Origin of the sequence: Vibrio sp. Vb1729 (genome assembly GCF_033338655.1) — a bacterium.
Lineage (GTDB): Bacteria > Pseudomonadota > Gammaproteobacteria > Enterobacterales > Vibrionaceae > Vibrio > Vibrio alginolyticus.
In genome coordinates this window covers 773,738-820,312 of sequence record NZ_JAWOTB010000011.1, presented here as the reverse complement: position 1 = coordinate 820,312, position 46,575 = coordinate 773,738, and the positions used below count along the sequence as shown (strand labels likewise).

Genomic DNA, 46,575 nt, shown 5'->3' with positions numbered 1-46,575 from the left:
TTCTGGCTTGAAATCCCAAGTCTGGCCGAAGGTGGCGCGACCATTAACTATCGTAAACGTGCGTTTTTCATCGAAAGCGCCGCGCGGGGCGTGTTGTCCGTGGAAGGTGCAGGGGTGTACTACGGTAAAGCCGGACAAGTGCCAAAACTCAATTACACCAATCAAGGCATCGGAAAAGAGTTCATTATCACCAAGAAGTTCTCAAAAGCAGACCCAACCTTTTTCCTACCTTGCGTTGAGGGCTGTTATCCCATTGATAAACACCTGTCGTTTATCATCATGGGCAACCAAGGCTTTGAGTTTGAGTTCCAAGCGCGGGACACCGATTTCAGCTTGGGCGATGATGGCACCGTCACGATGTCGAACATTGGTATGGTGAGCTCAACGGCAAACGCGCAGGTTCGTGGTTTCTTTAGCCAAAACCTATACATGAACTTTTTCGATGTCGCGCCGCCGTTAGTGTAAACAATGAAAGCCAAGGCTTAAACCGTGCGAACTGGTTCGAAACGTCATTAATGACGATTTACACAGCGAGTAGGGAGCCGATACTTTTGGCGGGTCGATTGACCTCGACAGGCTTCAAACGAAAGCCACCAAAGCAGAAGCCTAAAAAAGCCGAACCCTTAGCGATGGGGTTCGGCTTTTTTGCTTTTTATCACAACGCATTAGCGATATGATTTAAGTCACTAAGATAAGCTAATGCTTGCAGAGGATAAATAAGTGGATATTTTGCAAATTCAAGATCAGCTCGATGACAATCGAAGAACTGTCTCATTTGATAGTTACGACATTACCGTAAAGCAACTTTATGACATGATTTGCGAGGGCATGATAGATATCGCGCCAGACTACCAAAGACATTTTGTTTGGGACCCTGCACGACAGTCAGCTTTGATTGAGTCTCTATTTCTTGGGATTCCAGTCCCAAGCTTATTTATGGCAACTAATAGAGATTCGACTTGGGAAGTTATCGATGGTTTGCAGCGCTTAACCACAGTTATTAATTTTATTGGTAAGGATGATGAACTTAAAGACGCAAAAGTTGATTTTCATCAGTTAAAATTAAAAGGCCTAGACAAGCTAGACAGTATGAATAACCTCACTTTCCATGAGTTGCCTTCATCCATTCGTTTTATGTTTTTGACTCGACCATTAAGAATAACCGTTCTGAATGATAGAAGTGATTTCAGCGTACGCTACGACTTATTTGAGCGCTTAAACACAGGAGGTGTAACGTTACATGAGCAGGAAATTAGGAATTGTGTATATGTTGGTGAGTTTAACGACTTTATTAAAGAGCTAGCAACATACGAAAACTTCCTTAAAGTTGTAAAAATGACAGAACGCTCGAAGAGAAGTGGAAGCTATGAAGAGCTAGTACTAAAGTTCTTTGCTTACTACCAGAATACAGATGAGTTTGTGCATAGTGTCAAAGGCTTCTTAAACGACTACATGGAACAGAAAACTAAAAAGTTCAGTGATAGAGTTAAATTGGATAAGGCTTTTAAATCCACATTTGACTTACTAGCAGAACATCTACCTAACGGCATTGTTCGTGGCTCTAGAGTTAACATCACTCCGATAGTTCTATTCGAAGCGGTGTCAGTAGGTGTTGCAAAGGCCATTGATACTGGTAAGGTTCTGTACCCTCAGAATCTTGAGAGTGTGCTAGATGATAAAGAGTTAAAGAAATACACAACGGGTGCAACCAACAGTAGAAAAGCTCTTTACTCAAGAATTGAGATTGTTGTGGATGCTATGACTCATGCCGCTAACTAGGAATAGAAAAAAGGCTACTACGCTCTTTAACGTGGTGACCTCTAATTTATTACATTTAGAAGCAGAAGAAACAAAGCTCAAAGACAAAAATATACCTCCAGAAAACAAACCAAATGAATCGATTCATAAAATACAAAAAGGGCTATATTTTGTTCATTTGTACAGCGCTTTTGAAAAATCTGTAAATGAGCTTATAGTTCGAACTCTAGCTGTCATTGAAAGCAAGTCTGTAAAAAACAAACACTACTCATTGGCTTTCAATACTATTGCTATGGATGCAAAGTTAATGTCTTACAAATCTGCTGGTAAGGATAGGGCGTTAGGTTGTGCTGTATCCATTTTTGAATCTATGGGGCTGAATGAGCACACCAAGTTAAACGAATCAATGTTTGCGCCCAAGTTACAAAATGTCTGGTTTGACACTGCGCAGCTTACGTTAATGAGCTTTGGTATTCCTCCATTAAGTGACCCAAATGGCCAGTTAAAAACATCCGTAGATGAGGTCGTGGATAAACGAAATGCTGTTGCGCATGGAAGGATGACTGCAGATATAGTAGGAGGCTTTCAGCGATGTGACGTCCTCCAGGACAGAACAACTGCCGTACAAACTGTTTTGGAATTAATCACCGATACATTGGAAGACTTTTTAGTAAATAAAAGATACATAGCCGAAAGCTATCGCCATTTATATTAGCTTTTAAGTTTACTAGGTATCCATTCGGCGGCCTTCATCCGACGGCCGCCACGAAACGGCAAGAGATTTTCCTTGGCAGGATAAACCTTGGGATACTCAAAGTGTCCGTACATTTCCACAAACTGACGATGTTCGTCACGCCAAAACACAAAGCTTTCCAATTCTTTAGGGCTGAACTCACGACCTGATGGTGTGATTAACACAGCACGTTGCTCACAAACTCGAAAACCTGACCAACGGATGTCATTAGGCAAATAACCAAGTGACTTGATGAGTAGAAGTTTTTCCGCCATCGGATTCACCGGAACGGTGCCATCTAACCAACGAACAACCGTCGGCTTGGTAACGTGAAAAAACTCGGCGCCTTGCTTAAGGGTTTTAAATTCGCGCCAGAACAGAGTGCAAAATGATTCGTGAAACATGACAACGCTCGCAATTTGGTGAACAGACTAAAATTATTTTTTTCTTGTTTTTTCGCCTAAACCGAACGCCTCATAATGTGGCGGTAAGGGTGTTGGGCGAGTTTTGTAGATTGCGGGAAACAATCGCCAGTAATAGTACAAACGACTTAAACGTTTAAAACTCACAAAATTAAAATTTACGGCTTGGTTATCAGAGACTTATGAAAGGCTTAATCAAAGAGTTAGACTTTGTTAACAAAATACCCCTTAGTGCGCATTATATCTGCTTATGTTGAATACGATTGCATATGCTAGTCCTATAAAATGTCTCTCTTTTGAGGGACTATTCAATGAAGTATCACGAAATGACTAAAAACTATATTTTTCGTGAATTTGAATGTGGTTTATCCGTCGAGCAAGCTGCTGAACTTTGTTTAAAAACTGTGAGAACCGTCAAAGAATGGGATAAGGGAAAAACCATTCCACCGGAGTGTAAACGGCTTATGAGAATGACAAAGGGAAGGGAACTTAGCCCGTCTGAACAATGGGAGCACTTTAAAATGCATTATGACAGATTAGAACTTCCAACAGGACAACTAGTTACTGCCCAACAAATATTGACTGGTATCGCGCTATTAGAGATTGGAGCATTAACTGACTTAGAAGCAGCAGGTCAAGTATTAAAATATGCTAGATCACTAAAGAAAATGATGTAACAAAGGCTCCGCAAGGAGCCTTTTCGTGTAATTTTCTAAATAATCACTCTGCTGAATTGATCTTTAATTACATCAAGATGGTTTATATAGAATGCTAAAGTGTATGATGTGAAAGATCTTGGAGAATCTACTAAAAATCATAATAAGTGACTGTTTCTTAATGTATAGTATCTAAAAAACACACTATAAAGGAACAAATAATGAATTCTCTTATGCAAAGAGAACAAGATTCACATGATCTAAAAGAGACTATTGAATCATTGTTTCAATTCGATGAGCTTGGGCCTTCTGAGACTCTCCAAGCTGGTATTTTTGACGCTGATGGCTGGTATGAGCCCGCGACACATCAATATTGGACAATGGTCGGAGGTGAAATTCTGTTTGATTCTGAAGGCTGTTGGCTCGATAGTGTCAAATTGATTACGAGAAACAAAGACTCAGACATTAAGCTTAAAATCTCTCCTGCAAGCGGGAAAGAGTATTCTGTACCTGTCACACGTAGAAGCTATAAAGAGGGCAAAGAAGAAGTTACCTTTATAATATCTCGCGTTGTTAGTAAGGTAACGTTAGTCGTCAGTGACCCCCATGTAAAACCAGTCGAAGTTGATTATTTGAGAATTCAAGGGATTAGCATCGCTAAACTATCAGAAGCCCAGAGAAACGGGAAATTACTTCTAGAGAAAATCCATCGTGATGTCGGACTAATTCAACGTGAACTTGACTCTGATATAAGTCAATCAAAATCAATAATTGAAGAGTTGACTGAAAAAAAAGCGAATTTACAAGGTGATTTGGCGTCACTAAAAATTGAGGAAGAGCAAGCTAAAGTAAAAATTAAAGCGTTGAATGATCAGGTCGAACAGCAGCAAGATTTTATTGACCGCCTTAATAAGCGACTAAGTAAGGGGAATAACGAGTTTAGTGAATTACAGAATAAGCTTCTGACTACCAAAGAAGAAAAGGATACATTAGAAGCTAGTAAAGACAGCCTGAACACGCAACTATCCGATTTAAATAAAGAGGTGCTGTCGGTTAAAAGCTCTCTTGCTGAATATAAAAAGGATGCAGCTCTATATAGTGAAGATTTTTCAACATTAAAAGTTAGCGTGATATTACAAAACTTGTTTTACGGTGTGGCTTTGATACTAGCAAGCCTCATTGGTTGGTGGCTTGTGTGCAACATGTATGAAGGCGCGCTTAGCTTATCGCTAGCTATTGATGAAAAAGAACTGCCCTTAAAGGCCATATGGCCACTACTCGTATCTCGATTACCCTTAATAGCTATCAATTTCTTTTTACTAACAGCTTTATCAAGTCTAATTTTGTATCTGGTCAAGATAATAGTAAAAAATAACGAAGAGACTAAGAAAGTAAAACAAGCTGCTTATTTAGTTAGGGAAGTAGTGACGTATCAAAATTATGAGCTTTCAATTTCGGATAAAGTGATTTTCGAGCAAAGAGTCAACGCAAAACTTAAGCTTATACAGAAGCTTTTGCAACCAGAATGCTTGGGCCAGGAGCAAAAACAAAAAGAAGTGAAGGACGAGTCTAAAAGCCCTACAGAGTTAGTAAAAGCTCTAGAGTCAGTAATTAAAAAATACTCGTGAACTCAGTAACGCTCATTAGATTGTGAAAAATACTCCCCCGTGTTGTATCACGGGGTGTATAAAAGCTGATTTCTATAACACACTGAGCAAAAACGATATGCTACCATGCACTCATTTTTTTTATGAGTGAGGAACGGAAAGTGCCTGAATTACTGATACTTATATCCTTAGCGTGTATTGTGTATCTATTCACAAAAAAGGGAAAGAAACCTAAACGTAGGCTTAACGAATGGGAACAAGGTGCAGCGGTTAGAAGACCAAACAGCGTACATTCTTTTGAACCCAAAGTTGTAGAAAAGAACCCAAAGATAGTCGAAGTCGCTCTGCCGAAGACTGGCAGTAAGACTAATTCTATACCTCACAAGAAAAGTACATACTTGGCCACCAAGACAGAGCGCAGATTCTATAGGGTGTTGCAGGAGCTTATACCTGATGAATACGTGATTCATAGCCAAGTTTCATTGATGGCGTTAGTTCAACCGACCAATTTTAAAGATAACTCTCGAACTTGGGCTAAAAGAATGGACTACGTGATAACGGATAGAGACACAAAAGTATTGGCGGTCATCGAGCTAGATGATTCATCTCATAGACAGAAGAAGAGACAAGAGCGAGATATATACGTAAACAATGCACTTCACGGACACCATCCGTTGCTTCGGTTTGAAGCTAGAAGTTCTTATGACAAAACACATATCGCAACCGTATTAGAGCGCGATACGATAATAAAGTGTAGAGAATTGGAAAGCGTATTACAGTACAGCTAAAGGAGAGCCGAACAGCAATTGTTCGGCTTTTCTTTTAACTCAAAGTATCGTGGTTCTTATCGTTACTTTAAGTTCTTTATCTACCGTATTGGTCTTTTCTGACCGGAATAGAGCACCAAGCAAAGGCACATCCATCAAGACAGGCACACCGCTTACCGAGTCTCGTTGCTCTTGAGAAATCAAGCCACCTAAAGAGATCGTTTGGCGGTCTTTGACCTTGACCACTGTTTGCAGTGTTCGCGTATTGGTGATGATATCGGATGCGATAGAGGAATCCGTTACCGAATCGGATTTTTGCATTATCTGCAACACAACATGATCACCAATCACATGCGGTACTACCTCAAGTGACACGCCCACATCCTTACGCTCAATTTGCTGGACTCGATTACCGCCGTCAGTTACCTCAGATGAAGTGAGGAACGGCACGTTCTGACCAACCGTGATATAACCGCGCTCCCTGTCCATAATGAACATGTTTGGTCGTGATAAGAGCTTAGTATTCTGATTCTTAGACACGGCTTTAATAAGCGCATTGAAATCGCCGCCCTCATAGAACAACAGGTTATCAACGGCTTTCTTAATTGCGGTAGGCTGCGAAACAAAGCCAGCCTCACTCAGTGCCAAGTCCATATTCACGCCGATTTCTTGAGAATCACCGAGCTCAGTTTCGGTAATCACCGCCTCGATAAAGACTTGCTTTTGTGGTCTATCAATCCCTTTGATGAGCACATCAATGTGCTTCAATTGATTCTCAGAGCCAGTCACGATAATGCTGTTTGTGGTCGGGAGCACTTCAACCTTGTAGTTCTTAATTGCTTTGTTGTTCAGTGTTTGATTCTGAGTTGCAGCAAGCATCGAGGAAATCAAATCAACGACCTTGGTATTTCGAACATTCTCAAAGAAGTACAGCTTCACTTGAGAGGGTTCGAACGTCTCCACCTTGTTAGCATCGGCAATGATGGTAAAAACGCCGTGGTCATGCGTAAGCTCGTAACCATGCGCACGAAGCACCGAAAGGAAAAAGGCTGGATAGTCCTCATCTTTCAAATCCGGCGCGGTAAAGCTGACCTCACCAGTGACACCATGACCGAGCACAACTGTGTTTCCAGTGTGAACCGAGAACCACGATGCGAAGTCTCCAATCGGTGTGTTTTTTGCCTCAAATGGCGCAGAGGTGGCGGCAAAAGCAGGAAAGCCGAGCAGGGTGCACGCCAACAGAAAGGTGTTAATGCTGGATGTGGAAAAGTTGGAACAAGCCGTTGTTTGTTTCTCAACTTTTCCACAGCGCATGATAAGTAATGAGCGCGCAAACAGTGAGCCTCCGGCGCAATAAAATTCTTTTTGTATTTCTGAAAGAAAAGCTGTGAGTTTTGCGATTATCCATGACATAAAGCGCACCTTTTTCCCTAGCACATGACTTTGAATGATTGACCGTTGCCACTCACCGTAATGGAGCAAGAGCCGTTAGATTGAGCCGTAAAGCCTTTTGCGTATAGTTGCGACGACGACAGACGCACATCGTCCTTAACCAGCACAAAAGACGGGGCAACGTTTGGGGGATTCATTGAAGATTCGATTCGATAGCCATCAAGCAAGTCACTCAATGACTCGCGAGGCACCGCGGCTTGAGCCGTTTCGGGTTCCGTCGATATGTTCGGTGTGCCAACTAAGGTGAACACCGCAAACGAGACGGCGACACCTGCCGCAAACACACTGAATCGTGAGTATTTGCGGAGATAGATTTTCGTAATGCGCATGATATTTCTCAACGTATACGGGACAGTGTAACGTCCGTGGGTATAGTAGGGCGGCAATACTGAAAAAACGCCGTCCTCATAGTTGTTCCTAAACATCTGCTTAGTGTCGTAAGAGCTGTATAAGTCCGTACCCCAGAGCATCCATTTATCGACGGTGAGTGAGTTCGCGTTGTCACCATACTTCACAATGCCAACGTGTAGCTTAGGCATTTTCAACTTGAGTTGACCGAGCGTCAGAACAGATACCGCAGTCGAGATAATAGGGACTTGAAGGCGGTCTAAACGACGACAAAACACGGTGTGTTCTGCGAGCGCGAGACGCGCTTGTTTATCAACAATCGAAATGTCTTGAACGATGAAAATCACATCCCATCCAAGCTTTCGAATATGCAAAAGGTGATCAATTAACTTTTGTCGATTCTTATCGTTCCATGTTCGCGAGTTAAACCACGTTCCGCACTCATCGAGCACAATCAAGCCGTCTTTTTTGGTGTCATAGCTCTTGTTTGCCGAGCCAATCACCATCAAATCCTCTACCTGAGGCTTGTCCGGAAGACGATAAAGGCGAGTGTTGCGCTTGTTGCGTCCAAGCATTTCTTTCAAGTTGATATCGAGGTTTGTCGCCACAGGCACACCGCGCATAAATGCCTCGCGAATCTTACCGACTGCCGTTAGCGTTTTACCTGAGCCGAGCTTACCCGTAACAAAGTAGACCGATGCCATTACGCCGCCCTCACAATCGCGTAGAACTTCCACTCCCACACCCAACGCAGCAGACGCGCCGAGTAAATCGCACTCACACAAGGCACGGCGTTATTAGGGATGAACATACCCGCTGCTTGTGACCACATTGGAGGCGCAACATAAGACAGACCCGTTGCAAGGGTATATATTGCCAAGGTGAGGGTGACGGTTAAACCGATTAGCAGCGTTAAAATGACCAAGTTAATCGTGACGTTTCGTGCTTTCGCAATGAAGAACCAACCAAATAGCGTGGTCGCTATCTGAGAGATAAAGGCAACCAGAGCAGGGAGGCGCAACGCCGTCCCAATGGTACTGACAATTGGTAATAGCTGAATCATTAGTAATATCTCCCCGAACCTGGCTTGTTACTTGGTACAGGCGTGACCTCAGTCAGCAGGATTTCAACAAGCGTCTTAATCGTGTAGATGTAAATCAGAATTGAGATGATCATTTTGAGTTTCTGCGAAAACTCACAAGAGATAGAAGCGCGACCACCGCCAAGCTTAGGCAAAGATAGATTCATGCAGGGCGTAGGCTTAGGTAACACACTCAAAAACGAATCCGATATAGCATTAATATGCCCCTCAGATTCCGCCGTCAGATTCTTCTCAATCAAATCGTTAGCCGCATCGGTCACGGTCTTTTCATAGGAATTCATCGCACCGGACACGGCTTTATCCGCTTGAGTCAGCACATCACCGACATAATCCGAACCTAAACCATGAGGGTTTTCACAATAGTTGTTTTCCTCGGTGGGCTCACAAGGCTTGAGGTCGTCGAGCTTATCCGATAGCTCTGCAAATCCATCAGCATTCGTGGTTTGCAAATCATCGAGTTCCTTAACCACCTCACCAACAGAATTGGTGTTTCGATTGACCGCCGTCGTGATGTCACCGTTAGCTTGCTGAATCAGCGCCTTAGTGTTTTCGTAAATCTTGTTGTCGTTGATTTGCTGCTTTTGAATCGCTTGGGTGTTAGTCACCATCGACGCATTAAGCGCAATGATTTGGTTTTGAATATCAGCGCTCGATTGATTGAGGTCGACATTTAGCGCGTTGAGTGCTTTGTTCACATCCGAATTAAGCCCTTTGATTGCACCAACTACTGCCGTGTCAGTGTTTTCATTTGTGTCAGGGTCTTCAACTTCTGGCTCATCTTCGGTATCCGGTGGATACACTGTATTGGTTGAATCGTCAGGGAGCACGCTAGGGTCTTCGATATCACCCGTTGGGTCGTCAGGGTCGTGAATCGGGTCATCAGGAATAATAGGGGTGTCAGGACCATCTTTACCCCAAAACAGCGTACCACCATCACACTGATTACCAGTGAATTGAAACTTACCGTGACAGCGAGTGTTTTGGGTAAATTCGCCCGAATCTACATCGGTACAAAGCGTAGTGTCATTTGGAATACGCTCAAGCTCACAACGGGTTGCGCCAAAATCGCCATAACATGCCCCCGTGACTTGCTCACCATAAACATAAGCCGACCAATGAAGTGATTGAGTGTCATTGATGGATTGCTTGAACTGGCAAGCATCCATACAAGTGCCGTCAGGGTTTTCACCAAACTCACATGCAGGAACGATAGGTTCACAGGTGTAACCATCACCGTCTTTTACTTTTTCATGGTCTGCTGGACACTTAGCAGTATCATGACGGAACCATACAGTTTGAATTTTCGGGAAAGAAGAGCTGTCGGTATTACACATTATACGTAAGCCGAACTCATCGCTATCCATGTAACATGACTTAGTGGAGAAGTCTTTGTATCGAACAAACTTATTTTCATAACAAGAGACATAAGAATAAGGGTTAACTCTCATCCCCCTAGACAGTTTGCAGTCTGGATAAGCTATAACATCCCTCACAGCGTAAGTAGGTTGAGCTGCACTTACACTAAAAGCACTAAACAAAACACCCAGTAAAATAATCAGTGACGCTATGCTTTGTTTAATGTTCATTTGTAAATCTTCCTCGTGAAAAATAACGCCCCCATTCGGAGGCGTTGACCAATGGGTGTATAAAGCAGTCGTTAGAATTACGTTGCTTTGTTTGCACCTTTCTTGAATAGCTTGATGCCGATGAAACCAACCGTCATTGGCACGGCGATGCCCCATGTCGAGGTGAGCATTTCAGTGACGTAACTTGCCAGTGTGCTAAAGGCTTGTGTTGCCACTTCTGGCAGTGCTGCATTCGCAGAAGATGCTGCCATGAGAAGTGCACCACCAAATGCCGCACGTTTTGCTGTTACTACTGCGCCAGCCTTAGCCATTGCTGCGCGTACTTTGCTTTGCTTTTCCATAGTCTTATTTCCTATGTTATGGTTTATGAAGAAGTTGAAACCTCAGCCGCTTTCTTGAATCCGAGAATGTGGAAGCCAATCGAGAAGCCAAGGATAAAGGCTGTCGCGAAACAGCCGAGCATGAACTCTGATGACAGCATTTATCTTTGTCCTCCGACCATCCAACCGAGCGCAACTAGCAAGAAACAAATGCCTAAGAACACCATTAACTGAAAGTTATCGAGTCGAGCCATTAGCTCTGCAAATTGCGTCTCGGTCATGATTTAGCCCTTACTTTTCGTTTAATTGAGGTAGGGCGTAGAGATGGAAACCGTCGATAGAGACGTGTTTACCCTCATCGTTACCAAAGCTGAATTTCTTGTGTTCCACATCAAACATCATGCGATTACCCACACAACGCTTGAGCAGTTCGCCAGCCTTGCCGTTTTCCCAAAGCTCAGGAGACACGCGCACTTCAATAGTGTCTGTTGGGTTGGTCGTGATAAGACGCAGCTTGCCGTTTTGCTTTTGTTCGCCGTTACGGTCTGTTTTGGTTTCTTGAACGATGTCCGAAACATCTAGAATTAAACCTTCCATTCTCATAGTGTTTTGCCCTTATTTTTACGTTGTTGGTTAGTTGAAAATTGAAATGACAGTTATTGACACAAGTCCAAGGGAAATTAATGCATCATGTCGGGCGGGGCTGCGCCCACCCAACACGACGCATTAATTTCCTGAGGGTCGGTGAGCAACAGCGCTTCCATTTCGTCATAGAGCGCTAGGTGTTTTTCGTACTGCTCGTAAAGGTCGTCATACATACGTTCGTACTCTTTTTCACGCTCTAGCGCGTCGAAGTAATCGACCACGTTAGACATGATGCCTTGTTGAGCACGGATGAATTGCTCTTTGTTCTCGGTTTTCCAAGTACGGAAACGAGTAGCGATAAAAATCTTATGGAACATCAAGCCATTCAAACGCGCTTGAGCCATATCGCCGTATCGAGTCGATGAGTATTCACCGCCTGAAGCAATCAGTTTTTCGATTGAGGTTGAAACGGAGTATTCCGCTTTTACTGGTTGGTCTTTGCGCTTAACGAACACACCGCCCATTGCGTAACAAAACGCTTTCCAGTCGCCCTCATCAGCAGAGCGGCGAACCTTTTCTAATAGAAAGTGTTCGTCTTGAGATAAATCTGTAAACAAAGCATCGTCCTCTTTGAATTCATCACGAAGACGACGAAGCTCACGCCATACCGTGACAGATGGACCACCAATAAATTGAAATTGACGAATTTGATTCACACGCGCCCAAGTCACGACACGTTCTGCCGCATCTGAGCCAGACAAAGACGAACCTTTGTCAGAATCAATGTGTTGACCGTCGATGTTTTTGCTCAGGTACTTAGCGACATAACCAACGGCTGAACCTTGCGACCAGTCGATAAGCTCCGCTTTGAAACGGGCTTTCTTTGCGCCTTTTTCGTCTGGCGAGTCAGCCATAGCAAGACGACGAAACTCAGACGTCACAAATTTGCGTGCGGATTTTTCCATGAACAGCAACAAGTGGTGATGCGGCGTGCCGTCTTGGTGAGGCTCAACAATGCGCATCCCGTAAACCTTGATTTTGCTTTTATCAATCGACTTACGAAGATTCGCCCAAACGCCCATTAGGTAAGCGTGAGCCGCTTTCGCGTCAGGCTTGCCAGCCTCAAGCCATTTAGGGTTGATGTCACCCTTAGAAACAGAGTGAAAACGAGACGGAGCTGTTACCGTGAAGAACACCGCATCATGATTAGATTCTTGAGCGATTTCCTCAAAGCCACGCAGACGAACGAACATTTCAGCGCGGCGAATCTCAGCGTTAGAAACCGACTTAGCGGATAGCTCACTGAGTGTGAAGTAGTTAGACGGGTCAGCCTCATCGTAAGCAATCGTGTTTTCTAGCGCGATACGATTAGACGTATTGCGGTCACGTTGACGGTTTAGAGAAAAATCCGAGCAGTAAACTTGCTTACGGCGTTGAACAAGCGCTAAATCGCGCGCAACACATTCAACCTCGTAAGCACATTTACGGCGCAGCTGACGAACAAGCCAATGCTCATCAAGCGCACGGTTCACCAATGCGAAAAGTTCACAGTTGTTTTCTGCGTATTGAACTTGCTCAGGTGAGAATGCCAAGCCTAATGAATCAAGAAGTTGAACCGCTTTATCAAAACGCGCTTGTGATTCTTCAAGAGGAATCGCACTTAACACGCGAGAAAAGTCGCGTGATTTGCGCTTGGCTAGATTGGTAATTTGCTCATCTGACATCGCGTAGCTGTAGCCGTGCTCAGTCAAACGGTCGTGAGCGTCGTTAACTGCGCGTACAGCTTCCAGAGCGTTGCGTGTTTTCAGAATGTCGGTGTAAGCACGTGTCATGTGTCGAGCGAAGTCGCCGTTACGGTGTAATGATTTCGGCAAGTCCAAACAAGGGTTAGAAGTAGGGCGCTCAATAAAATCTGACAGGTCGTGTGAGTAGATTGGCGCACTCATTGCCGATTTCACTGCCGACGGAATGAAATCCTCAGGCGTTGTGAATCTGTGGTCGACGTACTCAAAACGATGGTCGAATAAGTTGTCAGGAATATGCTCACATGAAGCCCAAGAATGGACAGGAACAAAATCAATCCATTCTTGTTTGCCTGATGCCAAATCAATAACAAGTTCACGCATTATTGAGCCTCAAACTCTGAGTAGAATTTACGCTTCTCATCTTTGCCAGAGCAATGTGAAACAACCAGATACTCATAAACAGTGACGCGACCGTCAGAGGCATAGTCGCGAGCCAAATCACCACAAAATTCATGGTCAAGATAAAACGAAAAAGTTTCGTAATCGTCGTATGGGATTTCAAACGAGTCGTAGATAAGAGAACCAAAGAAATAAATACCCGCCGCAATAACCGAGACAAGGAACAAACTCCAAGCGCGATTCAGATATATTTCTAGTTTTTTTGTATTGGAGACTTCTGACATAACAACCACCTTGACTAGTTGTGAGAGCGACCGCCAAAGCCAAGCGCGAAAGCGTCAAGGGCAAACGCCCAGAGCTAAGGCGGTCTGATACTGATTGAATAACCAAATTTGGTTAGTAGCGTAATCACCAAAATTGGTTAGCGCAAGACACCAAAAATGGTGATTGATAAGCTAAACTGACGGAAACGGAGGAAGCGGTATGTATCAGAACAAACTATTAGATGCCTACAAAAAGGCTCAAAGTTACGTACAAGACAAGCAAATTGCAGTGGATATGAATGTACCGCCGCAGAGAATCAGTGATTTCCGCAAAGGAAAACGTTATATGACTGATACACAAGCAATTTTTCTTGCAGAGCAATCAGGTTTAGACCCTGAGATTGCATTGTTGGGGTGTCACGCTGATCGCAATGATAATCCGCAGATAAAAGCAGTATGGGAAGGAATTGCAAAAAAGTTTAATGGGCTTGGATTGTCAGGAATCTCAATGGCTTGCACTGGATTGGCCTTAGTGATTGCAAGTCCACAGGAACCACTATTACAGTGCGCATTATATGTGTTATGTTAAATTGTATGTCGTCGTACGCTAAATGCTGTCTGAGTATGCTCCTATTCCCCTGCAGATTTTAAATTTAAGGGCCTTACTGTGAGCATTAAACATAATCGTTATTTACCATAAAATAGCTAATATCGATCTATCAATCTACGATTGCTTGCCCTTCAATTAGCAACTTATAAAAAATGGCGTCTATTTCTTTAGACGCCATTTTTGTTTACTGGAAATATTAAATTAGCCACCGGCTAATTTGACTGTCATGCCTTTCTTTTCAAGATGTGCCTTGATCTTGTCTCTAGCATCACCTTGAATCTCGATATTGCCATCTTTTACAGAGCCACCACAGCCACAGACTTTTTTGAGTTCTGCCGCTAATAACTTTAAAGGTGCATCATCCAAGTCTAAACCTGTAACAATGCATACGCCTTTACCTTTACGGCCTTTCGTTTGGCGCTGAATCCGAACAACACCATCGCCTTTAGGGCGAGATACTTTTTCTTCTTCCGGTTTAATTCGACCGGTCTCTGTTGAATATACCAGAGTCATTCTATTGTTTCTTTTGTTGTTGAGCTTGCATCGCTTTTTGCTTTGCAACCAAATAAGCTTCGATATGGCGTTGAATAGCGGCTTTACTGCCCTTAATCAGTTTACCATTAAACATACAGTACCAAGAGTTAGGTTGGCCTGTATCGTTTTGAATAGTATAGCCGTTAAAGACCTCTGATTTTGCAACACCAGTTTGCTGCACTCTTTGCCCGAGTGAAGCAAACTCTTTGGGATCAATAATCGATGCGGTGTCACACCACCAATCAATGCTTTTCTTTACCGCCGTCAAACTGCCCTGTAAAACGTGGTTCTTGATTTTAACCTTCCAAACACTGCCATCTGATCCGACTGACTGCAGGTTAAAACCTCTATAATTTGAAATCGCCATACCACTGAGTCATCTGTTTAATGCGTTGATATAATCATAATTGCTACTGAGCAATATTCAAATACGGCTTGAATAATCCTTGCTCTAGAAAACAACTTGTATCATAAAACGCGTCTCGATAACGTTAATCACTTTGCACTGTTTATACAATCTTCCAAGAACTCATGAAATTTGTGCCCGTTGTTTTGAAGCATTTTAGGGAACATTGAGATCGGAGTCATTCCTGGAAATGTGTTTACTTCGTTTAAGTAAATCTCATCATCTTCCGTTAGGAAAAAGTCGATACGAGATAAATGACGAAGATTCATTTGTTTAAATACCGTCTCTGACGCGTGTTGGATGGAATCTAATTGTACTTGAGTTAGATTCTTCGCCTCAACTTCTGTGAGCGAGTGACTTGAACTGCTGTACTTTTCATCGTACGAGTAAAAAGCACCATCAGGCGCGATGACCTCGCCTGGCTTAGTGATATGTAGTTGGCCATTCATCTCATATGCAGCAACTTCAAGTTCTCGAGGTTTTACTGCTTTCTCAACCAACACTTGGTCAGAAAACCCAAAAGCATCATTTACTGCATTAGAAAGCTTGTCTTTTTCTGTGACACTGTAACAGCCAACGGAAGAGCCTTGGCGAGCGGCTTTAACAAAAACTTTTCCCCACTTTTCAAAGGCTTTATGAGCTTGAACGTGAGCTTCTTCATCGTTTCGCGTTAAGAATAAGTATGGCGTATTGGGTATGCCGATAGCGTCGTACCAAAGCTTAGATGTGATTTTATTGAAACTATTGCTACTCGCTTCTGGCCCGCAGCCAAGATAAGGAATACCTGCGATTTCAAACAGAGATTGAATGTCGCCTGTTTCGCCAGGAAAACCATGTATACAAGGCACGATGAAATCAATGGTTTGATTAGATTCACTTGAGCACAACTGCTTGGTATTGAGATCCAGGTAAACCAACTCACCTTGGTTGGTCATCCAACCTTCGTTTTTTATTTCTACGCGTGTAACGTGAACGTCTTCAATAAGATTTAGTTGTTGTTCGACAAAGTTTGCAGACAATAATGAAATCTCGTGCTCAGAAGAGCCACCGCCGCATAGTAAAAGAATATTTTTAATCATGAATCCATCTTTCCGTGACCTACAAAAGATACTATTTATTATGATAAACCTTTGAAGTGTGACGTACAGTAATTTTAATGTGAGGAATGTTGTTCGAATAGGATTTGAGCAAATAAATAAGGGAGCTATTCGCTCCCTTATTTTATGTGTTAATTTAATTTGTTAAGCGTTGGGTAAGCTGAGTTTTTGATTGCATCAATGCTTTTAACAAATGGCCTTAACTGCTGAAATTGAGCTGGCAAAGTCGAAATCGCTTGCTTGGCTTCTGCGCTTGTTGCGTAGTCTCCGTATAAAACTGAGAACCACTTAGTACCGTTTACAACTTTGTAGTTTTCCCAAATTGGCTGACCGTTCTGTGGCAGCTTATTTGCAAACTGATCGACTTTAGCTTGGCTACCCACAGCTGCGACTTGAATGGTATAGCCGAATCGTTGAATGCCAGCTTGCTTTTTACTTGGTGGTACGATCTTAACTGGCTTCGCCTGCTCTTTTGGCGTTAGCTTGACTACTTTCTTTTCTTCAGGCTTTGCCGTCATTTTCACAACAGTTGGTTGTACGTCTTTTTCTACTACAGCGTTTTCAGACGCCATAATTGGTTTAGAGATACGATCTGATTTGTAGTCCTCTCGGTAACTTTCTGAGGTCACATCCGTGATGTAAGTTTCAGATGCACAAGCAGAAAGCAGAACTGACAAGCCGATGATTGCGATTTTTTTCATGAAGTAACAAATGCTCTGGATAAATATTACGATAAATCATGCCGATAGCAGGGCCGTTTATCAAGCATCAAATACAATAATCTGTGATTTTGATGTGATGAATAACACAAACTCCATAAGCATCGTACACATTTTCTGCAATGTCTGGTCTGAAGATGTTTTATCAGTAAATTATTCGTTTATGATTGATATGAAACCGAGAAGCCAACGTGACTTACAAACGGCTAGGAGTCAGCATGAATAAACTAAATAAACTCTTTAAACCCAACTCTGTGGCCGTTATTGGGGCATCTCAAAAAGCATTGCGAGCAGGACATGTTGTGATGCGCAACCTTCTACAAAGTGGATTTGGTGGCGCGATTATGCCAGTAACGCCGCGATATAAAGCCGTATCTGGCGTGATCGCTTACCCTGATGTAGCTTCCCTGCCCTATACGCCAGATATTGCAATTTTGTGTACGAACGTTTCACGTAACGAGCAATTGCTTAAAGAGCTAGATGAGAGAGGCACACCGTTTGCGATTGTTATCTCTGATGACCCTAAGCCTTTAGATATCTCATCATTGAACATTCGAGTTTTAGGCCCAAACAGCTTAGGTATCATTCTTCCTTGGCACAATTTTAACTGCACGTTTTCCCCTGTCGCAGCTAAACCCGGAAAAATTGCTTTCATCTCACAATCCGCGGCGGTTTGTACCACGGTTTTAGACTGGGCAAATGATAAGAACATTGGTTTTTCTTCGTTCATTTCAATTGGGCGTGGACAGGATATCGATTTTGCAGATTTGCTCGACTATTTGAGTATGGATGGAAACACAGAAGCTATTCTGCTTTATGTTGATAATATCCAAGACGCTCGCCGATTTATGTCTGCTGCGCGAGCCGCTTCACGTAACCGACGTATATTGGTGCTAAAAGCGGGCCGCTCTAAAGAGATGAATACTTTTAAGCAGCAAGACGGAGATACACTTGACGTAATTTACGATTCTGCTATTCGCAGAACTGGTATGTTACGAGTCAGCAATACGCATGAGCTTTTTGCCGCGGTTGAAACACTCACGCATTCTGTGCCACTTCGTGGAGAGCGTTTAGCGATCATCACCAATGGCGGCGGCCCTGCTGTTATGTCCGTTGATACTTTGATTGAACGTGGTGGCCAACTCGCAACGCTTGATGACGCTTCCATTGAGCAATTACAAGCAGTACTTCCATCCAACTGGCGTGCTCGAAATCCAATTGATCTGTCTGGTGACGCAACCCAAAAACGCTATATTGATACCATTAACGCACTGATGAATAACGACTGTGCAGATGCGATATTGATTATGCATAGTCCTTCTGCTGTTTCTGATCCTCTTGAAACTGCTCAAGCCGTTATTAATGCAATCAAATCTCACCCTCGGCATAAGCATTTTAATATCTTGACCAACTGGTCAGGAGAACAAACGTCGAGAGAAGCGCGACTGACCTTTACTCAAGCAGGCATTCCAACCTATAGAACACCTGAAAGTGCGGTTGTAGCATACATGCACTTGGTCGAATACAGACGAAACCAGAAACAACTAATGGAAACGCCAACGACGGCAGAGCCATTACATTCAGGAAGTGTGAGTTCAGCAAAAGAATGGGTAAACGAACGACTACTGGATAAAAACACAGTCTCCTTAGATACGCATCAAACTAGCCCATTATTTAAGCTGTTCGGGTTTAACGTTTTGCCGACGTGGATTGCATCTGACGACATTGAAGCCGTTCATATGGCAGAAAATATTGGATATCCTGTTGCGGTTAAATTGCGTTCTCCAGACATTCCTCATAAATCTGATGTTCACGGTGTCGCTCTAAATTTAAGAAACAGTCGAGAAGTTTCCAACGCAGCGCTATCCATTTTAGATACCGTAAAGCTCAGCTACCCTTCCGCCAATGTACATGGGCTGTTGGTACAAGGGATGGCAAAGCTCGGCAGCGCTGAAGAGCTACGGATTAGTATTGCAGTAGATAAAGTCTTTGGACCAGTGATCTTGCTTGGTCAAGGCGGCTCTGAGTGGAATATCGCCCAAGATGCCGTCGCTGCACTTCCTCCTTTGAACATGACGCTTGCGCGCTACCTTGTCGTTGTTGCCCTAAAGTCTGGAAAGATTCGCCTGCAGAAACACAAAGATGCGCTCGATATTACTGAGTTGTCGAAGTTCTTGGTTCGTATCTCCCAAATGGCAGTTGAGTTACCAGAAATACAAAAACTGGATATCCATCCAGTGCTAGTGTCCGGAAGCGATTTAACTATCCTTGATGCAGATGTCACACTGTGTAAGTACGAAGGAGACGCCCAAAAACGGCTAGCGATTCGCCCTTTCCCGGCAGAGTTTGTCGAAACGGTGACGCTTCGAGATGGCCAACCTATCCTGCTTCGCCCTATCTTGCCTGAGGATGAGCCGCTGCATGCTCAATTCATTAATAGCGTATCGAAAGAAGATCTCTATAAGCGTTTCTTTTCTGAAGTTGGAGAGTTCAACCATGAGGCTTTGGCAAACTTTACTCAAATAGACTACGACCGCGAAATGGCGTTTGTTGCGGTAGCGTTTAATACTGACGGACCGTCTATCATAGGGGTAGCCCGCGCATTGATTACACCAGACAATAGTGACGCTGAGTTTGCTATTTTGGTTCGTTCAGATTTGAAAGGAAAAGGTTTAGGCAAAGTGCTGATGCAGAAAATAATCAGCTATTGCAAAATTAAAGGCACAAAGCAAATGTCTGGAATGACCATGCCAACAAACAGAGGAATGTTGATGTTGGCTCAGAACTTGGGGTTTGAGATCGATGTCCAGTTTGCAGACGGTACGGCAGATATGGTGCTCCCTTTAAATTGAAAAGCGCAGCATTAGCGATGACTTTTACTTCTTACATTCGATAATCAATGGGAATCTAAGAAGTAAAAGTTACGTTGTTACTTTAGTTTCCAATTCTTTTTTAAGTACTGAATACACCAGGATTTTGCCTCACCCATAGTGTTCCGGCGCCATGCCAAAATAATATCCATCGGCTGTTCTTCAGTGCCTTCGATTCGTTTCAATACACCACTATCAATAAGAGGTTGTGCAATTTGGCTTGGTAATGTACCAATGCCTAAACCTGCAGTTAGCGCTTCTACTTTTGCCGTAAAGTTGGTGACGGTCAAGCGAGGCTGTTTTTGAATGATATTAATTGAGAGCGCTGGTTGCTCACGTGCGGTATCTGCAATAGCAATAATCCGATACTTTTCTCGCGCTGCTTCATCAAACTTACCACTACGCTTGTGAACATAGTGATCAGCGGAAGCTACCCAATACATACTCATTTTACCAATTTTTTCTGACTTAACTTCTTGAGGAAGCGTATCCAGTGATGGGCAAATCAGTAAATCAGCTCTCCCCGTATTCAACGACTCCCAGCTACCAGCCAGAATCTCCTCTTGCAGCCTGACTCGAGTTGAGCTGACCTCGGCCAGCGCATCAACCATCGGGAAAAAGTTGGATATAGGAATAATGCCATCGAAGGCAATGGTAATATCCAGTTCCCAGCCATTCGCCAATAACGTTGCATCGTTCACTAACTTTTCACTGGCTTGTAAAATGGCTCTTCCTCTTTCAAGAATAAGCTTACCTGCTTCAGTAAAATGGGCTTTGTGACCAGAGCGATCGAAGATAATAATGTCTAAGTCTTGCTCGAGTTTCTGGATTTGATAGCTCAGCGATGACGGGGCTCTGTCTAACTCATTCGCAGCAGCAGCAAAACTCCCTCTTCGATCAATAGCATCTAGAATATGGAGTGCTTCTAACGTAATTGGACTCTGCACATGGCCTCTCTTAATGTGACATTCATCACATTCGTTGTATTTGGATGAACTTATCAAGAACTAACGACAAATAATATAACATATTGATAACTAAAGACTAGGAATGCTCATAGCCTAAGAAGAAGATTCAATACAAATCAATAAATGACAATGGTAATGATAGTAATTACCATTTAGATCCATTAATATCCGCGTGTTGTTACCTATTATGGATCTAAGGTATTGAAGCCAATGTATAAAAAATCAATTTTGTCAGCCTCCATTTTAGTTGCCCTTTCCCATACTGCTTATGCGGAAGAAGCTTCTAAGTTTGAAGAAGTCGTTGTGTCGGCCACCCGTACCAACCAAACCATAAACACTGTTGCTGCTTCTGTTGCTGTTGTATCAGAGAAAGACATCGAAGAAAACATGGTAAAGGACTTGAATGATCTATTCGAGTATACGCCAGGGGTTACTGTTAATGGCACTCAACGCCAAGGCGTCCAAAGTATTAACATTCGCGGGATGGAAGGTAAACGAGTTAAAATCTTAGTAGACGGTGCATCTCAACCAGGTGTATTCAGCGGTGGACCATATTCGTTTATCAATTCTAGTGCCGTTACTGTCGACCCCGATATGCTAAAGAGTGTCGAAATTGTTAAAGGAGCAGCTTCTAGCCTACATGGTAGTGATGCAATTGGCGGTGTTGTCGCATTCGAAACAAAAGATCCGAAGGATTTCCTCAAAGATGGTAAAGACTTTGGTGGTCAAGCTAAACTCTCTTATTCATCGGAAGATAACTCTTTTAGTGAGCATGTAGCTTTAGCAAAGCGTTTCGGTAATACAGAAGCACTTATAGCCTTTACACGCCGTGATGGTGCAGAGCTACAAAATTTCTCTAAGGCGCCTTACGATAACTATTCTGTGGACAACCAAGATTATTACAAAAACGATCTATTGGTAAAACTTCAATCTCAATTGAATGACGCTCATCGCTTGGAGTTCTTGGGAGAAGTTATTTACAACGAGACTGACTCAGAGATCGCACATAAAAGTTACAAAAACTTCAACGCTGAAGACACAACCAAGCAAAATCGCATTGGGCTCAAGCACATTTGGTTTGCAGATGCAGCTATCTCGGATACGATCACGTCCAAGCTTACATGGATTGGTAAAGAAGAAAACGGCGTGTCTAATCGCTTTATCGAAGCCAGCCCAGGTTACCCACCTTACGTACCGCCTAGTGGTGACAACCAACAGAAAAAAGATTACGAATATACTGAAGACAAATTTGAATTCGAAACTCAGTTAGATAAAGAGATTCAAAATCACTATATTGTTTACGGAATATCGTACAAACATAGTGACATCAGTAATACCAATCGCGAGTTTAATTCCGATCCTGGCACGCCAGATACTGTTTACGTTTACACACCGGATGCAAAAGAAGAAAGCTTTGGTTTATTCTTGCAAGATGAAATTTCGCTTCTTAATGACAAGCTAATTCTGACTCCAGGTGTGCGTTACGATTACTTCTCTACTAATCCTTCAAATACTTCTGAAGAGTCATTCGAGAAGTTTAGCGACTCTGCATTAACTGGTCGTTTAGGAGCAACTTACTCTGTATCGCAACCTGGCACGATCTTCGCGCAAGTGAGCCAAGGGTTCCGAGCGCCATCGTTCGACGAGCTTTACTACACCTACGATAATCCGGCTCATGGCTATACCAACCGCCCTAACCCAAATTTGGGATCTGAAAAGAGTTTGTCTTATGAACTTGGTTACCGTCATAACACTGCAGCGTCTGCAACTGAAGTAGCGTTCTACTACAGTGATTACAGTGACTTTATTGAGCAAACGTCATCAAACAATGGTGGTTTAACTGAATTCACAAATATCAATATTAGTGAAGCAAACATTAAAGGGGTTGAGCTCTCTAACCGTCTTGATTGGCATGCCATTGCTGGTCTTCCATCAGGCGTGACAACTCGCTTTGTTGCAGCATACACAGAAGGTGAAGATGGTGATGGTAATCCTTTGAACAGTGTAAACCCATGGAATGCCGTAGCTGCTGTAAATTACGATTCACCAAATGCACTTTGGGGGACAAGCCTAAAAGTAAACTACACGGCTAAGAAATCGAACAGTGATATCAACTCTGATGGTGATAAAGGCGGAATCAAAGACCAAGTTGCTTTGCCGTCTGCGACAGTCGTTGACTTAACGGCGTACTACAAACCAATGAAAGATATAACCATTCGTGCTGGTGTTATGAATCTAACGAATGAAGAATACCATCTTTGGAACGATGTTCGCGGTAAGACTGAGTTAAGTCGAGACAAAACGCAAGCTGAGCGTAATTACAACATTAGTGTTAAATACGAGTTCTAAACCTTAAAAACACAAAAGCCAGCGTAATGCTGGCTTTTTTATGGCTTTCATTTCAAAAATGTAAAGAAAAGTATGAAAAATGAAAGTTTACTGTTTTGCCATCTCTTTTTTCACCATTACTGCTGCTGCAATGATGAAAGTGATGATCAGACCGAGTTCCATGAACTACCCCAATAGCTACGAGAAAATTTATAACCCAAATTAAGAGTCGGGCATAGTTTAACAGCTCTATATATACTTGCTACCTTTTAACCAGTAATTTACGATTTTTTCCGATTTGGATCAAAAAAGACGCAATTATGCGCCTTTTTGTTACTATTATGTAAATTAAAGATTAGGCATCTGGATAACCTTGAGGGTTAGTAGACTGCCAGCGCCATGTATCGCCAGTCATTTCTTCTAGAGTACGAGTTGCTTTCCAACCTAACTCATTCATCGCTTTTGATGGATCCGCCCAACACTCTGCAATATCACCTGGACGACGCTCAACAAGTTGGTATGGGACATCTTTACCACTTGCGGCTTCAAATGCTTTCACCATGTCCAGTACACTGTAGCCGTTACCAGTACCGAGGTTATAGATATGAAGGCCAGCTTTGCTACCTACTTTTTCTAATGCAGCAACGTGACCATCGGATAAGTCCATTACATGAATATAATCACGTACGCCTGTGCCATCTTTGGTCGGATAATCACTACCAAACACAGAAAGGAACTCTCTGCGCCCTACCGCAACTTGAGAAACAAACGGCATTAAGTTGTTGGGAATACCTTGAGGATCTTCACCTAGCTCGCCTGTTGGATGTGAACCTACCGGGTTAAAGTAACGAAGAAGTGTAATGCTCCAGTCAGGGTTCGCATTTTGGAAGTCGGTTAAACACTCTTCTACCATTAATTTGCTGCGCCCATATGGGTTAGTTGCGCTAGTTGGAAAGTCCTCAGTGATGGGTACAGATGCAGGATCACCGTATACAGTCGCTGATGAACTAAATACCAACGATTTAACTCCGGCTTCACGCATTGCATCAACCAATACTAACGTGCCATTAACGTTGTTGTCGTAATACTCTAGAGGTTTTGCTACAGACTCACCGACGGCCTTTAAACCTGCAAAATGGATAACAGCTTCAATATTGTGCGACTTTAGTGCTTCTACCATCGCCAATTTGTCTCTGATATCGGCTTGAATGAAGGTTGGCTTTACACCACATACCTTTTCAATTCGATCTAATACCGTAGATTTACTGTTGTACAGGTTGTCTAGAATTACTGGCGTCATGCCAGCTTCGATCATTTGAATACACGTATGACTACCGATATAACCCATACCACCCGTAACGAGTACTTTCATTTTATTATTCCTTCTGACGCGAATCGGGTTAGTTTAAAGCTTTGACGTTACGATTTAAACTGTCTCTTGTAATTCGCATCCCATTAATATTGCTTGGCCTTTCCCGGCTTTCTTTGCTTGATACATTGCCGTATCCGCACTTTTTAAAACTCGAGTAGCATCGCGCTCATTTACGCCGACTAATTTTACGCCGATACTAACGCCAACTTTGAGTAAGTGACCTTTGTACTCAATTGGAGCACATATGCTCTCGAGCAACTGTTCTGCTATTCGGGTGACCACTTTTTGATTGGCGGGATTAACCAACATGACAAATTCATCACCAGAAAGTCTTGCGATTAAATCACTATGTCTCGTCGCAGATGTTAGACGCTCGGAAACTTTTTTCAAAACTTCATCACCTGCATCATGACCGTAGGTATCGTTAACTTCTTTAAATCCATCCAGATCGAGGTACAAAACTGCAAATTCGTCACGCAAGTATCCAGAGCGTTGTACTAGTTGTTCCAACTCTAAATGGAACTTAGATCGATTGGCTAACCCCGTTAAAGCATCGTGATGAGCTAAATGCTCCAATCGTTCCATCTCTTTTGCGCCGGAAAGGTCGGTAAGAACAATAACCAGATCATAGAAACCATAGTCTTCACACTTAACGATACGATTGACTCGAGCAAACATCGGTACAAACTGACCAATATGGTTCTTCTCGATAACTTCACCTTGCCAAACGCCATAATTTTCTATCGACTCGATGATACTAGGCATCATTTCCTGTAACTTGCGCCACTTTAGCGTTTGGATGAATGACTTCCCAATAAGCTGATCCACCTCTAAGCCGACTAATTTAGTGACGGCAGGGTTTGCCATCGTAATGACACCGCGATGATTAAGAACAATGAGACCATCTTGGCTGCTTTCAAAAACGCGTCCCGCAACACGTTGCCGGTTTATGGCTTCTTCAATTTCGGTGATATCTTGAATCGAAAACAGTAAGTATTCATGTGTCGAGAGGCGACGACTGGTTAGGCTCAACTGCTGTTCGTTATCTGCATTTTTGAGGTGAATATCATCGCACTCTAGGCCTCGACTCAGGATCTGACTCAGCTCATTCGGTGTTTTAGTTTTAATTAAATCACGAATATTGGCATATTTAAGTTCATCTATTTTTTTTTGAAATATTTGCTGAGTCGCCGTATTACAATGAATAACACGTCCGGAATTGTCTGTAATAACTAATGCATGCTGAACAGATTCGATAACCTCTTCTGAAAATGCGCGCTTTTGTTCTAGTGTGTCTAGCGAATGTTGCCGCTGCTTCTCACGTACTGTTAACCTATTCATCATTTGATTGAAAGAGCTCGCGAGGTCTCCAATTTCATCCTTGGCGTAATAGCGAGCTTGATTTTCCGTGTTTCGTCCGTGTGTCACATTCTCTATTACGCGGTTGAGTTCCATCACGGGCTTGAGAACAAGCCTCTCGATACTTATGTAAAAAACAGTGCCACCAGCGATCAGAAACAGAAGAAGTAAAGCGCCATCTTGAAGTAAAGATTGTATGGCTTCTACGATTGGGCGATGAGAAAGCGTGACTCTAATGCTACCAATGACATAGCCATCATGGATAATCGGCTCTAGAACATAAAGAAATTTGGTTGATAAGGCATAGCCTAGAGCGTGCAACCTACTTCTTTCGGTTTGACTGGGAACGGGTGCTAGTGCCCCACTTATCTCCATAACAGCGAATGGTTGGTCATCTTGGTCATAAAGTTTGACCCGCGTTACATTTGGCTGGTTTAAAAAGTTGGCGAGAATAGTTTGAGCTTTTTGCTTGTCCTTTGTCGTCAGCGCATCTTTAATTGAGAAAGAAACGTTGTTAATCAACTTTCTTGTCTGCTCGACCAGTTCATGCTTAGACGATTGGTATACAGTATACGAGGTGTAACCTTTTGAGATAACAAAGATAGCCGTTAAAAAGACCAGAAGAGGCCAAATAAGCTTCGCTCGTAATGACATATATATTCCTGTCGCAGACAACCACAAAAATGACAGAAGAACCATTATGCAATCTATCACCCATGAAGGGCGACAAGATTAACACGATGCTAATGCAAAATAACCTTAAATTCTCAAAAATTGGATGGAAAAGAAACGAAATACCTTAAAATTCGGATCAACTCAAATAACGGCAACATCTTTATGGACTAACGTGATCTTTTTCGTCAGCTATCTGCTCAAAAAGCTTCGTTTTCATGATAGAAGAATGAAGTGAGTCACTGAACCTAGATGCATTTTCCTGCATCGTAAACCCATTGCTTGTGTAGAAATAAAACGTATGACATTGAATAAACAGCAACTTACATTGAACTGTGATATGGGCGAGAGCTTTGGCTCTTGGAGTATGGGCGCAGATGAAGACGTGATGCCCCATGTTGATATGGCGAACATCGCGTGTGGTTTTCATGCCTCCGACCCTAATGTCATGCACGACACCATCACCCTAGCGAATGACAACGATGTTGATATTGGCGCACACCCAGGTTACGCCGACCTACAAGGCTTTGGCAGACGAAGCATAAGCATGACGGGTGATGAAATTACGAACATGGTTATATATCAGGTTGGTGCTTTACAAGCATTATGCCGGGCGCAATACACAGACATCAGTTACATAAAGCCTCATGGTGCTCTATACAACGACATGATGAAAAGTGATGCGATATTTAGAGCGGTAGTAAAGGCGGCAGCACTGTTCAAAGTACCGTTAATGATCCTAGCTTCACAGGAAAACGAAAAATACTTAGAAATCGCAGACGATTATGATGTTCCCTTGCTATTTGAAGCATTTGCAGATCGTTTATACCAAGATGACGGCTTACTGACTCCTAGAACACAGCCCAATGCCGTGTTAAAAAGCGAGCACGCGATACTTGAGCAAGTCCGGACCTTAGCTGACTCTGGGCGTGTCAAAACCGCTTCAGGCGGTTACATATTATTGGAAGCCGATACAATTTGTGTTCATGGTGACAATGAAGAGTCGATCGCGCTGATCCAAAAGATCCGCCAAAGCCTATACGCTGGAGGAAATTAATGCATAAAGAGAAATTTAATATCTCTTTGATCTCCGAGTGCAGTATTTTCATTAAGTTTGATGAGAGTATTTCTGAAAATGCAGTCGGAGAGCTTGCTCGCAGCATAAGAGAAACTTTCGCTTCAATTGTTATGAACGTTGTCCCCTCCTATCAAACTATTCTCATTGATTACTTACCTTTTCGAATCAACGAAAAGAACTTAGTCAATGAGCTGCAACAAATCGTGAGCCAGTTTGATACTCAATCACTTAAGCTTTCCCAGCCGAATCATATTACTATCCCTGTATATTACTCTGAAGAAACCGCGTTAGATCTATCTCGTTTTAAAAAGCGAGGTCTGTCATTAGACGATCTTATTACCCTGCATACGAAAACCGAGTACGCGGTTTCTGCAATTGGCTTTGCTCCAGGCTTTGCATTTCTCTCTGACGTTGATACTCAATTGCACATGGCAAGGCTTGCCACACCAAGAACTCACGTGCCGGCCGGAAGTGTCGGAATCGCAGACTCTAAAACGGCCGTCTATCCATCAGATAGTCCTGGCGGATGGAACATTATTGGTAAAAGCCCGCTTGCGCTCTTCTCCGACTTTCCTCCTTTTATACCGTTTGAAGTGGGTGACAAGGTCACCTTTAATGCTATTTCAAAACAAGAGTTTATCGATTTAGGAGGCGTACTATGAGTTACGGTGGATTACTGGTGGAAAAGCCAGGACCGCTCTCTTTAGTTCAAGACTTTGGTCGTTTTGGCTTGGCGCATGTCGGTGTGACTCAAGGTGGCCCGGTCGACGACTATGCTTACAGTTGGGCCAACCATTTGCTTGGTAACGTAGTCAATTGCGTTGCGATTGAAATTACTTTGGGTAACGCTTGTTTTATTGCCTTGCATAACTGCCACCTTGCTATATGTGGCGGTGATTTAAATGCAAAAATAGATGGTGAACCTATTTCAAATTGGTCTGACTTTACGTTGAAAAAAGGACAGAAGCTTCAGTTCGGAGTCGCAAGGAATGGGCTTCGCTCCTACCTAGCGGTTAAAGGTGGATTCAATGTTGCTCAGCACTTAGGAAGCGCATCGACCGTCTTGCGAGAATCTCTAGGTGGTTATGATTCAAATGGTGGCGCTTTGAAAGCTGGTGATATTCTTCCCTTTGTCCCTCATAACTTACCGAAACGTAAACCAAGGCAAATGACGTTTCGCTTTAAGCCAGATTACAACTTACCCATTAAGCTGAGAGTGATTGAAGGCTATCAGAACGAGGACTTTGATGAAGACGCTCGCCAAGCATTTTATAACAAAGCATTCATCATCTCCCCAAATTCGAATCGCATGGGCTACCGTCTTGAGGGCAATAACATTCGTCCACCTTACGAAGGCGTCCTATCAGAGGGAATTGCATTAGGTTCAATTCAAGTACCTAGCGATGGTAACCCTATTGTGCTGCTCAACGATCACCAGACTATTGGCGGGTATCCTAAATTTGGCTGCGTAGCCCGTATTGACTTACCTAGACTAGCACAGGCGAAACCCGGACAAAAAGTCAATTTTGTGAAAGGAGATAGACTAGGCTTGCAAGAAGTATGGTGCCAATGGGCTCAGTTTTTTGGGTATTAATACAACCACTGAGCCCAAACACAGCCGATTATGCAGGCATACCATAACGCACTGCTAAAGCTTGTGGATAGCCTCGCTCTTGAGTGAGTTTAATCGCGTACTGCTCGACCTCTTGTTCAGACCACTTTACAGCGACCGGATGCTGTGTTTCCACATTTTGGTTAGGATCGATGTCAAACCAGAATTGAAGCATTTTTTGCGCTGCGAGTAGTGTCGATGACGCTTTTACCACCTCTATTCTCGCGTAGTGGTTATCTTCAAAAGTCACATCTGCCGCTCTGAGTACTGGGTCTGTTCCGGGAATTTGCTGAGCGCCAAACAATGCTTTTCCTCCTTTTACAGCAGAGTGATAGTCGGGAATAAACTGCGCCATGTGTTTGATGGCGTTGTTCGTTCGCTCTTCTAACACTTCTTCTCTCCAGCCGTAACGGATCTTCGAGAGTAAAGGCATAGGCAGTTCAGGTTGAGCAGATGAGTTCGTGCTCTCCACTAAACCATCTTCAAACAGCGTGATTCCTTTTGTCATACCATGAAGTTGAAAGTAACCATCGCCATAAGGCGTCAATTGAGCCATTCCTTTATCGGTTCCACGCGGGCCATGAAAAATAACTTCTGGCCATTGTTGTTGACAGTCTGCCCACCTCGTAACGTAAGCGGCTTTAAACTCCACCAACCTGTCTCGCTTGGCACCAACTGTGTTGTCAATTGAGCCTGTTTCAAAGCCACACGCGTTAACCAAGTAGTCGCATGTCATCAGGTAATCGATACCTTCACGTTCATAGCCAAGTTGCCAGTGTTCCCCCATCCAATCGGCTTGCTTAAACGTTGCTTGTGTGAAGACCGAAGCATTAGGAAGCGTATCTAGTGTTAAGTTGGCAATTGCGGCGAGGCGAAAAACACTCCAACCATATTCTTGAACTGCGACAACCGGATACTTTAGCGCTTCAAGATCAGCATGTTGAGCAAAAGGAATGCACCACTCATCGAAGTTTGTAGGATGACTTGGTTGAGTACGTTGCGCGAGAGCTTCTAGCTCCGCTTTTGAATACAGTTTGTAGTATTCGCTTGGCTCGCCGAGCACTTTATTACTCTCATCTTTATCAACGAGCGTCTGATAAGCACTTTTCACAACCTCTAATCGCGGAATTAGTGTGGATGGGTCTCCACCATCGGAATGAGGAACCGCGATGATTGTCGGACGAATATTCAGTGAAAGCGGATACAGGCGAACAGTATCAATAGATTGTGCTAACAAGTCTAAGCATTGTTGCTCGGAAATCTCTCGATATAAATTACCACCAGCATGCAAATGACAAATGGGTGGACCATTTACTAGTGATACGCCCTTCTCTATTACGGAAACTTTAAAACCCAGCTCCGCAAAATGAATTGCTGCTGTTGCACCTGCTACACCGCCACCAACAACAGCGATATGCTTATCTTTATAACTTGGAAACTCAGACTTCATTGCTTCACTAAAAATTTTATAAGGAAAATTCTTTACTAACGGTGAATTCTACTCGTGTTTGGACTTGATTAAAATCACAAAAAGTTCATGGGTTTGCGAAATATCCAACAGCGCCTGTAAAGTGCATTAAAGTAGAAAAAATTTGCGAAAAAGTACTTGACGACATGGTTAAGAAGACACTTTTTTGTGTCTATGTGAATAAGAATTTCACTGTAAGACCCATGGCGCAAAGCCTGCAGAAACACCCCACTTTTTACCCCATTTAGTTATCCCAAAAGTTATCCACTGTTTTTGTGGATAACTAAAATAAAAGTGTCATGGAGTGTTCCAAACTTGATAACACTCGCTGCGATTAAGTGTTTACTGGCGTTAACAATCTTTTCAACAAACTCATCACTACAAGTGCCAACGTAACAAATGTTGCAAGCGGTAAAGCTATCCACAATTCGGGGTGAATTTGTGCATTGAGATCGAATCCATATGTCATGACTGCGGCCACACAAACTTCCGCAGCGAATACCGCAACACCACTAGCAATCAACGCCATAATTCCGTACTCGGCCCACAGGGTTGTGTTGATCCGTTTCTTACTTGAACCTAATGTGCGATACAAACGAATCTCTTGTTGGCGTTGGGACAAGCTTAACCTCAGTAGCGTAAATATGAGCAGCAGACCAGCAACAACGCCTAAAAGAGCAAGGATGGTGATTGCTGATACGATTTGCTGAATCAAAGCCTGAATTTTCTCGCCCATAGTTCGGATATCTAAAACAGAGACCGTTGGGTGAGCACGTGACATTGACGTCAACAACGCTTCATTTCCTTCTTCAATCCTATAACTGATGAGGTAAGAACCAGGTAAATTAGCCATCACGTCAGATGAGAAAATAAAATAAAAGTTAGGCTTCATGTCACGCCATTCGACATAACGGATGGTATCTACTACTGCATCGTAATTCTGACTGTTTATTACAAAGCGCAGCGTATCACCGAGTTTGATGCCTAAGTCATTTGCTACATCCGCTTCTACAGATACACTCCCTTTGTTTGTCCATTCACCCGAAAGCACATCATTATATTCTGGTAGGGTATCTCCCCATGTCAGGTTTAGCTCTCGACGTATCGCGTCAGAACCTTCTCCTTCGTAATCAATCTCTTTGACGTTTTGACCGTTAATCTCTGTTAGTCGTCCACGAATTATTGGATAAGCTTGTGACCGCGTAACTCCATTTTTATCTAGGGTTTCTAGGTAGTTATCGAGCTCATAATCACCAATGTTCAAAGCGAACACATTTGGCGCGTCTGCAGGTAAGGTTCTCTCCCAATCCGCGAGAATATCGCTGCGCACAAGCCAAATGATAGACAGCAACATCAAAGATAATGCCAAAGCACCAAACTGTAGGCCGCTGGTTACTGGCGTCCGGTTGATACGACTCAACGCAAGCTTCATTGCAGGATGGGTTGACACACGTGCAAACAGCTTTGTGAGTATGACGCTAACTGCTGCGAGTACCACAAACAGTACCGCTATACCAGTGAGCACGATCCAAACTAAGGTGTTATCTGCATACAGTAAAAGCAATGGAACAACGGGAACTAGAACAAGTAACATTCGCTTCCAAGAACGTTGCGCTTTACCCTGCTGTAGCACTTCTAACGCGGGAGTTTTAATCAAGCCTAACAATGGTATACCGAGAGCAGGCACCGTAATCAAGACTGCTGAGATAAATGCCACCAAAAATGGTGTGACACCGTAACCAGGGAGTGGATCGGGTAATAAGTCTTTGAGTGGAATGCGTAATAAATATTCCAGCCCGCTCCCTAACAATAGACCGACGACACTGGCACTAATGAGAAGGATTGTGACTTGAATAAATAACCACTTTTCAATCCATCGGCGACTCGCACCAAGACTTTTCAACATCGCGATAGTTTGTGTCCGGCTGTTCACGTAATTTTGACAAGTAAGAACCAATGTTGTCGCTGCCATAATGATGACAATCGCTACGGTCAACGACAGATACTGCGTCGTGCGTTCAAAAACCTCATTACTACGACTGGCAGTATCTTGCGTGCGCCAGCGATCGCTCGGAGAAAGCTGCGTATCATCTTGTAAGCTCTTTAGTGTTTTATCATCGGCTTGTAAAAACAGACGGTATTGAACTCGGCTCCCAACTTGAATTGCTCCTGTTTTATCTACGTCACTTTGATGAATGTATGCAGAAGGCATTTGCTGAAATGGATTAAAGCTCAAGCCAGGTTCCATCAATACTGCGCCTGATACAGTAAACTCGGCATCGCCTATCGTGACGCTGTCACCTGAGTTTACGTTTAGTTGAGTCATAATCCGCTCATCAAGCCAGAGTTGGTTCTCTTTAACGCGACCGGCCGGATTATTTTCAAGAACGAGCTCTCCCATTAAAGGGTAATTATCATCCACCGCCCTTACAGAAATAAGCTGCATACCATTATCGCTAAATGCCATAGTGGCAAATCGCGTCATCATCGAACGTTCAAGGTTTTCAGTCGAGGTTAACAACGTGTCCGGAATGGGATTAGCAGACACAAACACCGCATCTGCCGTTAATGCATCCTTCCCCTGCTTGACGATCACCTGCTCCATTCGTTCTGCTAATGCAGAAAGCGCAAAGATACTCGCAATCACGAGAATAAGAGCAACGCTAATAGGCCAAAGATTCCCCTGCCTTATTTCGCCGAAACTCCAACGTATCAAACTTTTATTCGACGAGTGCTGTGTTGTACTATTTTGCTCTGTGGATGTTGCTTCACTTGATGATACTGCAGACATTATATCTCCTCCTTAAGCTCACCCGCCTCCATACGATAGATACGGTCACATCGGCTTGCTAGATGACCATCGTGTGTTACTAAAATCAGAGTTGTCCCGTGCTGTTCATTAAGATCGAATAGCAGCTCAATCACTTTGTCTGCGGTTTGATGGTCAAGATTGCCGGTAGGCTCGTCTGCGAACAACAGCTCAGGCTGTGTCATAAATGCACGCGCTAGCGCAACTCGCTGTTGTTCACCACCAGATAACTGGCTTGGTAAATGGTCGACACGTTTTTCCAATCCAACAGCAGCTAACAATTCCGCTGCTCTTGCTTCATCTTCGGCTTCACCACGTAAAAGACAAGGAAGCGTGACATTACGTAATGCACTCAAACTCGGGATTAACAGGAAACTTTGGAAAACGAAACCTAAAGAGTCAGCCCGAATTTTCGCACGTGCTTCATCGTCCAGTTTTGATAATTCATGACCTAATAAAGTAATTTCGCCTGATGTCGGCGTATCAAGACCAGCTAGCAACGTCATCAATGTTGACTTACCTGCACCGGAAGTTCCGACGATGGCGATTTTTTCTCCTTTTCGGATGTCAACATTTACGTCTTTGAGGATTGTTAATTGTTCTTGATTAGTAGAGACTTGTTTAGAAACCAAATTGGCTTGAACAATAGGTGCATTAAGTACAGGTGTTTGCATGATTCGTATACTTTCCTTAGTTCTATTTTTTTGTTTTTCCGCTACTTCACATGCGAGCGAAAAGCTACTTGTCTTGGGTGATAGCTTGAGTGCAGGCTATCAGATGCCGATCGAAGAGAGTTGGCCTAGCTTACTCCCTGATGCGTTGTCAGAACATGGTCAAGATGTAACAGTTATTAATGCCAGCATTTCTGGCGATACAACCGGCAATGGCTTAGCACGGTTACCTCAGTTGCTAACTCAGCATAGCCCTGACATGGTACTTATTGAGTTAGGTGCCAACGATGGCCTAAGAGGCTTCCCTCCTAAACTTATTACGTCGAATCTTTCAAAAATGATTACCATGATAAAAGATTCTGGTGCGGACGTTGTCATGATGCAAATTCGGGTTCCACCTAATTATGGTAAGCGCTATAGCGATATGTTTTACGATATCTACCCTAAGCTTGCACAGCATCAACAAGTTGCCTTGATGCCATTCTTCTTAGAGCATGTTGTCACCAAACCAGAATGGATGATGGATGATGGCCTTCACCCAAAACCAGATGCACAACCTTGGATCGCTGATTTCGTTGCTCAAGAATTAATTAAACATCTCTAATTTTAATGGTCTAGCTCAATAAGTTTTACGTAACTTTACGTTAATCTATTTTCAATTCCACTCATCGAGGATAGATAACAACATGCGAATAGAACCGTTAATTCAAGGTGTTGTTGCTCGCTCTGCGCACCCCAAAGGGTGTCATGCATCTATTAAAGAGCAAATTGAATACGTAAAGCACGCCCCACAGATCAAAAAAGGCCCAAAACGGGTTTTGATTATTGGTGCCTCCTCTGGTTTCGGCCTAGCGGCACGAATAGCCCTAACGTTCGGTGGCGCTAACGCCGATACCATTGGCGTCTCATTTGAGCGTGGCCCTTCAGAGAAAGGGGTTGGGAGTGCGGGTTGGTATAACAACGTCTTTTTTAAGCAAGAAGCAAATCAAGCCGGGCGTACCGCAATAAATATTGTTGGCGATGCATTCTCTGGTTCGGTGCGCAATCAAGTGATTGAAGCCATTGAAACGTACTTTGAGGGTGAAGTTGACTTAGTCATCTATAGCTTGGCAACCGGTGTTCGACCTAAACCTGAATCTGATGAGTTTTGGCGCAGTGTCATTAAACCTATTGGTGAACCTGTCACTGGCGCTTCTATCATGCTGGAGAACGATAAGTGGATAGAAACCACCTTAACGCCTGCAACAGGAGAGGAAGCCAATGCCACCATTAAAGTAATGGGAGGCGAAGACTGGGAAAGCTGGATTGACACACTCATCAATAACGACTCTATCGCAAACGGCTGCAAAACCATCGCCTTTTCTTACATGGGCCCTGACATTACGCACCCAATTTATCTCGATGGTACGTTAGGTCGAGCGAAAATCGATTTACACCAAACCAGTCATTCATTAAACCTCAAACTCGCCAACTTTGACGGCGGTGCTTACGCAACCGTGTGTAAGGCGTTGGTGACGAAAGCCAGTGTATTCATCCCTGCGCTAAGTCCCTACCTGTTAGCGCTTTATAGAGTGATGAAGGAAAAAGGTACTCACGAACGCTGTATTGAACAAATGCAGCGGCTGTTTACTACGAAGTTATACGATCAAGAGAAAGTGCCAGTTGACGGCGAACGCTTGATTCGAATAGATGACTTGGAACTTGAACCGCAAGTTCAACAAGAAGTCCACGCTCTTTTAGAACAGATGAATGCTGAAAACTTTAAAGAGATTGGTGATTACCAAGGTTTTAAAGATGAGTTTATGAAGCTCAATGGCTTTAACTTTGAAGATGTCGACTATTCGCAAGACATTTCTATTGAATCGTTAATGTCGCTTAAGCCTTGATACTTGTTACCTGTTTCAAGGATGAGATATGTGACAACTATTCCTAGTCCTGAACACTTTTCAGGACTTTTTTTTGTTTCGAGCCCTAGCCACCCTATACTTAATTAAAAAGCGAGAACAAAATAGAGCAGTCTGCATTTTTAATTCACAGGAAGTGAAACCACGTAAAGGATGACCTATATGGGGAGATTGCAAACATTAGACTACGAAATCCCTGAGTCTATGCGAAGAAGTTGGCAGGAAATCGTCAACTTACTGGCTCAAATAACACACGTACCCACCACATTAATTATGCGTATCCATCCGGATCGCATAGAAGTAAATACATCTAGCGAAACTCTAGGTAATCCTTATCGTACTGGCGATGCAGAGCTGCTTGGTAACGGTTTGTATTGCGAGCAAGTTATAGAACAGAAAGGCGAGCTTGTAATCCCCAATGCGCTTGAAGATGAAGAATGGCAAAATAACCCAGACATCAAACTAGGCATGATTTCTTATTGCGGCTTACCGCTATTCTGGCCAAATGGGGAGACATTTGGAACAATCTGTATGCTTGACTCTGAGAGAAACGAGTACAACGATAGTTACCGTCAGTTGCTTGAAACTTTCAAAGATTCAATCGAAGCACAGCTTTCAGTTGTGTACCAACAACATAAACTTCAGCGACTTAACACCGAGCTAAAGAGTCGAATTGAAAATCGTACCACGGATTTAGCCCAGTTAAGTTACTCCTTAACACAAGAAATTGATCGCCGTAAAGCCGCGGAAAAACAAGTGAGCTACCAAAAAACACATGATCAGGGGACTGGGTTTCTAAATCGCTCTGCACTTGAGAACATTGTCCAATACACCTTACAGTCCCTTGATAGTGATCAGCAATCGCTTGTGGTCATCAACATTGGTTTTAGTAACGCTCGCAGTATTCAGACCAGGCACGGGTTCGAGGTCTTTGACAACATTTTAAAAGAATTTCACTCCAGATTAACCAGACACGGTGCTAGCGGATTTATCACTGGTAGACCAAGTTCGAATGACATGGTTTTATTGATTTGGGGAGAGGATATTGAAGCTCGGTTAAATCAACTATTAGATGATATCACTAAAATTAGCGTAGATGGATTTGTCTTCAACAAAACAGAAATACATTTGCACACGTATATCGGTATAGTTCAAGCTTACAAAGATTGCAGCAATGCTAAGCGTATCCTTCAACATGCATGTTACGCGATGCTTCTATGTAAAGAATCCGGCGAACCTTTTAGTTATTTTAGAGAAAATCATTCGGCGGATCTCAATAGTCACAATGAACTGGAAAGTTACCTTTTACAAGCAGTGCGTAACGACGATTTAGTGTTGTACTTTCAACCTCAAGTAGACTCCAAAACACGTAAATGGATTGGCGCAGAAGCCTTGCTTCGCTGGAGACATCCAATACTTGGCGACGTTTCCAACGAAGCATTGATACATATGGCCGAACAAAACGGGCTTATCTTTGAAGTTGGCTCTTTTGTTCTGCGTACCGCGATAGACAAAGCGAAACAATGGTCTGAGTTAATCGATAACTTCAAAATTGCCGTCAACGTTTCTCCCATTCAATTACAAAACGTAAATTTTGCAGAACAAGTGCAACACCTACTCGACACTTTCCATTTGCCAGCACACTTTCTCGAACTCGAAGTAACCGAGAGCGCTCTAATTGCCGATGAAATAGTAGCACGCACAACGTTAAATAAGTTGCACAAACTAGGTGTGACATTGTCACTTGATGATTTTGGTACAGGATATGCCTCGTTCAGCTATTTAAAGAAATATCCGTTTGATGCCATCAAAATTGATAAAAGCTTCGTCCAGCAAATGGAAAAGTCAGATGATGATCGCGAGATCATTTGTTCAATCATACACATTGCAAAAAAACTGGAACTCCAAGTAGTGATCGAGGGCATTGAATCCCACCAACAAGAGCAGTTTCTTATTGGTGAGGGTTGTGATATCGGACAAGGTTTTCTTTATGGTAAACCTATGCCTTGTAATGAATTTGAGCAAAGTTTGTTTAATCAGCGCCTTTCTGGCGGGCAATACGCCTACTCTTCCTAAGCATTCTCTTTACTATGAGGGCGGTGGTTTCTATAATCGCCGCCCGCTTCTATTAAAAGGCCAATATCTTCATGGATCAGTTGACTGCCACGCTTAAGAAAATTGAAAAGCAGAACTACCGAGCTTATCAGCAAATCAAAGGTCAATACGACTTCACTGATTTCACTTTGTTTATCGATCATGTACAGGGTGACCCTTATGCATCGGCGTCACGTTTTCGTGCGACTCGCGCATGGTCTTTGACTGGTCTTGAGTGGCTAAGAGACGAGTCTCCTGCATTTCAAAGAGCTGCACGTGATTTTATTGCGCGTAGTTTTGAACAGTTTGCTAAACAAGAAAACTCAGTATCAATTTCACTGACAGGCCAAACTGTACTGGATAGCACCGCGGTGTTGTTTACTGAAGAAGGTATTGAACTGCGTTTTCGAGTTAACTTACCAGCCGAGGGTCGTTCAGTATTGGGGAAAAAAGCCAACAACATACTGACTTTCCACCTGCCTAAGTTTATCCGTCGAGCAACTTTAGAGCGTGAACTCGACAAAGCCGCTTTAATTAAGCACTGCCAAGTTGTTGAAGACCAAGATGCCCTACGAGAACAGTTAGAGGCCAATAACTTAGTCGCGTTTGTCGCAAACGGCAGTATTCTTCCTCGAATTGCAGGTAATTGCGACCTTCCAATGAAAGAAGCCGTTGAGTTTAAAGCCCCTGAATCTCTACAAGTCACTTTACATGCGCCAAACAAGGGCCATGTCACAGGATTAGGAATTCCAAAAGGTATCACACTGATTGTAGGTGGTGGCTTCCACGGTAAATCTACCTTATTAAATGCAATAGAGCGTTCAATTTACGATCATATTCCAGGAGATGGTCGCGAATACATTGTTGCCGATAACAAGGCTATGAAGATTCGTGCCGAAGATGGCCGATGCGTACACCACTTGAACCTGTCAAACTACATCAACCATTTACCGATGGGTAAAGATACGGCGGACTTTTCTACTCAAGACGCATCAGGCTCAACGTCGCAAGCCGCTTGGCTTCAAGAGTCTATTGAAGCGGGTGCAAGCACATTATTGATTGATGAAGATACTTCTGCTACCAACTTCATGATTAGAGATGAGCGTATGCAGGCATTGGTGGCAAAAGGTGATGAGCCAATTACTCCTCTCGTCGACCGCATTGGTCAATTACGAGATGATCTTGATATCTCTACCATTATCGTTATGGGTGGGTCGGGCGACTACTTAGACGTTGCCGATACCGTCATTCAAATGCACGACTACCAAGCCGTTGATGTGACTGAAAAAGCGAAAGAAGTTATCGCTCAGCACCCTACTCAACGCCATAACGAGTCAGAAGAACGTTTACAGACCTTCCCACCTCGAGCACTGAACCGCGTTGCGTTGATGAATATTCTTACTGACGGCAAGTTCCGTGTGAATGCGAAAGGCAAAGAGTCACTTCGATTTGGTAAAGAGTTTACTGATCTTAGCGCTTTGGAACAGATAGAGTCAGCCGATGAAGTCAACACAATTGGCTGGTTATGGTTCCAAATTGCTCAACTTCCAGGTTGGTGTAATCATCCGGCGAAGGAGATTGAAGAAATGCTGTCTGGTGAGTGGCATGCCGCTCTTCCTAAGCAAGGCGACTTAGCCAAACCACGCACACTAGACGTTATGGCTGCCCTCAACCGCATGCGAAAATCTCAGTTTAAGTCATCATGCTAGTTTTGATACGCTGACAGAGACAGTTCAATCAAAAGGCAGCTATAGTTAGCTGCCTTCCTTTATCTTTATTCTTAGCGAATCATTCGTTTCTCAGTACATTCCACGCTTCACAAAGAACTCTAAATCTTTCTGCATCGCCATTTTCTCGATCAGGATGCCAACGAAGCGCGAGTTTTCGCCATTGTTTTCTAATTTCCGCAGGCGTAGCGTCAGTGTTAAGTTCAAATAGTGACAGTGCCTTTGTCTTATCTACGCTGGCTACTGACGAACCACCGATGAACTTTTGATAAGTTGTCCAAAATTCATTCAACAGTCGACGCACTTCATCTTCGTCCGCTTCGTAATTGCGCCAATCTAAGTAATACTCACGCAAAGGATCATGAATATCGATCTTATGCCTCAAAGCTTCCATCGAAGACATGAGCTGAATATCCATGGCTTCGACTTGAAGCCAGCTATCCGGATACAGAGTGTCTTGCAGTTGATATAATGCATTCATGATCAGGAAATTTCTTTTGAATAAATCCTTATCGGGAGAGTCGTCCAGCTTTGAAATATAACCTTGTTCACCCAACGAGCTTGCCAAGGTGTGCACTTTCCAATTAGAGGGCTGTTTTCTCAGAATTTCTAACATTGGCCAAAGCAGCGGATTTTCTATTGCATGAGGCTCAATACTATTGACAGTACGTTGTCCTTCCATTCATCCTCTCTGACACGAGTTTAGGGCCCCATTCACGGCACAAAAAACATAATTTCCACTTTGTAGCATAAATGCAAAAAGGCCGATAGTCATTCACCATCGGCCTTTGTAAGGAGATCACGTAAAGGTTAAATAACCCCTAGCTCACGTAAACGTTCCATAAGGTAGCTATGTGCAGTGTAGCGTTCAGATAACACCACTTCCGGCTTTGGATGCAGGAACAACGGTAATGAAATACGTGACTTTTCTTGACGGCCACCCGTAGGGTTGATTACACGGTGAGTCGTTGAAGGGAAATAACCACCTGACGCTTCTTGAAGCATATCACCAATATTGATGATTAAGTTTCCGAAGTCACATGGTACATCGATCCAATCACCCTCTTTACTCTTTACTTGCAGTCCAGGCTCATTAGCAGCAGGCAAAACCGTTAACAGGTTAATGTCTTCATGCGCAGCAGCACGAATAGCGCCTGGCTCTTCTTCGCCTGTCATCGGTGGATAGTGAAGCACGCGTAGTAATGTTTTGTCACTGTTATTGATCATTTCTGACAACGCGATAGAGAACTTCTCTTGAACGTCCTTAGGTGCGTACGCTTCAACCCAACCTAATAGCTCTTGAGCAAATGCATTGGCACGCTCGTAGTACTCTAAGATTTCAGCTTTAAGCTGCTCTGGGATCTGACCCCAAGGGTAAACATGAAAGTACTCTTTGATGTCTTTCACTTTGTGCCCTTTCGCCACTTCAGACACAGAAGGTGGGAAGTAGCCATCTTGGGTGTCTACGTTAAAGTGAAAATCATTCTTTTGTTCTGAACAGAAAAACTCATGCCAGTTTTTGTAAATTGACTCTACAAGCTCTTGTGGAATCGGGTGGTTTTTCAACACACCGAACCCCGTTTCGCGTAGAGAGGTAACGAACTGTTGAGCAGCATCGTCAGCAAGATAATCGACAGTTTCCAGTTTCATGGCTTTACTTCTTTTTTATTAGACTGAATCATGGATTCTATGGATGGGCATGTTGTAAATCAAACTTTAATGAAAAGTGCACGCGCAAACGTTTTAATGTTGAGCAGTTTGCCAATAAATCAACATTTTCAGTGATCAAAAAACCCATTAAAATATCAATTGCACACCGTTCAATTAAGTGCAATCATTAACACAATCTATGGAGTCCCACTGTAAGATAAATTGAAGGATCAAATAACTCTATGAAAAGCACCTCGACACTCTTAGGATTAACGATTTTTTATGCCATCGTGTTTTTATTTTCTGCGTTGGAACCTAACTCACGTGCAGTTTGGTTTGCGGAGATTATCCCGGCGATTGGTATTCTTGTTGCTATTTGGGCGATTTCGATTCGCTATCAGTTCAATAATACGGCTTACTTTTTAATGTTCATCTGGCTCTGTTTGCACACTATCGGTGCGAAATATACGTTCTCCGAAGTGCCGTTTGACTGGTTTAACGACATGATTGGTTCAGAGCGAAATAATTTTGACCGCATTGCGCACTTTTCAATTGGCCTTTACGCATATCCGATCGCTGAATACTTGATAAACAAAAAACGGTTCAACAAAGCGTTCTCTTGCTGGTTTGCTTTGTTTGCTATCATGTCACTTGCTGCTGGCTATGAGATTATCGAATGGTGGTATGCGGAGTTGGCTGGTGGCGATGAGGGAATTGCCTTTCTGGGCTCGCAAGGTGACATATGGGACGCCCAGAAAGATATGTTGTGCGATACCGTTGGTGCAGTGTTGTCGTTATTCTTAATGTCGGCTCAACGTCGATTCTCTCAACCATTCTAAATAAGGGTTAAACCCATCAACAATTGGAACCTGTACGATTTGAGCGACCTCGTATTCGTGCAGGTTTTCTATTTTCTCTTCCACCAATTCATAGAGCTCTCGACGAGTTTTGATCACCAGCAACCATTCGTTGTCAGTACAAACCTCCCCTTTCCAAACGTAGTGGCTTTCAATAGGCATTGTTTGAATACACGCGGCTAATTGTGCATCTAGCAAACCTTTAATGATCTGATCTCGATTTTTTTCATTACTGGTTGTACTTAAAACCATGCAATAGTCATGTTTAATACTCATTTTCTAGCCCTTTATTATTTCATCGTCACTTTGCCGCCAATCATTTTGTAAGCGGGGGTTCCTCTTACTAAAGTATCTCTTGCAAACTCTTGTCCGCAAGCGGGGCAAATACATGGGGTTTGTGTGAAATCGTCAACAATGCGCTCTTTGAAGCATTTAACCAGTGCGCCTTTCCCGCCTTTACGGTACTTAAATAGTTGAGTTTTACATTTAGAGCAAAAGATATCGACGGTTTTCGTCGGTTGTTTTTTATTCGGTTTCGCCATGGTTACTTTCTATATCCGGTTTGACCCATACATTATTAAAATCAAACCAACCTAAGGCATTACACTTTGCATTTTGTAACGCACCGCTGTGGTCTTTATTCACGCCTAGCCAGCAGTGAAACATAGGAATCACCTGACAGCTTTTTACTAACTGTCGTCCTAGCTCACGCGCAGGAAAGTCTGTGTGCATGCCGGCACGCCATTGATCGACAAGTTTAGCCCATTCACTAAAATCGTAACCTGAACTGAACTTCTCAATATCACTGTAATCCAGGAGCCAGCCCGCCAACGCGTCATTTCGGTTCGTTGCAATGCCCATAGCTTTCACCCAGATATCCACTTCCTCCGGTGCGGGCGGTTGAGAATCATAACGAATAAACTCAACCTCTATACCGTGCGGTTTTAAGAGTGTCTTGATGGCCTTGGCAACTACTGGAAACATCGGATGCTTTTTCTGATACGCTACGGAAATTACCTTATTAGCCTGTGGTACGCTGCCCGCTTCTGCTGGCCTAAGATCAATCCAACCAGGCTTAAGGCCAAAGGCTTGCAATACTCCCAGTTCCATCACTTTATCTTGTGGAACATGCGAGTAAATCTGGTGACTGTTGAGGGTTTGCGAGAGGAACTCTGCCCAACGTGGATCTTTTGCAATCCCGGTGTTTTTGTTTAGTAATAGGAATGTACAGCCAGGGTCCAGCTCGACTTCATCGGATGAACCTTGTTTATCCATCTTCGGCTTTGACAGGCTTGGATAAACCATTGAAGAATAGGCTTCATCGATTACCCACACCTCCACTTGGTCAAGTAAAGGGCGAAAACCAAAGTAGCCATCAAAAGCAGTCAAAATAAGACGCTTATCATCATTCATTTTAACTTGGAACGGCCCTGTCCCTATCGGTTGTCTATCGAAGCTTTCAGAACGCAAAGCACTCGGTAGCAAAATTTTTGCTTGCGACTCACTCAGAGCCAGAGGAAGGTAGCGATCAGGACGGACGAGCTCAATATCAACGGTCCACTCTTGTGGTGAAGACACCCGCTTTATGTGAGAAAACAAGTTCAAGCCATTTAACGCAAGCACACTCTCAAGAACACAACTGGTTGTTAACGGTTCACCATTATGAAAGCGTACTCCACGACGAAGATAAAAACGCCAATGTGTATCAGAAATTGCTTCCCACGTGTGGGCTAAATCTGGTTGAAGTTGTTCATTTTCATCAAGGCGAGTGAGTCCGCTAAAAATTTGTCTGGCGATGTGCTGTTCAGAACGCCGCATCGGTTTCTGCGGGTTTAACATCGACAATGGTCGATAATAAGGCAAACGCACGACCTGCTCGCCCTGCCGATGTTGAAGCCCTAAATAACCTTGGATAACCTGCGTCAATCGTGCCGCATCGTTATCAAGCGCATCTAGAGCCTGACCGATTTTCCCTTCATCGAGATAACGCCTGGCGAGGTTTTCGCTGACATCGCTTCGATTACGTTTAAAAACGAGTTTCGAAAGTTTTCCTCGACCCGCTGCCGGATGCCACTCAATCCAGCCCTCTTCTTCAAGTTTATTTAGAACAATACGAGCATTACGACGTGTACAAAACAACGCTTCGGTGATGTCTTCGAGCTGAACGTCCGTATCGTGACCGGAAAATTTTTCAAACAGTGTTTCGAACTGAACACGTAAACGAGGGCTACTCATAAAGAGGAAATTCTTATCTTGTTGTCGATAAGCTAAGTTTCCTCATTTTTACCAAAAAGTGCAAACATCACACTATAAATTATTGAATATCGATACCAATTTCTCGCGAAAGTTCAGCCAGTTGTTCCTCGTTGTCTAGCTTGATAGACCATTTACACTCTGCTCCATGAGATAAAACAACGTTCGCTCCTCTACCCAGCAACTGAATTGCATCGGTTTGCGCTTGCAAGGTTACCATTGCACTGCCGGAGAGCTTAATCACTATTTCACGCTGGGTTGCAATGATTTTTCCTAATGAAAACTCAATCACCATCTTAGTTTATACCGACTTTGTTTTGTGTTGTTTCACAGCGATGGTCAAGCGACTGGTACACACTAAACGGCCTCGCTCATCAGTGATATCGATTTGCCACACTTGCGTTGAAATACCCAGATGAAGCGGTTTTGCCGTACCAATCACATGACCACTTCGCATGGCTCGCACATGGTTCGCGTTAATATCTAAACCGACGCAGTAGCTGCCCTCATCGACAGAGAAGTTTGCAGCTAATGAGCCTAATGTTTCTGCGAGCACGACTGATGCACCACCGTGAAGCATTCCTAAAGGTTGATGAGTAAAGCTGCATACGGGCATGGTTGCTGTAAGGGAGTCGTCAGTGAAATCTGTATATTTAATTTGTAGGTGCTCGATCAGGGTATTTTTTGACGTGGCATTCAGAATCTCTATGCTTACGGGCTTTTTCCATATACTCATTGTTTTACTCTTAGTTTCACAAACTGGTTTGTTAGGTTGTAACGATGTGCTAGGAAGCTAGCATAGACGCTACTTGGGCATAACTTCAAGACGTAACATCTCACCTTCTTTATTAATCAGATGAATAACTTGATCCATGCATCATGTTACTATTTGGGTATATACTATTGCTTCAAAACAAAAAATTAAATGGAGCCTGTTATGAAGGTATGGATGAAAGCCTCTGCTCTTTTAACTATCGCGGGTTTAACGGCGTGTAGCGCATCACCGACGGGTCGCAACCAGATCCTGATGTTTTCAGATCAGGAAATGTCATCGCTTGGCGCTAAATCTTTCGAACAAATGAAGAAAGATATCCCAATCAGCAAAGATCGCAAAACGAATGCCTACGTTCAATGCGTTGCCAAACACATCACTGACACCATTCCCGCTCAATCTGGATTTAAAGACTGGGAAGTCGTTGTTTTTGATAGTGAACAAGTCAATGCGTTTGCTCTACCAGGTGGGAAGATCGGCGTGTATACCGGGCTTTTAGATGTCGCGAAAAACCAAGATCAGTTGGCAACAGTCATTGGTCACGAAGTCGCTCACGTCCTCGCTGACCACAGTAATGAACGTCTCTCACAAAGTCAGTTAGCAAATGCCGGGTTGTCTCTAGCAAACGTTGCCATTGGAGCTTCCGAGTACAAACAGTATCAACAAATGACGATGGCGGCACTTGGTGTCGGTGTTCAATACGGTGTTATCTTGCCATACGGTCGTACTCAGGAATCCGAGGCTGATATTGTCGGGCTGGAATTCATGGCAAAAGCAGGTTTCGACCCACGTCAAAGTGTCGATTTATGGAAAAATATGAGTGCTGCATCAGGTGGTTCTCAACCACCTGAATTCTTCTCAACCCACCCATCGCACAGTACGCGCATTAAAGATTTACAAGCAACCATAAATAAGCTGCCTGCGTATAACGCGAAAGCACCAAGATGTGGCTAATTCATTGCTACTATCGTCTACTATACTTAAGCTTGCCAAATAAAAAAG

Annotated in this window: 43 protein-coding genes and 1 pseudogene; 18 read left to right on the top strand and 26 right to left on the bottom strand. The window is 43.3% G+C overall.

The window, feature by feature from the left end:
* The 3 genes and pseudogenes from R7E29_RS08430 to R7E29_RS08420 all read left to right on the top strand — a co-directional run.
* Positions 1-465 (top strand): annotated as a pseudogene (locus tag R7E29_RS08430) (hypothetical protein); the annotation flags it as partial.
* Between the two features lie 255 nt (positions 466-720).
* Positions 721-1,779 carry a DUF262 domain-containing protein gene (locus R7E29_RS08425; protein ID WP_258630390.1) on the top strand — a complete coding sequence of 353 codons (1,059 nt, stop codon included), beginning with the start codon at positions 721-723 and terminating at the stop codon, positions 1,777-1,779.
* On the top strand, positions 1,766-2,473 hold the full coding sequence (locus R7E29_RS08420) for an MAE_28990/MAE_18760 family HEPN-like nuclease (RefSeq protein ID WP_258630388.1): 708 nt from the start codon (positions 1,766-1,768) through the stop codon (positions 2,471-2,473). Before R7E29_RS08425 ends, R7E29_RS08420 begins: the two co-directional genes overlap by 14 nt.
* On the opposite strand, the gene R7E29_RS08415 is transcribed toward R7E29_RS08420, so the two are convergent.
* Complete coding sequence (locus R7E29_RS08415) at positions 2,470-2,895, bottom strand: phage protein (protein WP_193276807.1); 426 nt, start codon at positions 2,893-2,895, stop codon at positions 2,470-2,472. The two genes, R7E29_RS08420 and R7E29_RS08415, sit on opposite strands and share 4 nt — an antisense overlap.
* 329 nt (positions 2,896-3,224) lie before the next feature.
* Here R7E29_RS08415 and R7E29_RS08410 point away from each other — a divergent pair, with 329 nt between their 5' ends.
* The 3 genes from R7E29_RS08410 to R7E29_RS08400 all read left to right on the top strand — a co-directional run bounded on the left by R7E29_RS08410 (position 3,225) and on the right by R7E29_RS08400 (position 5,964).
* A complete protein-coding gene (locus tag R7E29_RS08410) occupies positions 3,225-3,590 on the top strand; it encodes a regulator (protein WP_258506441.1) in 366 nt (121 codons plus the stop codon).
* A gap of 200 nt (positions 3,591-3,790) precedes the next feature.
* Positions 3,791-5,197: a hypothetical protein gene (locus R7E29_RS08405; protein WP_258506439.1), complete on the top strand. Its 1,407-nt coding sequence runs from the start codon at positions 3,791-3,793 to the stop codon at positions 5,195-5,197.
* Between the two features lie 140 nt (positions 5,198-5,337).
* Positions 5,338-5,964 carry a DUF2726 domain-containing protein gene (locus R7E29_RS08400; RefSeq protein ID WP_262644956.1) on the top strand — a complete coding sequence of 209 codons (627 nt, stop codon included), beginning with the start codon at positions 5,338-5,340 and terminating at the stop codon, positions 5,962-5,964.
* A gap of 39 nt (positions 5,965-6,003) precedes the next feature.
* On the opposite strand, the gene R7E29_RS08395 is transcribed toward R7E29_RS08400, so the two are convergent.
* From R7E29_RS08395 to R7E29_RS08360, 8 genes are all read right to left on the bottom strand, one after another.
* The gene (locus tag R7E29_RS08395) at positions 6,004-7,356 is read right to left on the bottom strand and encodes a secretin N-terminal domain-containing protein (protein ID WP_262644957.1); all 1,353 of its coding nucleotides are present in this window, start codon (positions 7,354-7,356) and stop codon (positions 6,004-6,006) included.
* A gap of 17 nt (positions 7,357-7,373) precedes the next feature.
* The gene (locus R7E29_RS08390) at positions 7,374-8,447 is read right to left on the bottom strand and encodes a zonular occludens toxin domain-containing protein (protein WP_086458358.1); all 1,074 of its coding nucleotides are present in this window, start codon (positions 8,445-8,447) and stop codon (positions 7,374-7,376) included.
* A complete protein-coding gene (locus tag R7E29_RS08385; protein WP_024701224.1) occupies positions 8,447-8,806 on the bottom strand; it encodes a DUF5455 family protein in 360 nt (119 codons plus the stop codon). Before R7E29_RS08385 ends, R7E29_RS08390 begins: the two co-directional genes overlap by 1 nt.
* Entirely contained in the window at positions 8,806-10,431 is a 1,626-nt protein-coding gene (locus R7E29_RS08380) for a methyl-accepting chemotaxis protein (RefSeq protein WP_318082586.1), read from the bottom strand. The genes R7E29_RS08385 and R7E29_RS08380 overlap by 1 nt, the downstream gene beginning before the upstream one ends.
* A gap of 77 nt (positions 10,432-10,508) precedes the next feature.
* A complete protein-coding gene (locus R7E29_RS08375; protein ID WP_021448020.1) occupies positions 10,509-10,772 on the bottom strand; it encodes a major coat protein in 264 nt (87 codons plus the stop codon).
* A 270-nt stretch (positions 10,773-11,042) separates the two neighbouring features.
* A complete protein-coding gene (locus R7E29_RS08370; protein ID WP_005389159.1) occupies positions 11,043-11,348 on the bottom strand; it encodes a hypothetical protein in 306 nt (101 codons plus the stop codon).
* Between the two features lie 83 nt (positions 11,349-11,431).
* Entirely contained in the window at positions 11,432-13,462 is a 2,031-nt protein-coding gene (locus tag R7E29_RS08365) for a replication endonuclease (RefSeq protein ID WP_262644959.1), read from the bottom strand.
* The gene (locus R7E29_RS08360; RefSeq protein WP_029850290.1) at positions 13,462-13,764 is read right to left on the bottom strand and encodes a hypothetical protein; all 303 of its coding nucleotides are present in this window, start codon (positions 13,762-13,764) and stop codon (positions 13,462-13,464) included. The genes R7E29_RS08365 and R7E29_RS08360 overlap by 1 nt, the downstream gene beginning before the upstream one ends.
* Before the next feature lie 199 nt (positions 13,765-13,963).
* On the opposite strand from R7E29_RS08360, the gene R7E29_RS08355 reads away from it, so the two are divergent.
* On the top strand, positions 13,964-14,332 hold the full coding sequence (locus tag R7E29_RS08355; RefSeq protein WP_318082581.1) for a DUF3693 domain-containing protein: 369 nt from the start codon (positions 13,964-13,966) through the stop codon (positions 14,330-14,332).
* Between the two features lie 222 nt (positions 14,333-14,554).
* Here R7E29_RS08355 and yciH read toward each other — a convergent pair whose 3' ends face one another.
* The 4 genes from yciH to R7E29_RS08335 form a co-directional block, all read right to left on the bottom strand.
* Positions 14,555-14,866 (bottom strand): stress response translation initiation inhibitor YciH, encoded by a 312-nt coding sequence (gene yciH, locus R7E29_RS08350; RefSeq protein WP_005376292.1) that lies wholly within the window; start codon positions 14,864-14,866, stop codon positions 14,555-14,557.
* Position 14,867: 1 nt separating this feature from the next.
* Positions 14,868-15,254 (bottom strand): DUF3319 domain-containing protein, encoded by a 387-nt coding sequence (locus R7E29_RS08345; RefSeq protein WP_005376294.1) that lies wholly within the window; start codon positions 15,252-15,254, stop codon positions 14,868-14,870.
* Between the two features lie 128 nt (positions 15,255-15,382).
* The gene (locus tag R7E29_RS08340; RefSeq protein ID WP_017821896.1) at positions 15,383-16,372 is read right to left on the bottom strand and encodes a D-alanine--D-alanine ligase; all 990 of its coding nucleotides are present in this window, start codon (positions 16,370-16,372) and stop codon (positions 15,383-15,385) included.
* A gap of 149 nt (positions 16,373-16,521) precedes the next feature.
* Positions 16,522-17,091 (bottom strand): SPOR domain-containing protein, encoded by a 570-nt coding sequence (locus R7E29_RS08335; protein ID WP_005390018.1) that lies wholly within the window; start codon positions 17,089-17,091, stop codon positions 16,522-16,524.
* Positions 17,092-17,327: 236 nt separating this feature from the next.
* On the opposite strand from R7E29_RS08335, the gene R7E29_RS08330 reads away from it, so the two are divergent.
* Positions 17,328-19,961, top strand: coding sequence for a bifunctional acetate--CoA ligase family protein/GNAT family N-acetyltransferase (locus R7E29_RS08330; protein ID WP_213906644.1), 2,634 nt, complete (start codon positions 17,328-17,330; stop codon positions 19,959-19,961).
* A 77-nt stretch (positions 19,962-20,038) separates the two neighbouring features.
* Here the strand turns inward: R7E29_RS08330 and R7E29_RS08325 are convergent, their stop codons facing one another.
* A complete protein-coding gene (locus R7E29_RS08325) occupies positions 20,039-20,926 on the bottom strand; it encodes a LysR family transcriptional regulator (protein WP_017634152.1) in 888 nt (295 codons plus the stop codon).
* A 231-nt stretch (positions 20,927-21,157) separates the two neighbouring features.
* Between R7E29_RS08325 and R7E29_RS08320 the strand changes: the two genes are divergently transcribed.
* Positions 21,158-23,296: a TonB-dependent hemoglobin/transferrin/lactoferrin family receptor gene (locus R7E29_RS08320; protein ID WP_053303617.1), complete on the top strand. Its 2,139-nt coding sequence runs from the start codon at positions 21,158-21,160 to the stop codon at positions 23,294-23,296.
* A 334-nt stretch (positions 23,297-23,630) separates the two neighbouring features.
* On the opposite strand, the gene galE is transcribed toward R7E29_RS08320, so the two are convergent.
* Positions 23,631-24,647 (bottom strand): UDP-glucose 4-epimerase GalE, encoded by a 1,017-nt coding sequence (galE, locus tag R7E29_RS08315; RefSeq protein ID WP_005386320.1) that lies wholly within the window; start codon positions 24,645-24,647, stop codon positions 23,631-23,633.
* 54 nt (positions 24,648-24,701) lie between these two features.
* Positions 24,702-26,660 (bottom strand): diguanylate cyclase domain-containing protein, encoded by a 1,959-nt coding sequence (locus R7E29_RS08310; RefSeq protein WP_054575990.1) that lies wholly within the window; start codon positions 26,658-26,660, stop codon positions 24,702-24,704.
* A gap of 319 nt (positions 26,661-26,979) precedes the next feature.
* Between R7E29_RS08310 and R7E29_RS08305 the strand changes: the two genes are divergently transcribed.
* From R7E29_RS08305 to R7E29_RS08295, 3 genes are read left to right on the top strand one after another with little or no spacing between them, the layout of a single operon-like run.
* A complete protein-coding gene (locus R7E29_RS08305; protein ID WP_005386314.1) occupies positions 26,980-27,735 on the top strand; it encodes a 5-oxoprolinase subunit PxpA in 756 nt (251 codons plus the stop codon).
* The gene (locus R7E29_RS08300) at positions 27,735-28,418 is read left to right on the top strand and encodes a 5-oxoprolinase subunit B family protein (RefSeq protein WP_053303615.1); all 684 of its coding nucleotides are present in this window, start codon (positions 27,735-27,737) and stop codon (positions 28,416-28,418) included. The genes R7E29_RS08305 and R7E29_RS08300 overlap by 1 nt, the downstream gene beginning before the upstream one ends.
* Positions 28,415-29,350, top strand: coding sequence for a biotin-dependent carboxyltransferase family protein (locus tag R7E29_RS08295; RefSeq protein WP_005376316.1), 936 nt, complete (start codon positions 28,415-28,417; stop codon positions 29,348-29,350). Before R7E29_RS08300 ends, R7E29_RS08295 begins: the two co-directional genes overlap by 4 nt.
* 28 nt (positions 29,351-29,378) lie before the next feature.
* Here the strand turns inward: R7E29_RS08295 and R7E29_RS08290 are convergent, their stop codons facing one another.
* The 3 genes from R7E29_RS08290 to R7E29_RS08280 all read right to left on the bottom strand — a co-directional run bounded on the left by R7E29_RS08290 (position 29,379) and on the right by R7E29_RS08280 (position 34,319).
* On the bottom strand, positions 29,379-30,818 hold the full coding sequence (locus R7E29_RS08290) for an FAD-dependent oxidoreductase (protein ID WP_033907074.1): 1,440 nt from the start codon (positions 30,816-30,818) through the stop codon (positions 29,379-29,381).
* Positions 30,819-31,170: 352 nt separating this feature from the next.
* Positions 31,171-33,627 (bottom strand): ABC transporter permease, encoded by a 2,457-nt coding sequence (locus R7E29_RS08285; protein WP_053303614.1) that lies wholly within the window; start codon positions 33,625-33,627, stop codon positions 31,171-31,173.
* Positions 33,627-34,319 carry an ABC transporter ATP-binding protein gene (locus R7E29_RS08280; RefSeq protein WP_005376323.1) on the bottom strand — a complete coding sequence of 231 codons (693 nt, stop codon included), beginning with the start codon at positions 34,317-34,319 and terminating at the stop codon, positions 33,627-33,629. The genes R7E29_RS08285 and R7E29_RS08280 overlap by 1 nt, the downstream gene beginning before the upstream one ends.
* Here R7E29_RS08280 and tesA point away from each other — a divergent pair.
* The 4 genes from tesA to R7E29_RS08260 all read left to right on the top strand — a co-directional run bounded on the left by tesA (position 34,318) and on the right by R7E29_RS08260 (position 40,023).
* Positions 34,318-34,920, top strand: coding sequence for a multifunctional acyl-CoA thioesterase I/protease I/lysophospholipase L1 (tesA, locus tag R7E29_RS08275; protein ID WP_054575991.1), 603 nt, complete (start codon positions 34,318-34,320; stop codon positions 34,918-34,920). The genes R7E29_RS08280 and tesA overlap by 2 nt on opposite strands.
* Positions 34,921-35,002: 82 nt before the next feature.
* The gene (gene fabV / locus R7E29_RS08270) at positions 35,003-36,202 is read left to right on the top strand and encodes an enoyl-ACP reductase FabV (protein ID WP_054575992.1); all 1,200 of its coding nucleotides are present in this window, start codon (positions 35,003-35,005) and stop codon (positions 36,200-36,202) included.
* Positions 36,203-36,382: 180 nt separating this feature from the next.
* Complete coding sequence (locus R7E29_RS08265) at positions 36,383-38,296, top strand: sensor domain-containing phosphodiesterase (protein WP_017634164.1); 1,914 nt, start codon at positions 36,383-36,385, stop codon at positions 38,294-38,296.
* 71 nt (positions 38,297-38,367) lie between these two features.
* A complete protein-coding gene (locus tag R7E29_RS08260; protein WP_017821933.1) occupies positions 38,368-40,023 on the top strand; it encodes an ABC-ATPase domain-containing protein in 1,656 nt (551 codons plus the stop codon).
* Between the two features lie 79 nt (positions 40,024-40,102).
* On the opposite strand, the gene R7E29_RS08255 is transcribed toward R7E29_RS08260, so the two are convergent.
* Positions 40,103-40,723: a DNA-J related domain-containing protein gene (locus R7E29_RS08255; protein WP_005376328.1), complete on the bottom strand. Its 621-nt coding sequence runs from the start codon at positions 40,721-40,723 to the stop codon at positions 40,103-40,105.
* A 128-nt stretch (positions 40,724-40,851) separates the two neighbouring features.
* Entirely contained in the window at positions 40,852-41,691 is an 840-nt protein-coding gene (locus R7E29_RS08250; RefSeq protein WP_005386285.1) for an isopenicillin N synthase family dioxygenase, read from the bottom strand.
* A 242-nt stretch (positions 41,692-41,933) separates the two neighbouring features.
* On the opposite strand from R7E29_RS08250, the gene R7E29_RS08245 reads away from it, so the two are divergent.
* The gene (locus R7E29_RS08245) at positions 41,934-42,530 is read left to right on the top strand and encodes a DUF2238 domain-containing protein (protein ID WP_213906645.1); all 597 of its coding nucleotides are present in this window, start codon (positions 41,934-41,936) and stop codon (positions 42,528-42,530) included.
* On the opposite strand, the gene cutA is transcribed toward R7E29_RS08245, so the two are convergent.
* From cutA to R7E29_RS08220, 5 genes are all read right to left on the bottom strand, one after another.
* A complete protein-coding gene (cutA, locus tag R7E29_RS08240) occupies positions 42,492-42,824 on the bottom strand; it encodes a divalent-cation tolerance protein CutA (protein ID WP_054575994.1) in 333 nt (110 codons plus the stop codon). The two genes, R7E29_RS08245 and cutA, sit on opposite strands and share 39 nt — an antisense overlap.
* Positions 42,825-42,838: 14 nt before the next feature.
* Positions 42,839-43,090: a hypothetical protein gene (locus R7E29_RS08235; protein WP_005376334.1), complete on the bottom strand. Its 252-nt coding sequence runs from the start codon at positions 43,088-43,090 to the stop codon at positions 42,839-42,841.
* Positions 43,074-44,783, bottom strand: a complete 1,710-nt coding sequence (locus R7E29_RS08230; protein WP_017821931.1) for an SgrR family transcriptional regulator — start codon at positions 44,781-44,783, stop codon at positions 43,074-43,076. The genes R7E29_RS08235 and R7E29_RS08230 overlap by 17 nt, the downstream gene beginning before the upstream one ends.
* A gap of 79 nt (positions 44,784-44,862) precedes the next feature.
* Positions 44,863-45,096 carry a DUF3389 domain-containing protein gene (locus R7E29_RS08225; RefSeq protein WP_005376338.1) on the bottom strand — a complete coding sequence of 78 codons (234 nt, stop codon included), beginning with the start codon at positions 45,094-45,096 and terminating at the stop codon, positions 44,863-44,865.
* A gap of 6 nt (positions 45,097-45,102) precedes the next feature.
* Positions 45,103-45,537 (bottom strand): hotdog fold thioesterase, encoded by a 435-nt coding sequence (locus R7E29_RS08220; RefSeq protein ID WP_005376340.1) that lies wholly within the window; start codon positions 45,535-45,537, stop codon positions 45,103-45,105.
* A gap of 201 nt (positions 45,538-45,738) precedes the next feature.
* Between R7E29_RS08220 and R7E29_RS08215 the strand changes: the two genes are divergently transcribed.
* Complete coding sequence (locus R7E29_RS08215) at positions 45,739-46,527, top strand: M48 family metallopeptidase (protein WP_017634168.1); 789 nt, start codon at positions 45,739-45,741, stop codon at positions 46,525-46,527.
* Positions 46,528-46,575: the final 48 nt, after the last annotated feature.

Coding starts and splice junctions, on each gene's coding strand:
- R7E29_RS08220 (WP_005376340.1), bottom strand. CDS start 45,537: ATGAGTATATGGAAAAAGCCCGTAAGCATAGAGATTCTGAATGCCACG.
- R7E29_RS08305 (WP_005386314.1), top strand. CDS start 26,980: ATGACATTGAATAAACAGCAACTTACATTGAACTGTGATATGGGCGAG.
- R7E29_RS08250 (WP_005386285.1), bottom strand. CDS start 41,691: ATGAAACTGGAAACTGTCGATTATCTTGCTGACGATGCTGCTCAACAG.
- R7E29_RS08345 (WP_005376294.1), bottom strand. CDS start 15,254: ATGGCGATTTCAAATTATAGAGGTTTTAACCTGCAGTCAGTCGGATCA.
- R7E29_RS08310 (WP_054575990.1), bottom strand. CDS start 26,660: ATGTCATTACGAGCGAAGCTTATTTGGCCTCTTCTGGTCTTTTTAACG.
- R7E29_RS08225 (WP_005376338.1), bottom strand. CDS start 45,096: ATGGTGATTGAGTTTTCATTAGGAAAAATCATTGCAACCCAGCGTGAA.
- R7E29_RS08280 (WP_005376323.1), bottom strand. CDS start 34,319: ATGCAAACACCTGTACTTAATGCACCTATTGTTCAAGCCAATTTGGTT.
- R7E29_RS08320 (WP_053303617.1), top strand. CDS start 21,158: ATGTATAAAAAATCAATTTTGTCAGCCTCCATTTTAGTTGCCCTTTCC.
- galE (WP_005386320.1), bottom strand. CDS start 24,647: ATGAAAGTACTCGTTACGGGTGGTATGGGTTATATCGGTAGTCATACG.
- R7E29_RS08385 (WP_024701224.1), bottom strand. CDS start 8,806: ATGATTCAGCTATTACCAATTGTCAGTACCATTGGGACGGCGTTGCGC.
- yciH (WP_005376292.1), bottom strand. CDS start 14,866: ATGACTCTGGTATATTCAACAGAGACCGGTCGAATTAAACCGGAAGAA.
- R7E29_RS08295 (WP_005376316.1), top strand. CDS start 28,415: ATGAGTTACGGTGGATTACTGGTGGAAAAGCCAGGACCGCTCTCTTTA.
- R7E29_RS08360 (WP_029850290.1), bottom strand. CDS start 13,764: ATGTCAGAAGTCTCCAATACAAAAAAACTAGAAATATATCTGAATCGC.
- R7E29_RS08365 (WP_262644959.1), bottom strand. CDS start 13,462: ATGCGTGAACTTGTTATTGATTTGGCATCAGGCAAACAAGAATGGATT.
- R7E29_RS08410 (WP_258506441.1), top strand. CDS start 3,225: ATGAAGTATCACGAAATGACTAAAAACTATATTTTTCGTGAATTTGAA.
- R7E29_RS08335 (WP_005390018.1), bottom strand. CDS start 17,091: ATGAAAAAAATCGCAATCATCGGCTTGTCAGTTCTGCTTTCTGCTTGT.
- R7E29_RS08215 (WP_017634168.1), top strand. CDS start 45,739: ATGAAGGTATGGATGAAAGCCTCTGCTCTTTTAACTATCGCGGGTTTA.
- R7E29_RS08245 (WP_213906645.1), top strand. CDS start 41,934: ATGAAAAGCACCTCGACACTCTTAGGATTAACGATTTTTTATGCCATC.
- R7E29_RS08265 (WP_017634164.1), top strand. CDS start 36,383: ATGGGGAGATTGCAAACATTAGACTACGAAATCCCTGAGTCTATGCGA.
- R7E29_RS08330 (WP_213906644.1), top strand. CDS start 17,328: ATGAATAAACTAAATAAACTCTTTAAACCCAACTCTGTGGCCGTTATT.
- R7E29_RS08255 (WP_005376328.1), bottom strand. CDS start 40,723: ATGGAAGGACAACGTACTGTCAATAGTATTGAGCCTCATGCAATAGAA.
- tesA (WP_054575991.1), top strand. CDS start 34,318: ATGATTCGTATACTTTCCTTAGTTCTATTTTTTTGTTTTTCCGCTACT.
- R7E29_RS08405 (WP_258506439.1), top strand. CDS start 3,791: ATGAATTCTCTTATGCAAAGAGAACAAGATTCACATGATCTAAAAGAG.
- R7E29_RS08380 (WP_318082586.1), bottom strand. CDS start 10,431: ATGAACATTAAACAAAGCATAGCGTCACTGATTATTTTACTGGGTGTT.
- R7E29_RS08290 (WP_033907074.1), bottom strand. CDS start 30,818: ATGAAGTCTGAGTTTCCAAGTTATAAAGATAAGCATATCGCTGTTGTT.
- R7E29_RS08390 (WP_086458358.1), bottom strand. CDS start 8,447: ATGGCATCGGTCTACTTTGTTACGGGTAAGCTCGGCTCAGGTAAAACG.
- R7E29_RS08230 (WP_017821931.1), bottom strand. CDS start 44,783: ATGAGTAGCCCTCGTTTACGTGTTCAGTTCGAAACACTGTTTGAAAAA.
- R7E29_RS08235 (WP_005376334.1), bottom strand. CDS start 43,090: ATGGCGAAACCGAATAAAAAACAACCGACGAAAACCGTCGATATCTTT.
- R7E29_RS08420 (WP_258630388.1), top strand. CDS start 1,766: ATGCCGCTAACTAGGAATAGAAAAAAGGCTACTACGCTCTTTAACGTG.
- R7E29_RS08300 (WP_053303615.1), top strand. CDS start 27,735: ATGCATAAAGAGAAATTTAATATCTCTTTGATCTCCGAGTGCAGTATT.
- R7E29_RS08415 (WP_193276807.1), bottom strand. CDS start 2,895: ATGTTTCACGAATCATTTTGCACTCTGTTCTGGCGCGAATTTAAAACC.
- R7E29_RS08395 (WP_262644957.1), bottom strand. CDS start 7,356: ATGTCATGGATAATCGCAAAACTCACAGCTTTTCTTTCAGAAATACAA.
- R7E29_RS08375 (WP_021448020.1), bottom strand. CDS start 10,772: ATGGAAAAGCAAAGCAAAGTACGCGCAGCAATGGCTAAGGCTGGCGCA.
- R7E29_RS08355 (WP_318082581.1), top strand. CDS start 13,964: ATGTATCAGAACAAACTATTAGATGCCTACAAAAAGGCTCAAAGTTAC.
- cutA (WP_054575994.1), bottom strand. CDS start 42,824: ATGAGTATTAAACATGACTATTGCATGGTTTTAAGTACAACCAGTAAT.
- fabV (WP_054575992.1), top strand. CDS start 35,003: ATGCGAATAGAACCGTTAATTCAAGGTGTTGTTGCTCGCTCTGCGCAC.
- R7E29_RS08370 (WP_005389159.1), bottom strand. CDS start 11,348: ATGGAAGGTTTAATTCTAGATGTTTCGGACATCGTTCAAGAAACCAAA.
- R7E29_RS08340 (WP_017821896.1), bottom strand. CDS start 16,372: ATGATTAAAAATATTCTTTTACTATGCGGCGGTGGCTCTTCTGAGCAC.
- R7E29_RS08285 (WP_053303614.1), bottom strand. CDS start 33,627: ATGTCTGCAGTATCATCAAGTGAAGCAACATCCACAGAGCAAAATAGT.
- R7E29_RS08260 (WP_017821933.1), top strand. CDS start 38,368: ATGGATCAGTTGACTGCCACGCTTAAGAAAATTGAAAAGCAGAACTAC.